The organism is Lysinibacillus sp. NPDC097868 (assembly GCF_044761135.1).
Taxonomy (GTDB): Bacteria; Bacillota; Bacilli; order Bacillales_A; family Planococcaceae; genus Lysinibacillus.
This window is the reverse complement of sequence record NZ_JBIWBS010000001.1, coordinates 173,015-229,756: the sequence shown is the minus strand read 5'-3', so window position 1 is coordinate 229,756 and position 56,742 is coordinate 173,015. Positions and strand designations below refer to the sequence as shown.

Below are 56,742 nucleotides of genomic sequence, written 5' to 3'. Positions count from 1 at the left end.
TCAACAGTACAAAACGCAAAACCTCACTAACAGGTTTTGCGTTTTTTAATTATCCATTATTTTTAATAATCACTTTTTCGATTAATTCGACAACTTGATACATTATTGTCGCGAAGAAAGCGATAATGAGCAGTGACATAAGGACAAGATTAAAGTTAAATACTTGGAAGCCATAAATGATTAAATAGCCAAGTCCCTTTGAAGCAACTAAAAACTCACCGACAATAACCCCTACCCACGATAATCCAACATTCACTTTTAAAGTCGAAATAATTGTTGGAAAAGATGCGGGCAAAATAACCTCTTTGAAAGTTTGCCAACGAGTAGCTCCAAAAGTTTGCAATACTTTACTATAATTTGGATCAACACCTTTAAAGGCGGTGTAAACTACAATTGTTGTAATAATGATTGAAATTAGTGCACCCATTGCTATAATCGAAAAATATCCTGGGCCAAGTGCTACAATTAAAATCGGTCCTAACGCTACTTTCGGCATTGCGTTTAAAATAACTAAATATGGATCAAGTATTTTTGATAACATCGGAGACCACCATAGAACGGTTGCAATCAAAGTCCCCAATAATGTACCTGCAATAAAGCCGATAATTGTTTCCATTAACGTCACACCAACATGTAATGTTAGCGAGCCATCACTTACTTTTTCTATAAACGTATGCCATACATTTGTGGGCGAGCTAAAGATTAAACGATCAATCCATTCAAGCCTTGATAGTAACTCCCACCCTCCAAAAAAGACGATTAAAATAATAATTTGATATAAACGAACATAGCGTTTTTCCTTTTTTAGCAATTGTTGATACTGTTTAAACAATGTGTTATCCAAGGCTCTCCAGCTCCTTCCAAATCGTTTGGAATACTTCTGAATACGCTGGATGCTGCCTTACATCGAACGGGGATAGCTGTTGTAACGCAGAAGGTATTTCAAACACTTTGTGTAACGTACCAGGATTGGCTGAGAAGAGAAAAACTCGTTCACTCATCGCAATTGCCTCACCAATATCATGTGTGACAAGAATCGCGGTTTTTTGATAGGCCTTTAATGTTTCGACAACTAAGTCCTCAAGCTTTAATTTAGATTGATAATCAAGTGCTGAGAACGGCTCATCTAGCAGTAAAATTTTCGGATTAACTGCCAATGTCCTTGCTAGTGCAACGCGTTGACGCATTCCTCCTGACAATTCTCTCGGATAATAACTTCCGACATGAGGTAAACCAACTTCTTGTAAGAGCGCATTTGCAGTTACTTTATGCGTCTTATTATCCCGCTGCATTATTTTTAAACCAATTGTGACATTATCCTCAATCGTTTTCCACGGAAATAAATAATCCTGTTGAAGCATATAGCCAATAAGCGATTGATTGTGTGGTGCGATGATTTCCCCATCAATAAATACATTGCCCTCTGTTGCAGGAAACAACCCAGCAATAATAGACAATAAAGTCGTTTTCCCACAGCCACTTGGCCCTATAAAGGAAACAAATTCACCTTCGCGAATATCTAGGTTAATGTCACGTAAAACTTCCTTCGCCTGCGTACTGGAGTAATAACTATGGTGAATATGTTCTAGTTTTAAAAAATCCATTTACTCCGCAGCCTTTTTTGCAAATTTCGTATTCACAAGGTCTTCATATTTTACTCGTTGAGGAAGTTCACCTGCTTCCTCCATTATTGTTTGTAAATTATCCCACTCTTCTTCATCCAAAATCGGATCTGTTGCGTAGGAGCCTTGTGATTTATAACGCTCTACTACTGTTTCAATTAAAGAAACATCTACATTTTCAAAGTAAGGTTGAATTATTTTTGCCACTTCTGCTGAACTTTTTTCCTGTACAAAATCTTGTGCTTTTTTCAGCGCATTTGTAAAACCTTGCACTGTTTTAGCATCATCCTTTAAATAACTACTTTTTGCCATGAAGGATGTATATGGTAAATGTCCTGATTCTGTACCAAATGACGCAACAATATAGCCCTTACCTTCTTTTTCAAATACACTTGCTGTCGGTTCAAACAGCTGTACATAATCCCCAGTTCCAGAAGCAAAAGCTGTAGCAATATTCGCAAAATCAATATTTTGAATAAGTGTCAAATCTTTCGTAGGATCAATACTATGCTTTTTTAGAACAAATTCGCCTGCCATTTGTGGCATTCCGCCTTTACGTTGCCCTAAAAATGTTGATCCTTTTAAATCATCCCATGAAAAATTCTCCATCTTTTCACGCGCTACTAAAAATGTGCCATCTGTCTGTGTTAATTGCGCAAAATTTTGAATCGGATCATTGGCGCCTTGAGCAGTGACATAAATCGAAGTCTCAGATCCAACCAAAGCAATATCAATACCATCAGATAGTAACGCTGTCATCGTTTTATCACCACCAGCAATCGTTTGTAGCTCTACGGAAAGTCCTTCTTCTTCAAAGTACCCTTTTTCAAGTGCTACATATTGTGGCGCATAGAAAATCGAGCGCGTCACTTCTCCGACTTTTACTTTTTCTAGCTCAGCTTTATTACACGCTGCCAACGAAAGGAGCAACAAAGCAATACCACTAAATAACAAACCTTTTTTAAGCCAACGCATTCCATTTCCTCCTTGATTTGATAAATAGCCTATCGAGACTAACTTATTCACATACAAAGATTTCGGTGCCTACCATATTCAATAAAAATATCATGGAAAATAAACCCTTTTCGAATGCAATATAATGAAGAATCCATTCAAGCATGCATATTTGTCCAAATCGTTTTCCATCCTTTATTTGAATCTAGCAAACGACAAACGAACTATTTTATTAAAGATAGAAAAAGAAAACAGCCTTAGCAAATGAATGCTAAGACTGTTTACGGTAAAGGAGCCAAGCTACTGTCATTGATTGGCAGCTTGTTGCTCTTCTCTTTTTTCTCGCCACATACGTGTTTTGTATACAATTAAAATTAACGCCGCTACGATGAGGCCTTCAATCATAGGTAGGAATAACGCGAAAAATGTCAACATAATACATCCCAGAAATAGGAACACATAAATGACAATATTTTGAGATAGCTTTAACTTTTTTGCAAAGCCTAATTTATAGACAATTGCAGAAAGTGCAAACACTAGAAGGAACACAACATAGCCTGCAACTTCATAGCTCGGTAAATTTTCATATAAAAATCTTGTTATACCAGCCATTCTCTCATAAACTTTTGTTGTTTCCTCTGCATTTACAGGTGTAGCAACTTGAATAACATTTAGTTCACCCAATAAAGCGGACTTTATATCCAAGACTCCTCTTCCTTTCATTTCAGCGGAAAATTATTGTTCAGCGTTTTTTAATTTTTTCGCTGCTTTCTCACGTTCGTTTTTATCTAGAATTTTTTTACGAAGGCGAATAGATTCTGGTGTGATTTCTAAGTACTCATCATCACCTAAGTATTCAAGAGCTTCTTCTAGAGATAAAATACGTGGTTTTTTAATAACATTCGTTTGGTCTTTATTTGCTGAACGGATGTTTGTTTTTTGTTTCATTTTTGTAATATTTACAGTGATATCAGCGTCACGAGTATTTTCTCCAACAATCATACCTTCGTAAATATCTGTACCTGGCTCTAAGAACAGTGTACCACGGTCTTCAATTTGCATCATACCATAAGTTGTTGATTTACCAGTTTCCATTGAAACTAGTACGCCTTGGTGACGACCACCAATTTTCCCTGGTAATAATGGTTGGTAGCAATCAAACGTATGGTTGATAATACCAAAACCTTTTGTCATTGACATAAACTCAGTTGTATAACCGATTAATCCACGAGCTGGTACTAAGAACGTTAAACGAACTTGACCACTGCCGTTGTTCACCATATCAAGCATTTCACCTTTACGTGTACCAATAGATTCAATAATAGAACCAACATTTTCTTCAGGTACATCGATTTGAACGCGTTCAAATGGTTCACATTTTACACCATCGATTTCGCGCACGATTACTTGTGGTTTTGATACTTGTAATTCGAAACCTTCACGACGCATGTTTTCAATTAGGATAGATAAGTGAAGCTCACCACGACCTGAAACTGTCCAAGCATCAGGAGAATCAGTATCTTCAACGCGTAAAGATACGTCTGTTTGTAATTGAGCACGTAAACGCTCTTCTACTTTACGAGAAGTAACCCATTTCCCTTCACGACCTGCGAATGGAGAATTGTTTACTAAGAAAGTCATTTGTAAAGTTGGCTCATCGATACGTAAAGGTGTAAGCGCTTCTTGATGTTCAACAGGGCAAACTGTTTCACCTACGTTGATATCTTCCATACCAGAAACGGCGATTAAATCACCAGCTTTTGCTGTCTCAACTTCTTCACGTTTTAAGCCGAAGAAACCAAAGATTTTTGTTACACGGAAGTTTTTCACTGTACCGTCTAATTTCATCAGAGCAACTTGTTGACCTACAGAAATTGTTCCACGGAATACACGACCAATTCCGATACGTCCAACGAAGTCATTATAGTCAAGTAAAGCTACTTGGAATTGTAATGGGTCTTCTGAGTTATCAACTGGTGCTGGGATAGCCTCAATAATTTTTTCAAATAGACATTTCATATTTTCTTCTTGTTTAGATGGGTCAGCGTCTAACGAAGCTGTACCATTTACACCTGAAGCATAAACAACTGGGAAGTCTAATTGATCGTCATCTGCACCTAGCTCAATAAATAATTCAAGTACTTCATCTACTACTTCTAGTGGGCGAGCTGAATCTTTGTCCACTTTGTTAACTACAACGATTGGTGTTAAACGTTGTTCCAATGCTTTTTTTAGTACGAAACGTGTTTGTGGCATACAACCCTCATACGCATCGACAACTAGTAAAACGCCGTCTACCATTTTTAAAATACGTTCTACCTCACCACCGAAGTCAGCGTGTCCAGGCGTATCAAGGATGTTGATACGAGTTCCTTCATAGTTTACTGCTGTATTTTTAGCTAAAATCGTAATACCGCGTTCACGTTCAATATCATTAGAGTCCATTGCACGTTCTTCAACACGTTCGTTTGAACGGAATGTACCTGATTGTTTTAATAATTGGTCGACTAAAGTAGTTTTACCATGGTCAACGTGGGCGATAATTGCGATATTGCGAAGATCTTGACGTAAGTTTGTCATTATTCCACTCCATATTCTTTTTTCGAATGTTTAACTGTGATATTATAGCACAAGAAGGATGTAAATGTCCTTATTAGAATTTTTATCATTCTAAAAAAATATTTTCAATCACAAATTTATTATAAATTAGGGGGCTCGGTTATGAATCGTGGAAAAATCGTAATGGCCATTTATGCACTAGCAGCTGTACTAGCAATGTGTTCTATCGGGTATTCAGTAGCAGCAAATAATACATTTGGTGTAATAGCAGGCATTGTAGCTACTTGTGTCATTTTCATGACAGCTTTTAAAATGAAGCGTAAACTGCGAGAACAAGGCTTACTTTAATGTTAGTATTTGCTTTCTAACAACATTTATGTGTCCAAAATGACACAATATCACAGTAGGAGCTGTCCATTATTGGACAACTCCTTCCATACTGTAGAAAACAAGAGTCATTGTCCATCGTGGACAATGACTCTTGTTTGTTTATAATTCATATTGCTCAACAATTTTGTTTAACGCTTTGCTACTCCTCAGCCTTCGATTAAACAAGTGATACTTTTCTTTAATGGTCTTTTGCTAGGTAATCTAAAGTTGCTTGGCCTAAAACATTTGCTGCAATGCGCAATGAGCGTTCATCAATATCGAATTTCGGATGATGGTGGGGATATACTTCCTCCCACTCTGGATTTTTTGCTCCCGTAAAGAAAAATGCCCCTGGAATTTCCTCTAAATAGTATGCAAAATCCTCACCACCCATAGTTGGGTCTACAAATTCAACCGCTGCCACATCTGTTACCTTTCTTGCAGATGCCATGACATGTTCTGTTTCTGTAGCATGATTAACAACTGGTGGGTAACCACGACGATACTCATATTCATAGTCCGCCTTTGTTAAATAACATGTTGCCTTTAATAGTTCTTCAATTTCACGCTCTAGTAAATCGCGCTCCTCCTCATGGAAAGTACGTACAGTTCCTTTCATGTAGACTTGATCTGCAATTACGTTAAAAGGATTTAATGCCTCAATATGACCAACCGATACTACCGCAGGACGCAATGGATTTATACGACGAGACACAAGCTGCTGTAAGTTTGTAATAAATTGCGCTGCAAGCAAGATTGAATCCTTCGTATCGCTCGGGTTTGAACCATGACCACCCTTTCCTTTAATCTTAATGTAGATGCCATCAGCCGCAGCCATAAATGGTCCGATTGCTGACTGCACCTTTCCAAGTTCTGTTGGTGCCCATAAATGTGTACCAAAAATAACATCCACACCTTCTAAACAGCCATCAGCAATCATTGATTTCGCTCCACCTGGTGCAAGCTCCTCTGCATGTTGATGTATAAACACAATTGTTCCAGCTAAGTTGTCTTTCATTTGATTAAATGCCTTCGCTAAAATTAATAATGAAGCTGTATGTCCATCATGTCCACAAGCATGCATACGCCCTTTAATTTTTGATTGGAAAGGCAAACCTGTTTCTTCTGTAATAGCTAAAGCGTCGAAGTCTGCACGTAATGCTACTGTTTTTCCCGGCTTACCGCCTACTAACTTCGCCACAACACCATTGCCACCAACACCTTCGCGTACCTCATGTCCTAATGCGCGATGAAATGCCGCAATGGTTTTCGGTGTTTCAACTTCCTCAAAGGAAAGTTCAGGATTTTCATGGAAATGACGACGAAGCTGAATCATTTCCTCTTCATTTTGTTTTAATAAATCAACTAACTGCTCTTGCTGTAAAACTGTCATAGATTAACACTCCTTATTTTAAATATATATAATCTCCAGGTCCAAGTGGTAAACCAAGTAAGAACCAAATGGCAAACAGTAAAATCCAACCGATTGCAAAAAACACAGAAAACGGTAGTAAAGCTGAAATGAGTGTGCCAATACCGATATTTTTATCGTAACGCTTGGCAAACGAGAGCAAAATGGCGAAATACGGAAGCATTGGTGTAATTGGATTTGTAATTGAGTCTCCTACACGATATGCCATTTGCGTTACAGCCGGGGAATAGCCTAAGTATAGGAACATTGGTACGAAAATTGGCGCAAGTAGTGCCCATTTCGCAGATGCACTAGCAATTAATAAGTTAACGAACGCACAAATTAAAACAAATCCTATCATCATCGGTAAACCTGTAAAGTTTAATGCTTGTAAAAGTTCTGCACCTTTAATGGCTAATATGGCACCGATATTACTCCAGTTAAAAAAGGCAATCATTTGCGAAGCAGCAAATGCTAAGACAATAAATGGAGCCATATCAGCAATTGATTTAAAGATTTTCTCAGCAACTTCCTTATCATTTTTCACTTCTTTTGCCGCAATACCATAGGCAAGACCAGGTAAAAGGAAGAAAAATAACATAATCGGCACAATACCTGACATAAACGGGGAATTTAAAAAGCCACCTGTTTCAGGATCACGTAAAAGACCGTTCGACGGAATGACCGTAAATGCAATTACTACAATATAAACGACGGTCACAATACCTGCCCATAATAAACCACGTTTTTCTAAAGTTGTTAGTGGCTCTAGCTTTTCAACCTTACCTTCAAATAGGCCAAAGCGAGGTTCTGTAAACTTTTTCGCAACCCATGTACCAATGACGATTAGTAAAAACGTCGAAGCAATTAAGAAGTAATAGTTCATTGTTGCTCGTCCATTATATTCTGGGTCTGCAATATGCGCTGCGGATTCAGTAATTCCTAGTAATAAAACATCTAGTGAACTAATTAAAATATTGGCACTAAAGCCCCCAGCTACTGCTGCATATGTAATAATTAAACCTGCAAGTGGATTTCGGCCAATGCTCATAAAAATCATTGCTGCAATTGGCGGTAAAATGATGAATGCTGCATCTGCTGCTAGATTACCAACTAAACCTGTGAAAATAATAAATGGCACAATTAATTTTGTAGGAGCTGACATTACGAGCTTTTTCATAACAGCGGAAATAAGTCCTGTTTGCTCCGCTAAACCAATACCAATCATTGTCACGATTACTAATCCCAAAGGAGCAAAACCTGTAAAAGTCGATACCATTTGCGTTAATATTAATATAAGTCCTTCTTGACTCAGCAGATTTTTTACTTGTATGACATTTTCAGTGCCTGGTTGAACCGCTGAAATACCAAATATTGATAATATCCATGATAAAACAAGTACAATACCTGCTAAAATAATAAATAGCGTGATTGGATCAGGCAATTTATTACCTGCCCTTTCAATGTTATCTAGCAGTTTATCAATCCAAGATTTCTTTAGTGTGTCTGATTTTTTTTGCATAAATCCCTCTCCTTCTATTTTTAAAATTCGACTTATGCTATTCAATCTAACACTATTTTAAGACATTGATAGCATGTGTCCTTAATACAAAGAAACCATATTTTTAGAATATTTTCAATATTTAATTTTAAATTAAGGAGATAACACTATGTATAAAATTAATGTTTTCACTGCTAAATTGTCCCTCTCATGGGTGCAGCAACTCGAAAAAATTAAGCCATCTTTTTGTGAATTTCATTACCATTCCTACACTGATTTTGAACATTTATATACACTGTTAGAGCAACATTTAACAGCAGGAGACGGTGCACTTTTTAGCGGGCAAATTCCATATTTTTTTACACAAACAAATTTTCCAAACATGGCTATACCTATGCTTTATTTTGATATTTCAGAACGTGATTTTTACCGTGTCTTAACTGAGTTATTTTACGAGAATAAAATTGCTATGAATCGAATTGCCATTGATTTTTGTTATGAGGAAAACGACTACCTCGGCATTCATGAATGGTCAATAGGAAGACAGCCTTATCTTTTTAGTCAAACTATGAATGAGTACGCAAGCAATGATATTGTTGATAAAGTTGCGAACTGGCATATTCAGTTACATCGCGACAATAAAGTAGATTTAAGTTTTACTCGTATTGCAGAGATGCGGGAGCGATTGGCACACCAAAATATTCCGTTTATCGCTTTTCATCCATCACTCCATGCCATGCAATTAACATTGGATCAGTTGGTGAATCAGCTACACCTTCGACAACTTGAGCAAAATAAAGTAGTCGTTGTACATATTTTAATTCCGATAGATAAATCTAATATAGATGAATTAGAGTATCGACAAATTGCTTTATACAAAGCCATTTTAGATTTTAAGCAACTTTATGCCAGCACCTTTATAGTGCATCGAGAAGCTTCCTATATCGCAATTATCACAACATATAAGCAATTTTTAATGACAACCAATGATTATACACATTGTCAACTCGTAGATTTTTTAGATGATAAATTACTATTTCCTGTAAAAATAGGATGGGGCATTGGCAACTCTCTAACCGAAAGTCAGAAATTTGCAAAAAAGGCTGCAACACTCTGTTCTTCAAAGGAAACACAGGGCTTTATTATTGAAAATGCAAAAGAAATTGGTCCGTTACTTTACGGAGCCTTATTGCAGTTTGATAACGAAAAACAGCAGCGCTTAAAAAAATTAAGCGCTGACCATGATATCCCTTTATTACAATTGCAAAAAATTGAGGCTGTTATGGAAAGATTAGCAACAACTATCGTCAATGGGGAACTATTAAGCACACATTTAGGCATTACTGTGCGCTCTGTAAACCGCATTTTAAAACAACTCCATGAAAAGAATTTAGCGGTCGAATTGCCAAGTCTTACTTCAACCACACGTGGACGTCCAAAAAAATACTATCAACTCAATTTATATTAGCGTCAAAAAAAAAACTGTTTAGGAAAAAGCTATTCCTAAACAGTTTTTTATGTAAAAGCTAAACATCATAAGGCACAATATATTTTCCTAATAATTCCTGGTGAATGGCAGGATTAGCAATAATAAATGTATCCTGATGCAGGAAATCAAAGCCTTCCCCATGTAAATTCGTTGCGATAGCTCCAACTTCCTGAGCAATGATTATTCCTCCAGCGATGTCCCAAGGAGATAGTCGCATCGACACATAAGCATCTAGTTTCCCACTGACAACAAAGGCAATTTCCATTGCAGCGGAGCCATAAGAACGCGTACCTCGCACTTTTCGAACTAATTCTATTACTTTTTCATGATGTATATGTCGATTTGGTGCAACCCAATGTGCATTAATGCCAATAACAGATTCTTCAATTTTTACAGGCTGTAACTTGCGCAACGGCGAGGCATTATACCAAGCTCCTTCTCCTGCAATTGCATTGAATAAGTCTTCACGCATTACGTCATATATGTAACCAAGTTTCCCTACACCATCAATAAATATTCCAATAGAAATCATGAAGTGACGATGTTGCTTTACAAAATTCATTGTTCCATCAATCGGATCAATAATCCATACAACACCATCTAATGATTCGACTTTTTCTCCCATTCCCTCTTCGCCTAAAATTTTATAGGTAGGGTCAAAAGATTTAATTTTTTCAATGAAAAATAATTCTGTTTCTCGGTCTATATTTGTAACAAGGTCATTCGCATTCGATTTTGTCTCGATCACTAAATTATACGAAAATGCATTACGAATACGTTTAGCTGCTTCAACAATGATACTTTTCGCGTATTGATCGATTTGCTTTAAATCCATAAAAACCCACCCCTCGAATATAGAAAACATTCATGCTCGTTCACACACGCATTTTGCTAGTCCTTGGCATTCGAGCGACATAGCTACTGTACGCTACGCAATCCATACATTACCCCGTTTCTAGTCATCAAAATGGTATACCCATTAACAGAAAGCGTGAGTTATGTATTATATTACACCTTTCAGACCATTTAATGTGCAATGACACTCACTAAAAATTGAAAACAATTAATTCTATTATGATATATTTTCTATTTTAACCTTTATAACAACAAAAATCACCTGCTGTCAGAATATTCAGCAAGTGATTTTATATGGGGGTTAATTTTTTTTTACGCATAGGCGTGCAAACTTTCCAGCTCCATCTGTATTTCTGCTAGTCGCTTTTTACTTTTTGCTATTTCACCCTCATCTTTTTCATTCATCGCTGAAAATAGTGAGGCTAATTCATAATCAATTTCTAATTGTAGGATGCGTTCATATTGCTTTTCAATGTCAACTTTACGTATAATTTTTACGACTTGTTTCATAAAAGTCACTTCCCTTTTTTATTTTTTTACAAAACCTTATACTATTCGATAAAGTTCTTGTTATAAGATTTTTTCCCATTTTTTTAATAAAATAAACCTTATAATCGAAAGGAGTTACTAAAAATGTCTACCTTAAAATGGACTAATAAAGATTTCAATGTTTTTCAAATAAACGGTTTAGAACAACGGATGGATGCTTTAGATTCCTGTGTACGTCCAAAATTCAATAAACTAGGAGAAAACTTCTCCGCCTTCTTTTCCAGCCACCTTGGGGAAGAATTTTATCCCCATGTAGCAAAACACGCCCGCAGAACGGTTAATCCACCAAATGACAGTTGGGTTGCATTCGCTCCTTATAAAAGAGGTTATAAAGCGTTGCCTCACTTTCAGATTGGTCTTTGGAGCACACATTTATTCATCGTCTTGGCTATTATTTATGAAGCACCGCAAAAAAATTTAATGGCAGAGCGTTTACTAGCCAACAAAACCTTGCTACAACAGCTTCCGGATGAATTTATTGTTTCTGGGGATCATATGTCGCCTGCTGCAATTTCCTTACAAGAGGCTAAAGAAGAACAACTAGAAGAATTGCTTATACGTCTACGTGATGTTAAAAAAGGGGAATTTTTAGTTGGACGTCATATTCCAAAAGAAGAAGCGATAAAAATGTCTGTTAAACAATTCCAACAACTGACAGAAGAAACATTCCAAACATTACTTCCTATTTATAAAATTATTCAAGGAAAATAATTTGTCGAGTCTCATCATAAAAAATTTGGGATAAAAACCTTACTTGAACAATAATAATTCTTTGAAATGAAAGATCGTGAAACCCGAATTTTATAAGGTTTTACACATTTGGACGAGGTCTTATTGTAGGTCTTTTGAGGAAATGCTCAGCACATCTTGAAGATGTATTGACGATGCATATGGAGGGTATGATAATTTTATATCATTCTTCATTTTTTCATCGCATCGGGAGTGTGGACAAGGTGTTGAACCATCGTCCGTGAACATTTTGTTACAGAAATCGATATTGCTGTAGTTTATGCAAATTAACATTAATTAACACAATATTTCACTTAATGATTTAATTAAATTTTAAATACAAAATATATGAAATCCGCTTCGCTTTCCGTAGGCACAGCCTAAGCAGACCGTTGTTTTGCACTGTTAGTTGTATTATCGTTAATAACGGTTCCTACAGAAAGCATTGCGGTTTTTTTCCCTAACTAAAAAGGCATGCTAGGAAATATCCTAGCACACCTTTTTCACTTTTGACCGCGACGATTTTAACGTCGTTGCTTTGGAACTACTTTAATTAACGTACCATCAGCTGTTTCTTTTGCTTGTTTCACAACTGGATAGCTTACATAGCCACTAGCCTCTTCAAATTCTCGAAAAATTGTTTTTTCCTCAGCTTGTGAAGGAACAATTTCTTTAAAGCGACGATATTTTGCCATCATCACTTCTCGTTTAATGCCCTTCTCATAAGCAAGCTCGATGCCTTCAAAAAATTTAACAACATCAACAATCTCTTCAGTCGACCAATCAATTGAAAACGGATAAGAATATTCCATTTGGACTTTACCACCTTTACATTACTGTCCCCATTTTACCCGGATACTTTCCGCTTCTGCAACCATTCGTGTAATGAGCTCGTCCACTGTTGGAATATCTTGAATCATTCCTGTAACTTGTCCTGCCCAACCAATGCCTGCATCCTTTTCTCCATCATAAATAAAACGCTTATTAGCACTCCCACTAATATAATCTTTCAATGCTTCATAAGTAGGTGTCTCACGCTCTATTTCTAAAATTTTCTCTGTGAAATTACTGCGTAACGCTCTTGCTGGTGCCCCAATGGAACGCTTAATAACAGTTGTATCTGCCTCTGAACTAGTGAGTAATGCCTCTTTATATGCTTGTGATGCATCTACACACTCCTTTGTAGCAATAAAGCGTGTACCCATTTCAATGCCCTCTGCACCAAGTGCATGTGCTGCCATCCAGCCTCGACCGTCACCAATACCACCAGACGCAATGACAGGAATTTTCACACTATCTACAACTTGAGGTACAAGAACCATAGTCCCTACATCGTCACGGCCAAGATGTCCACCACCTTCTTGTCCAACTACCATTACTGCATCCGCACCAAGCTCTTCCGCTTTCTGCGCTTGTCTACGAGCTGCAACAAGTACAAGTTTTTTTATATTTGTTCCTGCAAGTAAATCAAATATCGGTGCTGGATTTCCACCTGTCATTGTGACAACGGGAACATTTTCTTCAACAGCTACTCGCACCATATCCTCATAGCCTGTGCCATGCATACCGATAGCAAAATTCACTCCAAATGGATGATCAGTTAATGTTCTTACTTTATGGATTTCTGCACGCAATGAGTCTGGATCTCGTAAGCTCATTGCAGTTATTTGCCCTAGACCGCCAGCATTCGACACCGCGGCTGCTAAATCTGCATAGGCTAAATAGGCTAATCCCCCTTGAATAATTGGATATTTTATTTTTAAAAGTTCGGTGATACGTGTCTCCCAATTCATCGAATCTCTCCTTTCGTACCATACTAACTTCTCGTAATCATGAAAAAATCCCTTTATTTTTTTAATTAAAGTCTATTTTTTCATGTCGTTAGGTGCTATAATTCATTTGTTTTCTTAGATATTATAAAAGTGAGGTGGTACCTGCGTTGTCACAATTAGAGACTCCATTGTTCGACGTATTACTAAAACATCGGAACAGACATCCAATTCAGTTCCATATTCCAGGCCATAAGAAAGGGCACGGTATGGATCCTGCTTTCCGAGAATTCGTCGGCGACAACGTTTTATCAATCGATTTAATTAACATTGCTCCACTAGACGACTTACATTCACCAAAAGGTGCAATCAAGGATGCACAAGCACTTGCTGCAGAAGCCTTTGGTGCTGATTATACATTCTTTTCCGTACAAGGTACTAGTGGCGCCATTATGACGATGATCCTGACCGTCGTCGGTCCAGGTGATAAAATTCTAGTACCACGGAATGTTCATAAATCCATTATGTCAGCAATTGTTTTTGCTGGTGCCATTCCTATTTTTATTCATCCTGAAGTAGATAGTGAATATGGCATTTCTCATGGTATTTCAGCGGAAGCGGTTGAGAAGGCATTAAATGCTTATCCAGATGCGAAGGCTGTTCTTGTCATTAATCCAACATATTACGGCTTCTCAGCGGATTTAAAACGCATTGTCGAAATTGTCCATCGTCGTAATATACCAGTCGTTGTCGATGAAGCTCATGGGGTTCATATTAAATTCCATGACGAGCTGCCCTACTCTGCAATGGAGGCTGGAGCAGATATGGCTGCAACAAGCGTACATAAGCTTGGGGGCTCTATGACGCAAACTTCAATTTTAAATGTACGTGAGGGACTAGTTTCTGCAAAACGTGTACAAGCTGTCTTCTCGATGCTCACAACAACGTCAACATCTTACCCATTACTTGCATCGCTTGACACAGCACGTCGTCAGCTAGCAATTCATGGCTATGATTTAATTGGTGATGCACTGCGTTTAGCAAAAGATGCACGTAAACGCATTAACCAAATTCCACATCTAAAATGTGCAGGTAAGGAAAAGCTTCACTCATCAGCAACATATGATATGGACCCATTGAAGCTGTTAATCAGTGTAAAAGACCTAGGTATTTCAGGCCATCAAGCTGAGGAATGGCTTCGTCACAACGCTAATATCGAAGTGGAATTATCAGACTTATATAACATTTTATGTTTAGTAACATTAGCAGATACAAAAAAAGAAATTAATCTTCTTATTAATGCATTAAGTCGTATGTCAAAAGCTTTCGATTCGGAAGCTGCCATTACCGAAGCAGTAGTCAATGTACCTGAAATCCCAGCACTAGCAATGTCACCTCGTGATGCATTTTATGCAGATACAGAGGTAGTACCTCTTGCAGATGCGGATAATTGTATTTGCGCTGAATTCATAATGGTTTATCCACCTGGAATTCCAATTTTTATTCCCGGGGAAATAATTACGCAAGAAAATATTCATTATATTCAAATGAATATTGAAGCTGGTTTACCAGTTCAAGGACCAGAAGATACAACATTAAAAACGATTCGTGTTATTAAAGAACGCAGAGCGATTATTTAAAACTTCAAAGCTACCTCTTCTAAATACAGTCTTAAGTGCTGTTGATTTCAGTTACGTGCTACGGCTTTCCGCTCAGCACACTGTAAGCTGCAACTCTTGCTAGCGCGCGGTTTATGCGTACTGAGTAGGAGACGCCGCCCCCACTCCAATCAACAAGATAAAAGGTATCAAGTTAAAATTCTTGATACCTTTTGTCGACACGCTGACCCCTTGTAACTACGGAAGAGGAAGCTTTTTAATCTTTTATAGTATCCAGTTCCCATTCCTTCATAACCCCAAATAAACCTGTTCAATAGTAATGATTAGAGGTTATTTAATTTTTTTCTCAATTTAGTCAGTACTGTATTACTTAAGTGTTGAATATGTTCCTTATTTTTCACCAATATTCGATAAGAATCGATTATTGATAATGTACGAATTAACATATAAACACCAACTGCAATGAAAGCAATTAACAATGGATAATAAGGCATTAAAACATATGATGCTACAATTTCTTTTTTTACTAATAAAAAGGAAATACCGCCTGCTACAATCAAGCAAACCCCTACTACCATTATCACCGTATTTTTTTTCTTAACATCTTCATACCTTATGCTCAATTCTTTTAGATAATTTTGGTCAAATATTAATGCTTCTCTTTTTAGAATTGAATAACGATCTTCCTCTATAAAGCCAGCTGTAATCGATCCAATACCAAGAACAACAATAATCGTAATGAGAATGGTATAAATTAATGGATCTTGTTTGAAAAGGAAATAAGGTATAGTAGATAGGATAAGTAGACTAAAACCTATAGCAAAATATTTGGAAATTTTACGTTGAGATAATACATAACCTTCCGCCATTTCTTTACTTACATAATAACCATTGCTATCTTCATGACTCTGTTCAACAGTATCTTTTAGCAAGTAATCTATTGACACTTCGAAAACATTACCAAGCATTAAAAGTTTCTCTGTTTCAGGAAAACCTTGACCATTTTCCCACTTACTAATAGCCTGCCTAGTAGTATTTAATTTTTCAGCTAGTGCCTCTTGTGATAAACCTTTCTCTTTTCTTAATTTAAAAAGTTTTTCACTAAATGTCATATATGGACTCCCCTTTCTGTTATTAATTAAATTTTATAAAAACAATTCCTCTAATTCCATATTTCAGGGAGTGCACTTTGTCAACTTCAGGTTGCAACTGTGTTATTTGGCGCAATTTTTATATTACGAAGCGAAAAATTAGATTAAGTATTAGACATTACTTACAATATTTAAAAAGGGAGTGAAATGAATGAATACATGGGATGAACGTTTTAAAACGGCGGAATATGTTTATGGTGAACAACCAAATGCCTTTATAGAAAACTATGTGGATTATTTAAAGGGGTATGGAACTGTAGAAGCATATGCTGAAGGCGAAGGTAGAAATGCGACTTTTTTAGCATCTAAAGGCCATGCCGTAACTGCCTTCGATTATGCTAAAAACGGTCTTGAGAAAACAGCACAACTAGCGAAAAAGCAAAGTGTTACTGTTAACACTCAACTTATTGATCTACTGCAGGATGAATTACCAGTAGAAAAATTTGATGCTGCGATCATGGTTTTTGGTCATTTTCCTGTAGAACAGCAGCATGACGTTTTTAAACGTATAGTCCATTCTGTTAAACCTGGCGGCCGTATAATGATGGAATTATACTCCACATATCAACTACCATATGCCACAGGAGGCCCACAGAATATAAATTTATTATATAATCCTATTTCTGTTCTTACTTGGTGTCAGCCCTTTAAAATTATACATTTTTTCACAGGTGAACAAATACGAAATGAAGGTAGCTTACACACTGGTCTAGCACATACCATTCAATTTATAATTGAAAAAGATTAGACAAGCTACATTTCGAAAAGACCACATCCCTTTACAAGCACATTATAGCTTGTAAAGGGCCTTTTATTACATAAATAGATAAACAAAGAGTGGACATAGAAACGCCCCTATAATCGCTGTTAACCCCATAGAAAGCGAGCCGACGGATAATTCTTGTTCACCATACTCTCTAAGTTTAACAAGCCCTACACCATGCGAGGCACTTCCTATCGCTACGCCTCTACTAACAGGTGAGTCAATTTTTCCATATTTAATAACTAACGGTCCTATAATAGCTCCAACAAATCCTGCAATCATAACAAAAACTGCTGTTAATGGAGGAATTCCGCCAATCGTTTCACTTACCTGCATACCTACAGGTGTTGTTAAAGATTTTGGCAAGGCTGTTAGCATCCAACTATCCTTTACACCGATCCATTTTAACATTATAAAAATTGTAAGTAATCCGGTAACCATTGCTAGCATTATTCCTGAAAGAATTGAGTACTTATATTTCATAATAATGGCTCTTTGATTATAGAGTGGGTATGCAAGTGCAACAACAGCTGGACCTAGCATTTTTTGTAGCCATTCCCCACCTACCATATAGGTCGAATACGGAATATTAAAGACAACTAAAATCACGGCACTGACAATAGTTGTTGTCACTAAAGGGATCATGATAGGATGTGGGAACCGTTGATAAAGCTTCGTAAATAAAACGAACAGCCCTATCGTACCAAGTACAACTATAAGTTCAATCAACAGATAATTCTCCCTTCCCCTCTTCAACATTTACTTCTTTTTCTTTCTTCGCTAATTCTCTTTTTTCAATCAGTTGGGTCAGCACTCCTGTTAAATAAATAGAAATTAAAGTACTGGCAATTACAGCTAAAATAATGAACAGACCCGTAGTGGACATTAATTCTGGATAATCAATAATACCAACGGTTGCTGGAATAAAAAACAATGTTAAAACGCCAATTAAAAAACCAGCACCATCTTGAATGTATTCTACTTTAATTATTTTAAAATTGAGTAAAAGTGCTAATAACAGTAATCCAATTACACTTCCAGGAAGCGGAATGTGCAAGTACGAAACAATGCCCACACCAATGTAATAAAAAATATTGAGAACTCCAATTTGAACAATAATACGGACAGCACGCATTAATATCATAGTAAATTTTTCGTTCAACATTTCGCCTCTTTTCACCTCCTATTACGCTTATTCTACAACTGCAGGAATTTTCTGTCTATTATAATTTTAGAAAAACAATAGAAAAAAAGAGTCAACCTAAAACTTAATAGGTTGCTCCTTTTCGTTCAATTTCGTCTTAATAGCGCAGTCTTTTTCTTCGTTTTTTGTTACATAATGGGATGAAAAACGTAAATATTTTAGTGCATTTTGCTTATCGGTATTTGTCGTTAAACTATAAGGCGTGTCCTGAACCACCGTCTATATTAACAGCAGTACCTGTCACATAACTCGCTGCATCTGATACTAAAAAAGTAATGACATTGGCTGCTTCTTGTGTTTCCCCTACGCGGCCAAGTGGTATCGTTTGACCGACTTTTTGCGAGTAGTCTTCCCAAGTTAATTCTGGTACTTCTTTTTTCCATAGCTTCTCAATTTGATCACTTCGAATTAAGCCAATACACACTGAATTCACACGGATATTATCTTTCCCTAAGTCCTTGCTCATCGCTTTCGTTAAAGCTAGTCCAGCTGCACGGCTAACTGTTGTAGGAAGTGAACTGGCAGGAGGCGTTTTAGCCATCACTGCCGTTACATTAACAATTGCTCCCCCGCCAACCTTTCGCATATGTGGTACTGCATATTTGGAACAATTAATAGCACCAAATACTTTTAAATCAATATCAGCTTGCCACACTTCACTGCTAACCGTTTCAAATGGATTGGCTGACGCTGTACCGGCATTATTAATAACTATATCAATACGCCCAAAATGCTCTACTGTACGCTCTATAAGTCTCTTACAATCTTTTTCCTTCGTGATATCCGTCGGAACAAATAACACTTCTTCACCCGTTTCGTTTTTAATGCACCCAGCGGCTACTTGTAGCTGTTTTTCGCCACGTGCACTAATAACTACATTCGCTCCTTCTTTCACAAGCTGCATCGCCGTATAATAGCCTATACCTTTACTTGACCCAGTAATAATCGCCACTTTTCCTTTTAAGCCTAATTCCATTTCGTCCCACCCCTATTTTTTCGAATAGTCATTCAATAGTTTTACTGTATCAAAGTTAGTAGAATTATACAAAAAAACGACTATAAAGCATGGATGCTTTATAGTCGTTTATATGTGATCAATTATTTTTTAGCTACAATATGGATTGGGTTGCCTAGTAATACTTCAGCAGCTTCCATCGTAATTTCACCTAATGTTGGGTGAGCATGAATTGTTAACGCGATATCTTCAGCAGTCATGCCGCCTTCGATTGCTAAGCCCATTTCAGCGATCATATCAGATGCACCTGCACCTACGATTTGAGCACCGATTAATAAGCCATCTTCTTTACGCGCAACTAGTTTCACAAAACCTTCTGTTTGGTTCAATGCAAGCGCACGACCATTTGCTGCGAATGGGAATTTTGCTGCAGTATATTCAATACCTTCAGCTTTAGCTTGATCTTCGTTATAGCCCACTGTCGCCATTTCTGGATCAGTGAAGCATACAGCAGGAACAGCTAAATAATCTACGATTGATTTCTCGCCAGCGATTGCTTCAGCAGCAACTTTACCTTCATAAGAAGCTTTGTGTGCAAGCTGTGGACCCGCTACGATGTCACCAATTGCATAGATGTTTGGAATATTTGTACGGCATTGTTTGTCAACATTAATTAGACCACGTTCGCCAAATTCAATTCCAACACCTTCAAGACCCATTTCATCTGTATTTGGACGACGACCAACTGTTACTAATACATAATCAGCTTCGACTTTTTTCTCTTCTCCGCCAACTTCATATGTTACAACTACGCCGTTTTCTGTTTCTTCAACGCCTTTTGCAGATGCGTTTACTTCAATTTCAACGCCTTTCTTTTTAAGGCCTTTTTTCACGATTTGTGTCATTTGTTTTTCGAAACCAGCTAAAATGTCTTTGCCGCCTTCGATAATTGTTACTTGTGAACCTAGGTTTGCATAAGCTGAGCCTAGTTCTGTTCCGATGTAGCCTCCGCCGATCACAACTAATTTACCAGGTACTTCTTGTAAAGAAAGTGCGCCAGTAGAGTTTAGGACACGGTCAGAGAATTTAAAAGTTGGAATTTCAACTGGACGAGAACCTGTTGCGATAATCACATTGTTAAATGTGTAAGTTTGAGCAGATTCACCATTGATGATACGCACTGAATGAGCGTCAACGAAATATGCTTCACCTTGTACAATTTCAACTTTATTACCTTTAAGTAAGCCTTCAACACCGCCAGTTAATTTTTTAACAACGCTGTCTTTAAAAGCTTGTGCTTTTGAAAAGTCTAGTTTCACATCAGAAGCGATGATACCCATGTCATCTGAATGTTTAGCATGCTCAAAGCGGTGACCAACTGAAATTAATGCTTTTGATGGGATACAACCTACGTTTAAGCACACACCACCAAGTACATTTTTTTCAACGATTGTTACTTTTTGGCCAGTTTGAGCTGCACGAATTGCTGCTACATATCCTCCAGGACCTGAACCAATGACAAGAGTATCTGTTTCGATTGGGAAATCTCCTACTACCATTTTGTTACGCCTCCATTAATAATAATTCTGGCTCACTTAACAAACGCTTTAAGTGATTTAAAGCATTTTGCGCAGTGGCTCCATCGATCATGCGATGATCAAAGCTCAATGATAATGCTAACACAGGTGCAGCTACAATTTCACCATTTTTTATTACAGGTTTTTCTGCAATTCGACCAATACCTAAAATCGCTACTTCAGGGTGGTTAATTACTGGAGTAAACCATTGACCACCTGCAGAACCGATATTCGTAATAGACATTGATGCACCTTTCATTTCATGTGGTGCAAGTTTACCATCACGTGCTTTTGTTGCTAAGTCATTAATTTCATTTGAAACTGCGAATACAGATTTGCGATCTGCATGCTTAATAACTGGAACTAGCAAGCCTTTTTCAGTATCTGCCGCAATACCAATATTGTAGTAATGCTTTTGAACGATTTCTTGTGTTGCATCATCTAATGAGCGGTTAAATTCTGGGAATTCACGTAAAGTTGAAATAAGTGCTTTCACTACGTATGGTAAGTACGTCAATTTCACACCTTTTTCAGCAGCGATATCTTTGAATTTTTTACGATGTGCTACAAGAGCTGTTACATCAACTTCGTCCATTAGTGTAACGTGTGGCGCAGTTTGTTTTGAATGCACCATTGCTTTAGCGATTGCTTTACGAATGCCAGACATTTTTTCACGTGTTTCTGGGAAGTCGCCTTCAAGAACAACAGGTGCAGCAGGTGCAGTTTCTTGTTGAGCAACCGCTTCTTCATTTGCAACTGGAGCTTCTTCAGGCTGTACTGCTCCACCGCCATTTAGGAAATTCTCAATATCTTCTTTTAAAATACGACCATTTTTGCCAGTACCCGTTACTTCATGAATATTCACATCGTTGTCTCGAGCAAATTTGCGAACTGAAGGCATAGCAATGACGCGTTTCGAACTATCAGTTGTTTCTTGCTTTACTGCTACCTCCGCTGTTGCTGAAGCTTTTGGAGCTTCTTCCTTAGCAGCAGGCGCTTTTGCTACATCTTGACCAGCTTCAGCAGTTGACTGTACTTGTGCCTCTGTCTTCGCTTCCGCATGATCGTCACCTTTTAGCTTCAAATCTTCATAACCAGGAGCATCTAAACGAATTAATACATCGCCAACAACAGCAACTGTACCTTCTGCTACTAATATTTCCTCTACTTTGCCTTCAACAGGTGAAGGAATTTCTACGACTGCTTTATCATTTTGGACTTCACAAAGGATATCGTCTTCTTTTACTGTATCCCCAGCTTTAACGAACCATTTTACAATTTCGCCTTCGTGAATACCCTCGCCAATATCCGGTAATCTGAATTCAAATGCCATGTGTACCCATCCTTTCTCTTTGCTCTTCTTCAAATATGCAAGTTACATTAGAATGTTAAAACTTTTTTCGCTGTTTCCATTACATCTTTATAATTCGGTAACCAAACACCTTCAGCTTGTGGGAATGGGTACACTGTATCCGGTGCTGCTACACGAAGAACAGGAGCCTCTAAGCTCAAAATTGCACGTTCTGTAATTTCAGCGACAACATTCGCAGCAATACCTGCTTGTTTTTGTGCCTCTTGAACAACGATTGCTCGGCCTGTTTTTTCAACTGACGCAATGATTGTTTCAACATCAATTGGTTGAATTGTACGTAAATCAATAACTTCTACAGAATGTCCTTCTTTTTCTAGTTCTTCTGCAGCCTTTAAGCTTTCGTGTACCATTAAGCCATATGCAACAATTGTTAAATCTTTACCTTCACGTTTTACATCAGCCTTACCTAGCGGAATTTCGTATGCTTCCTCAGGTACTTCTTCCCGGAATGAGCGATATAATTTTAAATGCTCTAAGAAAATAACTGGATTATCATTTCGAATAGAAGAAATAAGTAAACCTTTAGCATCGTAAGGTGTTGATGGTACAACTACTGTTAAACCTGGTTGAGCTGTCATTAAACTCTCTAAGCTGTCAGAGTGCATTTCTGGTGTATGCACACCGCCGCCGAATGGAGAACGAATTGTTACAGGTGCATTATACACACCACCGCTACGGTAGCTTAAACGTGCTAATTGCCCACTGATAGAATCCATTACTTCATATACGAAGCCGAAAAATTGAATTTCTGGAACTGGACGGAAACCTTGAAGAGAAAGACCGATCGCTAACCCGCCGATACCTGACTCTGCTAATGGTGTATCAAATACACGGTCAACACCAAATTCTTTTTGTAGGCCTTCAGTTGCACGGAAAACCCCACCGTTGACGCCTATATCTTCTCCGAATAAAAGAACATTTTCATCATTCTTTAATTCTGTGCGAAGAGCATCTGTAATTGCTTGAATCATCGTCATTTGTGCCATAGGTTATTTCGACTCCTTCTCTTTGTAGATTTCATACTGTTCTTTTAAATTAGATGGCATTTCGCCTTTATACATATTTTCCATTAATTCTGTAACTTTTTGCTTAGGTGCAGCATCAGCTTTTTTGATTGCGTCTTTAATTTCTTCTTTCGCGCGCTCGATAACAGCCTCTTCTTTTTTCTCATCCCATAAACCTTTACCCTCTAGGTATTTACGGAAACGAACTAGAGGATCTTTTTGAGCCCATTCGTTATCTGTATCTGATGTACGGTAACGTGTTGGGTCATCCCCAGCCATAGTATGTGGGCCATAACGGTAACACATTGTTTCAATGAAAGTTGGACCTTCACCATTAATTGCGCGTTCACGTGCATCACGAGTTGCAACATAAACTGCAAGCGCATCCATACCATCAACTAAAATACTTGGAATACCTGCTGCAATACCTTTTTGTGCAATTGTTTTTGCAGCTGTTTGTAATTCACGTGGTGTTGAAATCGCGAATTGGTTATTTTGTACGATGAAAATTGCAGGCGCTTTAAATGCACCAGCAAAGTTTAAACCTTCATAGAAATCACCTTGTGATGAACCACCATCACCTGTATAAGTAATTGCTACTGCTTTTTTACCTCGTTTTTTAATACCAAGTGCCACCCCAGCAGCTTGGATATATTGAGCACCAATAATGATTTGTGGAGCTAGTACGTTTACGCCTTCAGGAACTTGATTCCCCAAGAAGTGACCACGTGAGAATAAAAATGCTTTATCTAACGGTAAACCATGCCACACAATTTGTGGTACATCACGGTAACCTGGTAAAATCCAATCTTCTTTTTCTAATGCAAAATGAGAAGCAAGTTGTGATGCTTCCTGACCTGCTGTTGGTGCATAGAAGCCTAAGCGACCTTGACGGTTAAGAGAAATGGAACGTTGATCTAAAATACGTGTATATACCATACGCGTCATTAACTCAACTAACTCTTCATCTGATAATTTCGGATCTGCCTCTTCATTTATAATTTCGCCTTCTTCGTTCAAAATTTGAAACATTTCAAACTTTTCTTCGATTTCAGTTAGCGTTTGTTTTGGATCAAAAATATTATTGTTTTTCTTGCTCATTTGTCACATCTCCCTTTCAACTGTATTAAAATAAATCACTTTTAAACTAGTACAACTTATTCTTAGCACTCAGTATACTGAATAAAATACTGTCGGTCAATCATATATTACGCCTAATACCAAAGAATTTTTCTACAAAAACGATTATTACAGACTGTTCCATACTGTATTACTAACTACATAAATCTGTATTACAACAACATTCATCAAGCGCACAAACATTACGTTTCAATACATAATTACCAATAGTAGAATACCCCAGTTCTCTATAATCTAATAGCAACATAAAATATTTTTAAGTTTATTCAAATAAAGTCTTTTTTCATGTGCATGTTTTGACGGGTGATGTATACTTATAAGTAAGGTAATACAAAGATTGAAAGGAAGATTTACTCATGATTTTAATGGATGATATTATTCGAGAAGGCCATCCGACTCTACGCACAAAAACAGAGGAAGTTCTATTCCCTTTAACTGATGAAATAAAACAGCTTGCTGCAGATATGCTTCAATTTTTAATTAACAGCCAAGATCCGGAAATAGCTGATAAGTATGATTTGCGTAGTGGCATCGGTTTAGCTGCTAATCAAGTAAACAGCTTACATCGAATGTTCGCTCTTCATTTGAAAGACGAAAACGGCGAACAACTTAGCTTTGTTGCTATCAATCCTAAAATTGTTAGCCACTCTGTTGAAAATACCTACCTTCCAACTGGCGAAGGTTGCTTATCTGTTGATCGTAATGTACCTGGTTACGTGCCTCGTCATGCACGCATTACAGTGAAATTTAAAACAATCGACGGTGAAGAGAAAAAAATGCGTCTATCGGGCTTACCAGCTATTGCATTCCAGCATGAATTAGACCATTTAAATGGCGTCATGTTTTATGATCGTATCAATGAAAAAAATCCATTTGCAGAAATTCCAAACGCTATTCCTTATGAACGTGACTAAGATAAGCTTCTTCGAAACGCTGACTCATCAAAGGCAAAGTGTTCGTCAATTAAATATTATTAAGAAGAACTTAGCTAGTCCCTCTCTTTTGCAATAGATAATATTTTGCAGAGGGCATTAGTTGATGGTAGCGAAGGCGGTGACTCCTGTGGGAACGCACGCAGCGTAAGCAGCAACAGTCGGCACGATAGCGACGGTTGCGGCTTCCGTGTGTGCCCGCGGAAAGCAACCGCCGTAGCGGACACCAATAGCAAAAAGTGTTAGATTGACTGCAGTCAATCTAACACTTTTTTTCTTTTATATTTTTGCTAGAAGCTAATTTTAAACTAATCGTTCATTAATCTTTTCTATTAGTGCAGGTAGCTCTTCCATTGTTTGGACAGTATAATGCGCGCCCACTTCTTCAAAAATAGCTTTGGTTCTTTCGATTACAGCGACTTGCTCTTCATCAGATAAGCCCATAAATTCCTGTTCCGTTAAACCCATTTCTGAACTACCGATGATGACACCGACAGCCCAAACGCCAGCATTGAGAGCCTCTTGAATATCTGAAGTAGTGTCCCCAACTTTAACAATTTGCTTTGTTGCTTTCACACCAAGCTCCTCGATATTTCTAAAAATCATATAAGGATACGGACGCCCTATATCTCCTACGTCAGTTGGCGTGACTAAAAAATCAGGCTTATACCCTTTTTCCTGAGCGTGATGTGTCACTACTTCCATCATAGATTTAGTATAGCCTGTTGTAGAGCCTATGCTTATTCCTGCCTGTTTTAAATGATTAACCGTTTCTATTACATATGGGATTGGATCAGTGTACATTGCTAGTGATTCCATTAACTTCGTTTCAAACTGCGAATATAACGCTTGTACATCATGTTCTGTATAGGCACGTCCATATACTTGTTCCCAAGCCTCACTTATTCTAGCCATTTCAAGCATTGTTCGAATATGATCAATTTTTAACATCCCCATAGGTTTACGCGCTTCTTCCAGCGTCACCGTTACACCTGCATCTTCAAAAATTGTAAGAAAAACATTTACTGGAGCAAAACATCCGAAGTCAACCGCCGTACCTGCCCAATCTAAAATTACCGCTTCAATTTTCATTATTTTTCACCGCCATATAGTTTTCAATAACATTGCATAATGCATTAATATCTTCCTCGTGAACATCCCCTATATTCCCAATTCGGAATGTATCGAATTCAGTTAATTTCCCTGGATAAATAACAAAGCCAGCTTGTTTGATCTCATGATAGAAATGATCAAAAGAAAATGCTTCATAAGGATATAAAAACGTTGTAATAATAGGTGATTGAACTTCCTCAGAAATGTAAGCCTTAAATCCACATTCCGACAATCTTTCACGCAGCATTAGATTGTTTTTAGCATAGCGTTTGTAGCGCGCCTCAACTCCACCTTCTTCAGCTAGTTCCTCAAGTGCCTTGGCAAAAGCCGCTACAACATGTGTCGGGGATGTAAAACGCCATTTACCATCTACTTTCATCACTTGCCATTGACTATATAAATCTAATGCAACACTTTTAGCTATCCCTTTACATTGTTCTAACGCTTCAATTTTCGCAATGACAAATCCAAAACCCGGAACGCCTTGAATACATTTGTTAGCACTACTTATTAAAAAGTCAATTTGACCGTTTGACAAATCCATCGGCACACCACCAAAGCTACTCATCGCATCTACAATAAATATTTTATTGAACGATTGAACAACTTTTCCTATTTCATCAATGGGATTTAATATCCCCGTTGTTGTCTCACAATGTACAACAGCGACATGTGTAATAGTAGGATCATTTTCTAGTATATTTCGCACTTCTAAAGGGGATGGTTGCTCATTATACGGTACACAATAAACAACATGCTGTAATTGAAGGGCTTTCGCCATTTCTACTATTCGTTCCCCATATGCACCATTTGTTAAAATAAGGACTTTATCAAGGTCACAAATAGTAGTCGTTAGTACAGACTCAACAACGAAGCTTCCACTTCCTTGCATTAGCACGGCTGAATAATTTGTTTCATCTACTTGCGCTAGTTCTACTAACTTTTTACGTATTGTTTGTGTAACTTGCTTATAGTCGTCATCCCATGTACAGCGATCCATTAACATCTCCTTTTTTACTGCTTCTGTTGTTGTTAATGGACCTGGTGTTAATAATTTGTAGTTATTCATGTCTTTATGCTCCTTTATTGTTGTGCCTCTTTAAAGAATGCTTGATGTTTTTCTAATAAATCGACAGTTAAAGTCGTATCCCACTTTTTCAAATACTGTGGAACGTATTCATCATCTACTTGCTCACCTTCATAAAGCGCTACCGGATATTGTTTCAACAAATCTGCTCGTGCCTCTGTCGCAATTACCTTTGCCATTTCAATTGCCAACGCTTCATCGCCCTCTTTATCTACAACAGCAACAGATTCTGTTAACGTAAAGTTGCCCTCAGTTGGGTCAATATAGTCAATTGGTAAGCCCTCATTTTTCGCATCAATTGCTTGAATACGTAAACCAAACCCAGCTGCCACTTCACCTGTTTTCACCTTTTTAATAGGACCAGAGCCAGAGCTTTCAATATGAGGACCAGCATTTTTAATTAAATCCGCTAATACTTGCTTCCCTTCTTTTTCTCCGTATTCATTCATAATCGCTTGTACTAATAACCAACCTGTAGATGAGTCTAGAATATTAGGAAATGAAACTAAATCTTTATAATCAGGGTTCGTTAAATCCTTTATTGTTTTCGGCACAGGTAGCCCTTTTTGTGCCAATAAATCTGTATTGATAAAAATAGATCCTACATTCCCTAAAATCGGTAATGCATAGGTTGATCCACCATCTATTGGCTTTAAGTCAGAGGAAAGGTCAACAAACATTGATTTAGATGTTTGAGCACTTTCTATAAAATACGAAGCCATCGTTACAACATCCGCTTCAATATCAGTACCTTCCGCCATCATTTTCCCACCTAATTCAGATGTCCCAAATGATTGGATAATATACTTGTCTTCATAGCCTTTCTTATCTAATGTCGCTTGCATTACCTCAATTGCTTCATCATCTGCATTCGAATAAATGATTACTTGTTTATTTGCATCAGCCTCCGCACTGCCACATGCAGCTAATACAATTGCAGAACTAACAGTACCTAACATCATAATTGTTGATTTTTTCATCATTCCATCTCCTTAACCTTTTCTTTAGTTGTTGTTATATAGTCACAACCTAATTTCACAATGAGGTTTGTGCATAAAATAAAAATGGAGAGTACAAAAATATCTGTATACTTTGCAAAATGCTGAAGTTCTTTTATGCGCGTGGAGACAAGCATTGTTTTCGTACTGACAAGGAAAATTACCCCACTAACAGTCACCATGGCATTTAAAAAATAGTAGCTAAACATTTGAAAAATAGTAGGGCGAATATTCGGTAAAATAACGCGCACCACTGTTTGAATCCAGGAGTCTTTTAACAATTCCCCAGTTACTTCCCATGTAGGGTCCATTTTTTGCAAGGAGTTTTTCGCCATCAAATACGGTGTTGTGAAAAAATGAACGACAGTATAGGCAATAATAATGAAGAAGGTCCCCTTTAGCGAACTTCCATTAAAGAAAAACAAATAAGAAAGGCCAAGAACCATCCCTGGCACAGTGTTCGTAACCATTGACATAATATCTATCGTTTTTCTTCCTTTCAGTGGCGTTCTGACATTTAGAAGAGCTGAAATAAATGCTATACAAACACCTAAAACGGCTGTAAAGAAGGCAACGATAAGTGAATTCAAATAAACTCTAGTTAGATTTTTTTCTGCTAAAACATTTTGTATATGTTCCAATGTGAAGCTAAAGTCATATGGATACCCTTTTGTAAATGGAACAATGAACATTGTCGAGAAGATGATAAAAATCGTACTCACACATAGTAATGAAAGAACTGTAAATGTACTATCGCGCAGACGATGTACTACTAGCTCACTTTGACTAGCGTGCTTGTATTGAAAATTAAATCGATCTAGCAAACTTAGCATCACGATACCAAGTACAGCAGGCACAAGCATCAATACAGAAATTACTGACCCTTGCTCAAATCGCACAATAGAGCCAAGCATTGCTTGATAAAGCTCTGTAGCGATCACTTTATAACTTCCACCTACCGAAGCCGGTATACCAAAGTCTGTAAAGCTTAAAATAAACGTTAATATAAAAGCTCCACCAATTGTTCCTAGCATTGGACGAAGTACGGTATGGTAAAATCGACGTGACGGTCTATCATGCATCAGCATGGAAACGAGCATAAACCGTTTATCGATGTACTGCATGGAATTTTGCATCAAAATAAAAGCAACAGGTAATGTATAGAGCACATATCCAATTAACAATCCATTAAATCCATAAATAGTCACTATAGGCTGACCTACTAATTTTGTAAGAATGCCTTGATTGCCAAATGTATAAATCAATACAAAACCATAGGTGATTGTCGGCAACAACATCGGCAATGTTATGCCTACATGCACAAGTTTTTTAACAAGCTGATTCATCGTCGTAAAATGTAATGCATAAGCCAATGCAAACGCTAAACAGGTTGTGATAACAGCAGCTACTAATGACACTTGAAAACTATTGAGAAAAGCTTCACGTATTTCTGCACTCTGTAATGCTTCTCCATAGTTTTGTAACGTTATGCTATTGCCTTTTTTCAAGGACTGCCAAAACATATAAAGTAAAGGCACAATTAAAAAGAAGAGAAAAAAGAATGCAATGGGCATAAACAAAATTTTCACCATTTTATTAGTTTTAAGCATAGGATTCTCCAAACAGTTGGTAGATGTTATGACGTTTAATGTGAAGTTGCCTTAAGATAAAATCTTCGATAAATTGATTTTTTGGTGTTTTTAATATTTCATGAGGTGTACCATATTGTGAAACAGTGCCCTCATTAATAATTAGTACTTTATCTGATAACGTAAGCGCCTCTTCAGGATCATGGGTCACGATAATTGTCGTTAGATTAAATTGCCTTGCAATCGACTTAATGCGCTCTTTAATCGATTCCTTGATTACCCCATCAAGAGCACTTAATGGTTCATCTAGTAATAATATTTTCGGTTGCATCACGAGTGTTCTAGCAATTGATACACGCTGTTTCTGCCCGCCTGATAATTCGTGAATCTTCTTATGTAAATGTGGAGCTAATTCTAAAAAATCAACATACTCTTGTATCTCACCTTTTGTCATTTGCTGTTTTTTATTTTTTAAGCCATACACGATATTGTCGTAAGCATTTAAATGTGGGAACAACGCGAAATCTTGGAAAACGATATTAAATCCTCGTTCCTGCATGGATTGTTTCGATATATCTTGTCCATTGTAAAAAAGTTGCCCATTCGTTTGTTCTGTAAGACCTAGAACAATGTTGAGTAATGTTGTTTTGCCACAACCACTCGGCCCCAATAAAGAAACTATTTCTCCTGAGCCAATCGTTAAATTTATATCTTTTAAAACTTTTTTATTTTTATAGCTTTTTGAAATATTTCTTAGTTCCAACAAATCGCTCACTCCTTTTGAGTTGTTACTCACAGTATAGTGGCAATTTGTAAAGGGAAATAACATATTTGTGTAAATTTTGAGTAAATCCTGACCAACTATTGACAAAGTTATTACCACTTTGAGTAAATAACTAATAGAGGTGATTAAATGTATACATTAGAAAGGCAGCAACATATTTTGCAATACGTACGCAATAATAAGGTAGTGAAATTAGTTACCTTGACAAAAGAATTCAATGTATCAATGGAAACTATACGAAGAGATATTCAAATACTTGTGCAAGAGAAGAAAATTGAGAAGTTTTATGGGGGCGTAAAATATATTGAACCTGTCGAAGGGCTAATGGACAATCGATTAACGCAGCAACTAACAGAAAAAATCGCTATCGCAAAAACTTGCGCATCTTTAGTAGAGGATGGTGATTGTATATTTATTGATAGTGGCACAACAACCTATCAGATGACGCCATTTCTTTTAGGAAAGGAAAAACTAACAGTTGTTACGAATTCTCTACCTGTGGCATTTGATTTAATCGGTTCCAATATTGAAGTAATGATTATTGGTGGGAAGATACGTCATTCAGAAAAGTCGGTCACTTCTAATGATTTTCTTTTCCGTTTCGAGCATCTGAATATTAATAAGGCGTTTATATGCGCAAGTGGAGTAACGCTTGAAAAAGGAATATCCGATTTCAGTATAGAAGAGGCGATGACGAGGAAACAGCTCATTAATATATCGCAAACAGTTTATGTTGCAACGGATTCTTCTAAATTTAATAAAGATGTCGCGATTCAAGTGTGCCCGTTAGATCAGGTCGACATGATTATTACCGATAACAAACTCTCTAAAGATACGCTAAAGCAGTATACTGAGGCAGGAATTAAACTGGAGGTTGTTGAGGTCGGGTCCTAAAGTGTAAAAAATTCAGAATTGTTCGGGTGCCTGACACTCTAGCGGGCACGACGTAAGCCGCAACCCTCGCTAACGCGAAGACTGTTGTGACTTACGTTACGTGCGTTCCCGCAGGAGTCTTATTGGATTTATAAATATATTTTAGGGGTAAAATTCAGAATTGTTTAGGTGCCTGGCACTTATATAATCTTTAGATAACGCATTGCTTTCGCAAGACCGTCCGCATCTACATGATCTGTAATATGTGAGGCAACTGCCTTTACTCTTTCATGTCCATTTCCCATCGCTATGCTCATGCCAACAGCCTCTAACATTTCAATATCATTAATACCATCCCCAAAAGCAATTGCATCATCTAACGTTAGGCCCATTTTTGTGAGCACTTTTTCGATTCCTGCAGCCTTCGAGCCTCCTTTAGGCAAAATATCACAAGAATATTGATGCCAACGTACAAACTGGACATTTGGAAAAGCTTCGCAATACAAATGTTCATCTTTCTCTTCCATAAAGATCAGTGTTTGATAAACATCGTTCTGCATATAATAAGATGAGTCTAGTTCTGGATATGGGTATTTTAAAGTATCGAGACTTTCGGATACCATGTTATGCCCTCCAACTGACGCGATCATTCGCTTGTCGTCTAAAAAAACAACTGGTTCGTTTCGCGCTTCACCAAAGGCAATAATTTTCGCTAACTCATCTTTTTCAACACCATTTGTATAGACAACCTCGCCACGATAAACAACGTACTGTCCATTGAAGGTCACATACGTATTAATATCAAGCTCTTCTAACAATGATTGAATCATAAACGGTGCACGTCCAGTGGCAATTGCAATCTCATAGCCTCTACGACGCGCTTCTAATAACGCTTCCTTTGCTGAAGCTGGCAATATTTTTTCACTGTTATAAAGTGTTCCATCTACATCAAAAAATAAAATTTTATTCATTCCATAATTCCTTTCTTTATGTATTATGTTGCAAAGGCAAAATACTTTACACAGGTATCGTTTTTAATTATAATGATCCTAAGGAGTGATGTGCCATGCTGAAGAAACTAAAGCAAAAATTGTTGAAGCAACTTCGCGGCGTACTCGGAAAAAAATCAATTGCCTAACATTTGCCCTTCATTATTTGAAGGGCTTTTCTTTATTTTAAAGTAGCCGCGTGATAATATAAAGGAAATGCATTTATTTGTCTATGCGCAACCACTGTCTCATTGCCTTTATGAAAAGTGCAAGATTAAAGTATTGAGATACAAGAAATTCAAACGCTCATTTCTTTATTAGTTTGAAGTATACTAGAAATTCGCGGTTTTTTCTTGTAGTACGTGTGTGGTAATAGCCAAATCTGCAATAATAATGTACGCAATTAAAGGAGAGCAAACTATGATTTACAAAGTTTATTATCAAGAAAAAGCAAATGAGATTCCAGTTCGCGAAAACACTAAAAGTCTATACCTTGAAGCTGCTTCAGAACGTGAAGTACGTCAAAAGTTACAAGACCGTCATTACAACATTGAGTTCATTCAATTGCTTGAAGGTAACTATTTAGACTACGAACAAGCAAGTCCGAACTTCATCTTGGAGGAAATTTAACAAACATGAAGTTTGTTAAAAATGACCAAGCAGCTGTTTTCGCGCTCGGCGGACTGGGCGAAATCGGCAAAAACACTTACGGCGTCCAATTTCAAGATGAAATCATCTTAATTGACGCCGGAATAAAATTTCCAGAAGACGATTTACTCGGAATTGACTATGTTATTCCTGATTACACGTATTTAGTACGAAACGTCGATAAAATTAAAGGGTTATTTATAACACACGGACACGAAGACCATATTGGTGGTATCCCTTATTTACTACGTCAAGTGAATGTTCCTGTTTATGGTGGTAAGCTTGCACTTGGCTTATTGCGCAACAAACTTGAAGAGCATGGTTTACTACGTACAACTAAACTAATCGAAATTAAAGAAGATGATGTTATTAAATTTAGAAAAACATCTGTAAGCTTCTTTAGAACAACGCATAGTATTCCAGATGCTTATGGTATCGTCGTAAAAACACCTCCTGGCAATATCGTGCATACAGGTGACTTTAAATTCGACTTTACTCCAGTAGGCGAGCCAGCAAACTTAACAAAAATGGCTGAAATAGGTCGTGACGGTGTGCTGTGCTTACTATCTGATAGTACCAATGCTGAAAAACCAAATTTCACGATGTCTGAACGTACAGTTGGGAAAAGTATTGACGAAATCTTCCGCAAGGTTGATAGTCGTATTATTTTCGCAACGTTCGCATCAAATATTCACCGCTTACAGCAAGCAACAGATGCTGCCATTAAGTACGGACGAAAAATCGCTGTATTCGGTCGATCTATGGATAATGCCATTACCATCGGCCGTGAACTTGGCTACATCAACGCACCAAAAGATACATTCATTGATGCCCAAAGCATTAACCGTTTACCTGCCAACGAAGTGATGATTTTATGTACAGGCTCGCAAGGTGAACCAATGGCAGCACTCTCTCGTATTGCCAATGGTACACACCGTCAAATTCAAATCCAGCCTGGGGACACTGTTATCTTCTCTTCTTCACCTGTACCAGGTAATACGGTTAGCGTAAATAAAATCATTAATTTACTTTTCCGTGCTGGCGCTGAAGTAATTCACGGTGCATTAAATAATATCCATACATCTGGTCATGGATCGCAAGAAGAACAAAAGCTAATGCTACGATTAATGAAGCCAAAATTCTTTATGCCTATCCACGGTGAATTCCGTATGTTAAAAATGCATACGCATTTAGCAGAAGATTGTGATGTTCCACTTGAAAATACTTTCGTTATGGAAAATGGTGATGTACTGGCATTAAGTGCAAATGAAGCACATGTTGCAGGTCGCATCCCTTCTGGTGATGTCTATATTGATGGTAACGGTATTGGAGATATTGGCAATATTGTACTACGCGACCGTCGTATACTATCTGAAGAAGGCTTAGTAATAGTTGTTGTGAGCGTAGATATGGAAAACCAAAAAATTGTTTCAGGTCCTGACATTATTTCACGTGGCTTTGTTTATATGCGTGAATCAGGCACAATGATCAATGAAGCACAAAAAATGCTGAACCGTCATCTTAACGAAACAATTCAAGGCAAAACGCCACAATGGACTGAGCTTAAAAATGAAATTACTGATGTTTTAGGACCTTACTTATTTGAGAAAACTAAACGTCGTCCGATGATTTTACCGATTATTATGGAAGTATAATCTTTCAAATTAAGAAGCTACGCATTATTTGCGTAGCTTCTTTTATGTATATATATTCTATTTTATTTGCATGAAATTATTAGAGTTCGTAATATGCTAAGCTCCCCCGCTTTAATTTTGTCAGATGTAGTTTGACCTCCTTAAATTTAGGATACGTAAATTCACCAGCATTTTTTTCATGATGTGGCTTTTTTAACTCTGCAAGCTAGAGTTAGCTTTTTTGTTTCAGTTGAAATTTAATTTAATAAATTTCTAAAATTTTGAAACCTCCTTTAACAATTTACGTATATAGTAATAACAACACGATTCCTCTCCCCCTTTTCGAAATGAAACATCCTGTTCAATACAATTTCAAAAAATAGAATCGCCCACTATAACTTACGTGTGAACAATTCTATTTCAATGTTTAAAATTGGAAATATTTCTCTAGTACATATGCGATCCATTGACATCCTGACTGTAGGCGGATGTTTTCAATTAGTCCTTTGATAATCGGTTTACTGTATGTTTGTTGCTCTACTTGATTTTTTAACAGCTCCAATGATTCACGTTCAATAGATGGCTCTATGTTCTGGATGTTTTGTTCGATTAACTGCAATAGCGATTGTTGCGTAACTTTCTCTGCACAGGGTCTTGCTACAATTTGAGCAAGTTCCTCAGTAATAAAAGGAATTGTGGTATGACGTGCAATAATATCTGTCTTTTCTGCTAATGATTTTGCCAATTGATCTAGATCAAGCGGCAAATTTGAGAACATAAACAGCTCGGCATAGCCTTTCACAAATCCTTTTACACAATACATCACATCATATTTTGTCTCTTGCAGCTCTTCTCGATAAAGTTGTTCAAGCATTTGGACGATAAACTTCGACATATCCGCTTCATAGGCACTCACTTTATGAAACAGCTCTTTTTTTGTAAGAAATACCTTTTCATTAAAGAACACACGCGAAGAAGCTGCATGTTTTTTAAACGTTTGAAAAATACCTTTATAAAAATCTACCAACACTACATCTTTTTTGTTCGTGCTTCTGACTACTTGGTCAATATCCGCTATAAATTGCTGTAGGTAGTAGTCAACCATTGAAAAAAGAAGTTCATCTTTTGTTTTAAAAGACAAATAAAATGCCCCTTTAGAAATCCCGCAGCGCTCTGTAATTTGCTGTACAGATGTTGCTTCAAAGCCTTGTTCAGAAAACAGTTCTAATGCTTTCTCCATAATCAGTTGCTTTTTTGACATATTTTCAAATCTCTCCTAATGCATTTCATTGACAAATGACCGATTAGTCATTATTATAAATAATTGAATCTAGTAAGTCAATAAAGGGTAGGTGTGAAGGTGAAAGGTTTAGTTAATTTTGTATTGAAGAACAAATTGGCAGTGTGGTTATTAACAATTATCATCACTGTCTCAGGTATTTATTCAGGTACAAGAATGAAAATGGAATCAATCCCTGATATATCGATTCCATACTTAATTGTAATGGGCGTTTATCCAGGTGCAACGCCTGAACAAGTCATGAATGAACTTTCCATTCCATTTGAAAAATCAATCGAAAGTTTAGAGGATGTTAAGGCAGTTTATTCTACTTCTTCATCCAACATTGCACAAGTTCAAGTTGAATATGACTACGGCATTGATATGGATGAGAAAAAACGCCAGTTAGAATCAGCTTTAGATAATGTGAAACTTCCTGAGGGTGCACAAGAACCTACAATTATGGCAATTAGTATGAACATGATGCCTGTTGTCGCATTATCAGTAAGTAGTTCTAAGGAAGATATAGTTGAACTGACATCAACAGTAGAAGATTTATTACTTCCTAAAATCGAAAAAATCGACGGTGTTGCTTCTGCAACTATTACTGGTCAGCATATTGAACAAGTTTCGTTTAAATATGACGAAGAAAAAATGGCTGCTCTCGGCTTAACAGAGGATAGCGTCAAGCAAATGATCCAAGCAAGTGATATGTCATTATCGCTTGGTTTATATCAATTTACAGTTGGTGAACAGGCGGTTTCCGTTGATGGTAAAGTTAAAACTATCGACGAATTAAAAGATTTATTAATACCAGTCACACCTTCAGCTACACAACCTTCTCCTTTCGTTCGCTTAGGTGATATTGCAACGATTGAAGTTGAAGGTAAAGTACAATCCGTTTCACGCACAAATGGTAAAGATGCAATTGCGATTCAAATCGTGAAAGGTCAAGATGCAAATACTGTAACTGTTGTAAATGCAGTAAAAGACCTTATTAAAGATGAAGAAAAAAGAATTGACGGCTTAAAAGTGGATATCTCACTTGACCAAGGTGCGCCAATTGAAGATTCAGTCTTCACAATGATTGAAAAAGCAGTATTCGGTGGCGCAATCGCTGTATTAATTATTTTACTATTCTTACGCGATTTCAAATCAACAATTATTTCAATTATCTCTATTCCAGTTTCTGTTTTCATGGCTTTACTATTATTAAACTGGATGGATATTACGTTAAATATTATGACACTTGGTGCAATCACCGTTGCCATTGGGCGCGTTATTGATGACTCCATAGTCGTAGTAGAAAATATTTATCGACGTATCCATTTGAAACAAGAAAAATTAACGGGTCGCGCACTTATTCGTGAAGCGACAATTGAAATGTTTAAACCAATCTTGTCTTCTACATTAGTTACGGTAGCGGTATTTGCCCCACTTATGTTTGTAGGCGGTATGGTTGGTGAATTATTCATGCCATTTGCATTAACAATGACATTTGCATTAGGCGCATCATTATTAGTAGCGATTACAATTGTACCAGCTTTATCTCATTTCTTATTCCGTAAAAAAATATATGGAGAGAAAAAAGAAAGCCAACATCAAGAAGTTGGTAAACTAGCTACTTGGTACAGAGGTGTACTAGAAAAAGCGTTAAATCATAAAATTATTACTTCTACGATTGCGATTTTAATGCTTGTTGGCTCACTTGCCTTAACACCATTAATCGGCTTTAGTTTCATGGGATCTCAAGAAGAAAAGGTGATGTATTTAACATATACACCTGGAACTGGTGAGTTAAATGATGAAACAGAAGCAAATGTTGCAACAGTCGAAAAAGAATTAATGAAACGTAAAGATGTTGATATTTTACAAGTTTCCATTACAGATGCTACAAATGCTGATCCATCAGCAATGATGATGGGTGGCGGAGCTGGTGGTGCATTAATGTACCTCATCTTTGACCCAGATATGAAGGACTTCCCTGCAGCACGTGAAGAAGTGGAAGACTATGTATTTAATCTAGAGCAATCAGGTGAATGGAAAAGCCAAAACTTCTCATCAATGTCTATGTCCTCAAATGAAGTTAGCTACACATTATACAGTGAAAACTTAGATAATCTACGTAGCGCAGTAAAAGACGTTGAAGGAACATTAAATGATGTTAAGGGCTTAGAGGATGTTAAATCTGATTATGAAGACCCTTATGTAGAGCATGTTTTAAAAGTAGAGCAAAAAAATGTTTTACAATATGGTTTAACAACAGCTCAAATCGTCATGGCGTTAAATTCTACAGCATCACAAGAAGTGTTAACAACCGTAGAACGTGACGGTAAAGATATTAACGTCATTGTCCAACGCGATGCAAAGACAGCAGCTTTATCAATCGATGATATTTTAAAAACAGAAATTAAAACAGCTTTAGGTACAACGATGACAATCGGTGAATTAGTAGATGTTGAAGAAGGAACAACGCTTAATTCATTATCACGCTCAAAAGGTGAATACTTTGCAACAGTATCTGCCACAATTATTGGCGATGATATTTCAAAAGCAACTTCTGCAGCTGATAAAAAAATCGATAAGTTAGATTTACCTAAAGGTGTGACAACAGGCGTATCAGGTGTGGCAGCAGATATGCAAGAAACATTCACACAACTTGGAGTTGCTATGTTAGCAGCAATTGCCATTGTTTACTTTATTCTTGTCGTAACGTTTGGTGAAGGTTTAGCGCCATTTGCTATCCTCTTCTCATTACCGTTTGCAGTAATCGGTGCATTTGTTGGCTTATATGTAACGAATCAAACGATTTCTGTTTCAGTTATGATGGGTCTATTGATGTTAATAGGTATCGTTGTCACAAATGCCATTGTACTTGTCGACCGCATTATCCATATGGAACGTGATGGAATGGGTATGCGTGAAGCAATTTTAGAGGCAGGTGCAACGCGTCTACGTCCAATTTTAATGACTGCCATTGCAACGATTGGCGCGATGATTCCAATGGCACTAGGTAATGGTGGTAGCGGATTAATCTCTAAAGACCTTGCAATTACAGTAATCGGTGGTTTATTATCTTCAACATTATTAACATTAGTAGTCGTACCAATTGTGTATGAAATGCTATCTAAAATGTTAAAGAAAAATCGTAAAGATATAGAAGAAAATTAATTAATAGTCGCAATGCTAAAAGGGCACCCCATAATGGAGTGCCCTTTTTTATCGTCTTCGTAACCATTGTTTTCCGTTCTCGAACCTCCCCTTTCACGTCGGAAATCCAAGGTCCATTTGAAATAATGGAAACTTCTATTGAGGCGAAGGGTATTAATTGAATACCTGCCCTCATCGATTGCTAATAACGAATAGCTTGATTTAGCCTCGTAAAATTTATGCAAAGGGTTTTTGATTTTTTTAAACATGCGCTTTACATTACTAAACTTAAATTTGGGGAATTTGCTACTCATTTTTAAAAAGCGATTTGCCCTTAAAGTACCGTATTACGAATCCATCCAGCTATTCATCGGCTACCCCTATTCTTTTTCTATCGTTTTCAATAACTGAAAGACAGCTTGCTCATGACCAAACCTTTTTAAAACCTTTACTTTTTGCATACCTAACTTTTCTAGTACACGGCAGGAAGCAATATTTGCAGTTTGCGTTTCCGCTACTATTTTTGATAAATTTAGGCTGAAAAATCCATAATGTATGATGGCTAATAATACTTCAAACGCATAACCCTTACCCCAATATTGAGGTAGAAATTGATAGCTCAGCTCATATGTCGTTTTTTCATGATATTCATCAATCGACACTAAACCAATAAACTCATTATTGTTTTTTAATGAAATATAAAAATATGAATTAGGAAAAGGTGCTTGTAGCATGCTGTCAAAGGAAGAATAGATGTAGCTTTTTTCCGGTACCCCTCCTAGAAAGGATCTAACTTCCTCATTACAATACAATGAATAAATATCTTCAACATGGTTTGGCTTTAAAGACTGAATAATACAATTTTCGGTAATTAACATAACATGCCTCGCTATTTGAATTTTCTTTATTATGACAAAGCTATAATAGGAAATCAAACACAATTTTACATTAATTTGTTTTAGCCTTCTCGAAGAAAATAAAAGGCCTGCGTCCGATACAATATCGAATACAGGCTAAAACTTTTTTTAATATTATGTTTATCTTTCATTTCATAATGACTAGCATGTTATTTAGTTGTTGAAAGCTCCTTTAAGCATTCTTTTCTAGCTTCCCACTCTTCTCTTAACATGCCCATACGTATGGAATCATAATAGACACCCTCATACAAACGTACTTTGCGAATTTTCGCTTCCAATTGCATCCCTAATTTTTCTCCGACACGAATCATCCGTTTATTTCCTGACCATGTCGTAAACCCAACGCGAACAAGTGGCATCGTTGAAAATAAGTGATCAATCCATAGTGTCATTGCTCTAGTGCCAAGTCCTTTGCTCCAATTATGCGACTCATGAAAAACAATGCCCAATTCTAACCACTTAGAAGGCTCATGCTCCCAATAATATGAAATCACGCCACAAATAACGCCATCAACCTCAATTGCCCAAAAGTTTTTTTGATTGATAAATTGCTGTGACATTAACATAAAATCATGCAATGGTTTAGCTTGGTGCGGGAAATAGGGAGCATCCCATTTTTTCCATTCTGGTTGCTCGTCTTTATAAATAAGCTCCCAAATGCGCTCTAAATCAGACTCAATGATAGGACGAATGTTTAATTCTTGATCTGTGTACATAAGCAGCCTCTTTTCAATTTTCATTTAATATTTTTAAATTGCTTGAAAAGTGGCATAACCTCTATATGCTACTTCTCAATCACATTCCATATCTGTTTCATATTCATCATTCCTTTCATCGCAGTTAGGAAAATTATAGCATATTTCCATTTATAGTATGCCTCACTTACAATTTGAAAGTCGCTTATTTTCTTTTTCGACCGATTAATAGCGTTACTTGTGCCATTGTAAATGGTAATGAAGATTTTTTGCGATACGCCACATATTTAGGTTCCCAAAAATCAGCATATTTTAATTTAAAATTTCTTAATCCTTTGAAATGATAGAAGAAATGTCCATGTAAAAAAATTTGTGCTGCAATTTTTTCACTTAAAAAGGAATATCTCGATTGCCCAACATTTGAGAGTGGCGACATGCCCATATTGAACACTCGGAAACCTTGTTCTTTCGCCCATTCAAACAGCGATAAAAAAATGTAATCCATCGTTCCAGACGGTGCACCTGGCTTGAAACGCATGAGATCGACTGAAATCCTTTCGCCATTGTCATACATTGGCATAATGCTAGCAAAGCCTATCACACCTTCTGCTCCTCTTAACACAGCAATGTTTGACTTGCTCAAATAGTTTTCATCGAAAAAGCCAAGAGAAAATCCCTTTTCAGCTCTTCCCTGCAGCCATTTAGTTGATACCTCTTCCAATTCAATCATTACTTCCTGTGAATATGGCGGGCTTAATAATGTAACCGTGTAGTTCTCTCGTTCAAATTTATTTTTTACCGCCCTACTACTCTTCATTTCTTTACCAGTAAACGTGAATTTATCTAAATCAACAAATGCTTCCTCACCAAGTTTAAAAAAGCTATAGCCATGCTCATGTAAAGAAGGGAAAATATTGTTGTTTATCTCATAAAAAACAGGTGTATACCCATGTTTATCTGCCAATTCCAAAAACTCTTGAATAGCAGATAAAAAATCACTTTCTTGCCCTACTGGATCTCCTAACACAATGATTTTATCTGCAAATATTTGATACGCAAATAACACTGTATTCTTTTCATTCCAATACACGAATTTGTCATGTAAAAATATTAAATGAGAAAACTCAGTCCCTTTATATTCCAATAAGTGATTTTTAATTTTATCTTCGTGCTCTCTTGATAGAAGTTTCTCCATTTTTTTCGTTCCGCGTGTAAAATAACCAAAGTAAAAAATGACACACGCTATGAGGATACCAATAATTGCACTATAAAATAAATCCCGATAGTCGGTAAGGATATAGTATTGTAACGCTGTCGGAATATGAATTTTTGCAGTAGGTAAGTTGACATATCCAATTAATAAATACATTGTAGTAATAAAAAGAACGGCAGCAAGGTCAAATAGGATGACACCCCATGTGAGGACATAGCTTTCACGGTAAAATTGTTTTTTCGATGCCATGAGCAACACTGCGACAATTAGTAAAAAGATCGCTTCTTCATAATCAAAGCCTTTAATAATCGAGAATATAGCTGAACTACTAAGCACGACGATTGCAAGCTGATAAGCTTTTTTCACTTTATATTTAATTCCCCTACACAATCCTAAAAGGATAAAGGCTGCTGCAACAGTCAATTGATGGGAGATATTCATAATTGGTGATGATAAAAACTCCTGAGCTATTTTTAGCCGACTTAAAACGCCAGGCACCGATGCCGATAGCAATAATACAATGCCTGAGATAAATACTAAAATCGTTAACAACATATGACTAATTTTTTGAGAAATAACATTTGGCAAGTCATCCCAAGATCGATTCCAGCGTTCCCAATAATCTTTAATAAATAATAGTACAGATACTAAAAATGGTAATACAAAGTAGCCAACACGGTACAAAATTAATAAGAAAAGTACTTTTTCTTCACCGATTCCAACACTTTGCGTCCCCCATAGAAAAACGAGGTCGAATGAGCCAACCCCTCCAGGTATCATACTAATTATGCCAGCACATGAGGCAATTAAAAATATTGGTATAAGTGTCGATAACTCAATAGGTATATGCAAGATTAACGTTAACAGCCAAATAACGAAAAAAACTGCAAGCCATTCTGCTACTGAAGTAATTATTAACTGAAGAGATACTTTTATTGTTAAGGAACTACCTTTTTTATAACGAATAAGGTGCATCCCAATAAAGGCCGGAACATATAAGCTGACAAGAATTACGGCAATTGAAAGCCACCGAAATTCTTTTAGCAATGGAAAGTCCCAAAAGAATACATACATGAGCCATGCTAACAAGGAGATACCTGTTAAATAAAAAAGAGTAACGGAGGCAATGCTCTTCAACAAGCCTTCTCGATCCTCTTTATATTTTGAATAAAAATAATTTCGTAAAAAAACGCCTACTAAACCACCAAAGCCAATAAGGTTGGAAAATGTATTGACGATAAATGAATTATTAAGCAACGTGCGCTTGTTCATTTTGATTCCCAGTAGTTTAGCTAAAATGACATCATAAAAAATCATCGGAGTAATCGCACAAAACGCGATGAAAAAAATCAATAACAGTTCCCATATTTGCAATTGACTAACTTCATTCCGAAGTAAATTAACATCTACTCCTCTTAACGATTGCTGAATTTCATAAATAGCTATCGCTAACAGTATGACTGGAAATAAAATTTTCAGAAACCGCATTAATGGTTCTTTCCTTATTTTGAACATGTGCTAAACCTACTCCCCAAGCTTTCTTAAAAATTTTAAATTTGAACAAAACTTCTTATTCCCCTTTAGGGATAGTGCATAAAAAAGTGGCGTATTGCATGAAAAAACTACAGTCTTCTTTAAATATAACTGCCGTTAGTTTCCGATGCGGGCGGATGCTTTCGCACAGCACAATGTAAAATTGTTTGAGTGCCTGGCACCCATTCCACTTTCCACTTCCTTTTATTCTTTCATCGCTTTTTTCACAAAACGATTTATATCCACATCCGCACCTATAAGAAGCATAATATCCCCAAGTAAAATTTTGTCACTCGCTTGTGGGGAAACAATTATATCTGATCCTCGCTTTATACCTACAATGTTAATGCCATATTTCGCTCGAATATCTAAATCCATAATAGAGTAGCCTGCAATGGCATCATTTGCTTTTAGCTCCATGATTGAGTGTTCATCTGAAAGCTCTAAATAATCGAGTACCGTATTAGACAGCATATTATTGGCAATACGAATGCCCATATCACGCTCAGGATGCACAACAAAATCTGCCCCAATTTTTCTTAGCACTTTTTCATGATAGTCATTTTGAGCTTTTACTGTAATTTGCTGCACACCTATTTCTTTTAAAATAATTGTCGTTAAAATACTAGCCTGAATATCTTCGCCTATCGCGACAATAACATGTTCAAAATTACGAATGCCTAATGAATTTAATACCGATTCATCTGTTGAATCTGCAATAACGGCCTGAGTAGCAATCGCAGCAAATTCATCCACCCGTTCAGATGAATGATCTATCGCCATAACTTGCGCTCCTTGACTCATTAGTTCACGAACAATGCTTCCCCCAAAACGTCCAAGTCCAATGACAGCAAATTCTTTTTTCATCATTAAAAATCCCTCCGAAAACTACAATTACTTTATTTTAACTTATATTTACTCATATGTATCGTCAAAACAGGATACGATTCCCCATTTTATAAATTCTATCTATATCTTTCGACATTCTATCATACAACTACTAATTATTTACGCCTCAGCTTAACTGCGTACAATTTATTCAAACTTTCTCGAAAAGTCCCTTTTAAAATTTGTGACATCCGCCAGTTCCTACATTCTTGTAGGACTGTTGAAGCAAGATAAAAAAAGACGAGGATTTGAATATCCTCGTCTTTCAAATATTAAAATTACGCGTTACGCATTTCATCAAGAACTCGATTCACACGCTTTTCGAGCATCTTCATACCGCTTCCACCAGCTTGCATATGACGAAGCTGACCATCTTTATCGAAAACAAAGTACGCTGGAACGTATTGATTCTCAAATGCATCCGTTAGCTTCATTTCACTATCAACAAAAATTGGTTGCGTAATATCATGCTCTGCCGCAACAGCTTTAATTGTCTCTAAATCAGTATCTGCTTCAGAACGAGGCATATGCACAGCGATAACATTTAGTTCATCTTTATATTGATCACGGAAATTATTCACATCTGGCATTGCTTCTTTACATAAATGACAGCTAACTGACCAGAAATGGATTAATGTTGGTTTTTCACCAACTAGCTCTGCTTTTGTTACTTCACCATTTAACCACGTTGTTGCGCCTACAAGTTCAGGCATTTGTTCACGAAGTTTCATAAAAAATCCTCCCTAGAAAAAAATATCCCCACAAACGTATCGTGGGGACCCATTATTTATTTTATGCATCAATCACGTCATGGCGTAATTGCGTCAAGATTTTTTTCGAGCACGCTCGAAAATCACCTCATAAAATCTGTGACATCCGCTTATGTCAGCTGGGATGAACCCCCACTGAATTAGCTAACATTCGTCCCGTACTTATATAGGTAGTGGACTTTTGCTTAAACAAATTAAAGTGTTGCTTGACCTGGGCGCCAGTTTGCTGGGCAAAGACCACCAGTTTGTAATGCTTGTAGTACACGTAAAGTTTCATCTACATCACGGCCAATGTTATTATCGAATACTGTTTGATATTTTAATTCGCCTTCTGGATTAATAATAAATAAGCCACGTAGTGCGATACCTTCTTCTTCAATTAAAACGCCATATTCTTTCGAAATAGCATGGTTAGTATCTGCTGCTAATGGATATTTTAAATCGCCAAGCCCATTTTGAGTGCGATCTGTGTTAATCCAAGCTAAGTGTGTGTGGATTGTATCAGTTGATACACCGATTACTTCTGCATCTAAGTCTTCAAACTCGTCATAACGATCGCTCATTGCAGTAATTTCTGTTGGACATACAAAAGTGAAGTCCATTGGGTAGAAGAATAATACAGTCCATTTGTCTTGTGCTTTAATTTCTTCTAAAGATACTTTACCAAAAGATTTGTCTGCAAGTACTGCTTCCATTGTGAAATCTGGGGCTTGTTTACCTACCATGCGTTCTGCCATTATAAATCCCTCCGAATAATATGTAGTTTTATATTCTATTCGCACATGCGAACCGTCTTCTACGATAGCAAAGAAAGCACAGTTTTTCAACGAAGTTCACTTCTCCATGCTAAACGTCGCATAAGCATTGACAAATATTTGTCAAATACCCAAAAATAATCATGTCTACACATTAGTTATTTGCTACTTTTCGCAAATTTATTCTGGAAAAACTCAAAAATTTGCACGAAAATTATATGCATTTTTTCTATAAATTTCTTGTGCTTTTTTTCATCTAAAACGATTGCAAATTTTTTATTATTATGTATAATAGTAATGTTTTTAGTAAACTAAAAGTTTCGTTAAAGTAAACTTCATTTTCTAAAAGTTTATGATTGCTAAACTTCTTCTAGGAGGGAAAGGATGCAAATTGGAGGAAAAATTAAAGCACTTCGTTTGAAAAAAGGTCTTACCCAAGAAGAGCTTGGAGAACGTACTGATTTAAGTAAAGGCTATATTTCACAACTGGAGCGAGATTTGAATTCGCCTTCTATTGAAACGCTTTTTTCATTATTAGAAGTTTTAGGATCGACGCCAAAGGAATTTTTTGATGATGATGCACCAGAACAAAAAGTTGTCTACACTGAGGAAGATCAATCGACCTATACAGATGAAGAAAAAAAATATGAAATTCAATGGCTCATTCCTACTTCAAATGAAAAAGAAATGGAGCCCATCTTTTTGACACTTGCTGCTGATGGAGAATTTAAACAATTCGAACCATCTCTATCAGAAACTTTTATTTATATTGTCAAAGGGCGTATTCGTCTCGTTTTAGGGAATGAACAATATATAGCTAGTGAAGGTAATGCGCTCTATTTTGACGCAGCCGATCATCATCAAATTTTTAATGCACATGACGATGAGACAAAAATTTTACTCGTCGCAACTGATTCTTATTTATAGCTTAAGGAGGCGCTTCAATGACAACAAATTCAATTATCCGATTTGAAAATGTTTCAAAATCATATAGTGACGGTACAGTCGTCCTACAAAATATTAACTTAGAGCTTGAAAAAGGAAAGTTTTATACGTTACTCGGTCCTTCTGGTTGCGGTAAAACAACTATATTACGTATTATTGCTGGTTTCACAGAACCTACTACAGGTGATGTATTCTTCCACGATAAAAAAATTAATACTGTTCCAGCAAATGAACGCCAAGTTAACACGGTATTTCAGGATTATGCGTTATTTCCACATTTAAACGTTTTTGAAAACGTGGCATTTGGACTACGCATTAAAAAGCTTCCTGAAAGCAATATTAAAGAACGTGTGTCAGAAGCGCTTAAATTTGTCAATTTAGCAGGTTATGGCAATCGTGAAATTTCTGAAATGTCAGGTGGTCAACGTCAACGAGTGGCTATCGCTCGTGCCATTGTGAATGATCCAGAGGTAATTTTACTTGATGAGCCTCTTTCTGCACTAGACTTAAAACTTCGTACAGAAATGCAGTATGAACTACGTGAATTACAACAAAGACTTGGTAAAACTTTTGTATTTGTTACACATGACCAAGAGGAAGCTCTAGCCATGAGTGATGAAATATTTGTACTGAGTGAAGGTCAAATTCAACAATCAGGTACACCTGTAGATATCTATGATGAACCAATTAACCGTTTTGTTGCCGACTTTATCGGAGAATCAAACATTGTTAACGGTGTTATGATAGAAGATTTTACAGTTGAATTTGCGGGTAAAGTGTTTGAGTGTGTTGACCAAGGGATGAAACCAAATGAGAAAATAGATATTGTCATTCGTCCAGAGGATTTAGAAATTACAACAGTCGACAAAGGAAAATTAATTGTTAAAGTAGATACTCAATTATTCCGCGGGGTACATTATGAGCTTTCCACATATGACAAGGCTGGCAATGAATGGCTTGTACATTCATTGAAAAAAGCTGAAGTAGGGACAGAAATCGGATTAGACTTTGATCCAGAAGCCATTCATGTAATGCGCTTAAATGAAACTGAGGAAGAGTTCGATAAACGTCTAGAATCCTATGGAGATGACGAAGATGCAAACTAAAACTTCGAAATCCGCGTTATTTCCATACGTTTTATGGATTGCACTTTTTGTTATTGCGCCGATTGCTCTCGTTGTTTACTACTCCCTACTAGATTTACATGGCAATTTTACGCTTAATAACTACAAAGCTTTTTTCTCTTCTGTCTATTTAAAAATGACACTTAGTTCGTTTTGGTATGCGTTTTTAATAACATTCTTTACACTACTTATTTCATACCCAACAGCTTATTTTTTAACAAAGACAAAACACAAGCAGTTATGGCTGTTGCTCATTATTATTCCGTCTTGGATTAATTTATTGTTAAAAACATACGCGTTTATAGGAATTTTTGGTTTATATGGTCCGATTAACGCAGCGATTGAAGTATTCGGCTTTGATCCGCAGCAAATGCTATTCACAGATATTAGCTTTGTCTTTGTATCTGTTTATATTTTTATACCATTTATGATTTTACCAATTTTCAACTCATTGGATCGTCTAAATCCAACGCTTATATACGCAGCTCGCGACCTAGGCGCATCTGCTTTTACAACATTCCGTCGCGTCGTATTACCATTGACGATGGATGGTGTTAAATCTGGGATTCAAGTTGTATTTATTCCAGCTTTATCACTATTCATGATTACTCGCTTAATTGCAGGGAATCGTGTAATTACACTTGGTACAGCAATTGAACAGCAATTCCTTGTGACGCAAAACTGGGGTATGGGTTCAACGATTGCCGTATTTTTAATTTTATTCATGGTGATTATTATGCTTATTACAGGACAAAAGGATAAAGGAGGTCGCGTACGATGAGCAAACTTTCAACTTCTGCAAAAGTGTATTTAGCGATTGTTTTTCTCGTCCTGTATGCACCTATATTTTACTTAGTCTTTTACTCATTCAATAGTGGGGATTCCATGACTAACTTTCAATCCTTTACATTGGACCATTACAAGGCAGTATTCGAGGATTCAAGACTACTTGTTATTTTAATTAATACTGTAATTGTTGCACTGCTTTCTGCCCTTATCTCGACGATTATTGGCACATTAGGAGCAATCGGTATTGTTACAGTAAAAGATTCGAAAATGCGCAATACCCTACTCTCTCTAAATAATGTGTTAATCGTTAGTCCAGATGTTATTATCGGTGCAAGCTTTTTAATATTATTTACAATGGTTGGTATTAAACTAGGCTTTGCTTCGGTATTATTAGCCCATGTTGCGTTTAGTGTTCCTATTGTAGTACTTATGGTTTTACCGAAATTGCTAGAGATGAATAAGTCTTTAATTGATGCAGCTTTAGATCTTGGCGCTACGAAAAAAGATGTCATGATGCGCGTTATTTTACCGTATATTCAGCCTGGTATTTTTGCAGGTTTCTTTCTCGCTTTAACTTATTCATTGGATGACTTTGCCGTAACATTTTTTGTAACAGGAAATGGCTTTAGTACATTATCTGTTGAAATTTACTCGATGGCACGTGCAGGTATTTCTTTAACTGTTAACGCAATTTCTGGTTTAGTATTCTTCGTAACTATATTAGTTGTAGTCGGCTATTATTTCTTTACAAGCCGTACAAGTAAAAGAACGGGGGGACAACAATGAAATCTTTAATTCAAGCTACTATCGCCATTCTTGTCGTGTCCGCCCTTTTAATGTACGCTGCTGACGCAATGAGTGCGAACGGTGGTAAAAGTGGTAAAGATACATTAACTATTTTTAACTGGGGAGAATATATCGACCCTGATTTGCTAAAGCAATTTGAAAAAGAAACGGGTATCCATGTTATTTACGAAACATTTGACTCAAATGAGGCAATGATGACGAAAATTAAACAAGGGGGTACTGCTTACGATATTGCAGTGCCATCTGAATATATGATTGAAAAAATGAAGGAAGAAAACTTACTACTTCCGTTAGATAAAACGAAAATACCTAATTTTAAAAATATCGACCCGTATTTTCTCGATTTGCCATTTGATGATAACAATGAATACTCTGTTCCTTATTTCTGGGGCACAGTAGGTATTGTCTATAATCCAGATTTGGTCGGTGACTTAGATTTCTCTTCTTGGGAAGATTTATGGGACCCATCGTTAAAACGTAAAGTCTTTTTAGTAGATGGTGCACGTGAAGTTATTGGCATGGGCTTAAATAGTCTTGGTCTTTCCCTTAACTCGTTAGATGACCATGAGTTACGTCAGGCTACAAATAAACTAATTACACTTGCCCCAAACGTTAAAGCAATCATCGGAGATGAAATTACACCTTTAATGATTAATAACGAAGCAGCTGTTGCTTTGACATGGTCTGGTCAAGCAGCAGATATGTTATTCGAAAATGAAGACTTAGACTTTGCTGTTCCAGAAGAAGGCTCAAACTTGTGGTTTGACAATATGGTTATCCCAAAAACTTCGAAAAATGTTGATGGTGCACATGCTTTTATTAACTTTATGTTGAAAGCGGAATCTGGTGCTCAAAATGCTGATTATGTAGGTTATTCTACTCCTAATATTGCAGCGATGAACTTAATGGATAAAGAAGTTGTAACTGATGAGCGCTTCTACCCTTCCGAGGATCAACGTAAAACATTAGAAGTATATAAAAACCTAGGGCCAGATTATTTAGGCAAATACAATGAATTGTTTTTAGAATTTAAAATGAGTATTCGATAAATACTAAAGTGGAAAAACAATATTTTTCTCTCCCTGAGTGTCGACAAAAGGCATCAAGAATTTAAATACTTGGTGTCTTTTGTCATTTTTTCTTTCGATATTTATAATATCGAATTACTCTTCCGATGTGTTCAGTTGATTGAAGCGGAAGGCGGCGACTCCTGCGGGAACGCACAACACGTAAGACGCAACAGACCGCGCGCCAGCGAGGGTTGCGGCTTACGGTGTGCCCGCGGAATGCGACGCCCGTAGCGGAAATCAATTGTAGTTTTCATTTCTATTTAAAAAGAAGATAGCCATGAGGCATCGGTATTATTTTGGTACATTCTATTTTTTCCCTTTTGGTGGTCACAAAATTGAATTTCTTTAACCCACTTGTTCAGTTGATTGGAGCGGAGGGCGGCGACTCCTGCGGGAACGCACAACACGTAAGACGCAACAGACCGCGCGCCAGCGAGGGTTGCGGCTTACGGTGTGCCCGCGGAATGCGACGCCCGTAGCGGAAATCAATTGTATTATTCAGAGGAAAAACAATGTCTTCGTTCCGATGACCAGGTCATTCATCTACGACTATAATCCAATAGCCAAGCAATATTTCTTTATGATAGACTGTAATAATGTTTCAATAGAAAAAAGGGGGGGATTCAATGACCCAGCAGAAGTCAAACAAGGCGGCTTTGTATATTTTAATGTTTAATATGTTTATCGCTATGGGGAGCATCGGAATTATTATTCCTGTTATGCCAAAGTATTTACATATATTTGGTGCAGCAGGACAAGTTCTTGGCATGTTAATTGCAACGTTCGCCTTTGCACAATTCATTTTTTCTCCAATTGCTGGGAATCTTTCGGATCGATATGGTCGAAAAAACTTGATTGTTTTTGGTCTGATTGTAACTGGTATTGGGCAAATTTCGTTCGGGCTATCTACAGACGTATGGATGCTTTTTGTTGCTCGTTTCTTAGGAGGTTTAGGTTCTGCCTTTGTAGCACCTCCAATTATGGCGTTTGTAGCAGATATCACAACGTATGAAGAACGAGGTAAAGGAATGGGCATGTTAGGTGCCGCTATGTCTCTTGGTTTTATGATTGGACCAGGTATTGGTGGATTCTTATCTAAAGTTAGTTTGCATTTCCCATTCTTTATGGCTGGAGGAGCTGCTATTATTGCCTCTATCCTTTCATTGTTGTTATTACCTTCTACAAAACCAAGTGCAGCTCAAAAAGCACAAAAGCAAGATAATCTTGTGAGGCAGATGGCACGTTCAGTCCAAATGCCATACTTTGTCATGTTGATTATTATGCTTGTGTTCTCGTTCGGCATCGCCAATTTCCAAACAACATTATCATTATTTGTGACAGACAAATTTAACTACACACCTACCGATATTGCGATAATTTTAACTGTAGGTGGTGCATTTGGTGTTGTTGTGCAGATGTTCATCATCACACCACTCTTTAAGCGCTTTGGGGAAATGAAAGTTGTATTAGTCAATTTATTTATTGCTGCTGTAGCTATTTTCCTAATATTATTTGTTTCTGGCTTTGCACTTATTTTAGTTGTCGCAACGATTTTCTCCACGGCAACAACACTTATTCGCCCAGCCGTCAACACACTGATTTCTAAACTTGCTGGCAATGAACAAGGTTTAGCCGCTGGACTTACCAATGCCTATATGAGTCTTGGAAATATGATTGGTCCTGCACTTGCGGGTCTTTTATTCGATTGGAATATGAACAGTCCGTATATATTTGGAGCAATTATTTTAATGACATGTTTCTTAGTAGCGCTCATTTGGACATTGAAAAAGGCGCCGCATCTTATGCAGCCTGATACAAATTAGTCCATTGACAATTATTTGTAATATGGTACATTTATTATCGAAAAATTAAATCGTTTAACACCACTAGGGGAGTCTTTACAAGGCTGAGACGTATATGCTCATATACGGACCCTTTGAACCTGATCTAGTTCACACTAGCGGAGGGAAGTGGCGACGCTTGCTTTCATGTAATTTAAAAATGCAAGGCCGCTTCCTTTCGTGACAAGGAAGCGGCTTTTTTGTATTCATTTGACAGTGCTATCGGAAATTTCGGGACCTATCGGCGATTTCTAGCATTTTACCGGCGGTTCACTTTGTTCTATCGGCGATTCATCGCACAAAACTAAAAGGAGTAACTATCATGTCTATTCGAAAACTAACTACTATGGCTTTATTAGTAGCTATTGCAGTAGCAGGCTCTACTTTTGTCTCCATTCCAACTGGCATTGCTCGTGCTTATCCTGTACAACATGCGATCAATGTCATCTGTGCCATTCTATTAGGTCCTATGCCTTCTATCATCGTTGCTATAGTTACAGCATTGATTCGTATATTAACAGGCACAGGCTCTCTTTTAGCGATTCCTGGAAGCGTCATCGGTGCGGCATGTGCAGCCTTTGCTTATAAATACAGTCGCAACAACTGGCTAGCTGGTGTTGGTGAAGTATTTGGCACAGGTATTATGGCCTCATTAGTCGCTGTACCATATGCGCAATTATTAATGGGAACATCCGTAGGTGCATTATTTTTTATGCCTGCATTTTTGACATCTAGTTTAATTGGAGCATTTCTTGGTATTATGATTGCTAGCAGTCTACGGAAAACCACATCGCATATGCTTATTACGAAGTAACTTTGTTTATACAAAAACGATGGCACATGCTTTTAGCAATGTGCCATCGTTTTTTTGATTAAGAGCGTTTTTTCATTCCTTTTAATAGCTGTGCAACGTTCGTGTCCTCCGCCTGTACGGTTGCTTCTTCTACAGACTTTTCTTTTTGCTTATGCCTTGTTATAAAGCTCCATCCAAAGCGTCGAATCGTAATATCTACGAAGAATAATAGCATCCCCGTTAATAGTAACCATGTTGCAATATTTTGGCGCTCTGCTCCTTTGTTAGTGAACTTACGGAACACGTCTTGTGGTTCTTTCAAGACAGAGCCACCAGTTCGCTTCGTTAGTTGCTCGACAAGTGTCTCATTCACAGGACGTAATTCATATTCTGCACTGTACGGTACGCTTAGACCAGCCTGATAAATGGCCTGCTCTTCGTCAGCAATACGGAAAAAAATCAACCCTGGTTTAGCTTTGACAACTGCACGTACTTGCGAGGCAGAAATCGTTTCAAGCTGCAAATCAAGCTCCTCGCCAGATTCATCGACAGCGACAATATCTAAAAATGCAGCTTCATTTGTCGGGTCCGTGATGATAAATGAGCCATCTGTATCAAGACGTACATCATAGGCTACATCATTATAACTTGGTAGCATTTGCGAAATGATTGTTTGCCAAAATGATCCCCATTCTTGCCACCTTGCCCAGTCACCAGCCCATTTCCCTGTCGAATCTGATGTGAAAGCAAAAGTTTTACCAAGTCCATATTGCCATTGTGCCAATACAGGGTCTTCCTTCTCGCTTTCAGCTATCACAGCAGCTCCCTGCTTCGCTGTCGTGCCAATATATGCATTCATTTGTGGCACACCATTTGCAAAGAGTGCATTCCATCCAGCTGCATTATAAATTGTAGGGTAAAATGGATTGTCTTCTATATAAGTACGTGAAATCATTGCTGTCTCACGCGATAAAATTGAAGGAATTGTTTGTTCATCAATGACATCATAGAAACGACCACTACCCATTTCACTTAATGACTGTAGTAAGTTGCCATCTGCATCTTGTCCAATCGCCACTGTAGAAAGTGTAATCCCTTGTTCCTTACCATTTTCAATTAAATCCTCATAATTGCCTGATTGCGACTGTCCATCAGTTAATAAAATAATATGCTTCCTCTGCAATTTTAAATCTGCCAAACTATCATACGCCGCTGCAAGTGAGCTATATATTTCCGTACCACCACCTGGAGTCACCGATAAAATCGTATCGACTGCTTCCTCTTTATTACCAAGCGGTCCAGTTTCAATGATTTCCCAAGGTCGATCATCAAAGGCAATAAACCCAAGCGTATCCTCATCGCGTAACATTTCAACTGATCGCGCGGCAGCTTCTTTCGCTAGCTCTAATTTTGAGCCATACATACTTCCTGAACGGTCAAGTACGATGACAAGTCCTAACGACGGCAATTGCTCTTTACCCTTTATCTCCATCTCAACAGGTAATAATGTTTCAATCGGAGTTTTAAAATAGCCACCCAAGCCGAAGCTATTTTCACCACCGACCATTGTAAAACCAACACCAAAGTTTTTGACTGCCTGCTCAATCACACTCATCTTCGCTTCACCGACTAAGTGTCCAGGTACATTATCGAAGATAATAGCGTTATATTGCAAATAGCTAGAAAGTTCATTTGGCAAGCTTGCTGCATCTATCACATCATAGGAGATTGAATTCGCCCCTAGAGCTGCAGCAATTGGTGATGCCGTATCGTAGCCATTAACAATGAGTAAATGTGGCTCACTTTGCACCATTGTAATACTTGTTAATTTATTATTTTCAAAAATCGCATCCTGTCCAACTTGCACGTGCGCCTCATATTTTACAAGCCCCTCTGCAGTTGCCGTATGTTTATATGTGAAAACATTTGAACCTTGTGCAAGTTCCACAGACTCGCGATGAATGAGTTCGTCATTTTCGTACAGTAATAGTTCCCCTTGTCCTGGAGCTGTAGCATTTACTTCCGTAACAAGCTGCTGCTGTTCACCTACGTAAGCTACTTGTGGTGTGACAAAGCTTTTTAGCGACACATCATTCGTCACGCTTTGATGAAATGGAACGACATCTACACTAATATTGGAGCCCTTTAGCTTCGTTGCAAAATCTAGCGCACTCCCTTGTGTCTCATTGGCATCTGTTAGTAAAACAAGTCTTGTTGCCTTTTTAGGATCGACAATACCTGTAGCAAGTTGAAGACTTTGCTCAATATTCGTTTGATCTGTTCCTTTGACTTCAGTAAATTTGGGAACTTCCTTTAATGATTTCGATAAAATCGCTTCTGTTTGGAGAGTTGATGAAAAAGAGTAAATCCCTGCAAGTTGTTCATCCTTTTTCGATTTCAAACTTTCCTCTATAAAACTAGTCATTTCCGCTTCTGTATTATTCATCGAAGCAGAACGGTCAACTAAATATAATACTTGCTCGTCCTTTACTGGTAATAAAATATAGGGCGCTGCGAGTGCAAAGACCAAACAACCGATTGCTATTACACGAATGCTCATTACAACAAGATGACTTTTTTTCAGGCGCATACGCTCTTGCCAATAAGTCCACCCAAAGTACATAAACAATGGTACTAATAACAATAAGGCTAATGGCGTATCAATTCGTAAATCCACGACGTCGTTGCACCTCCCACTCTGCTACAAGCAAACCTAAAATAATAAGTATTAACCAAGGGACAAATGAAGCCTTTGATACTTCTTCTTTGCCATTTTGTTGAAGCTCTCCAAGCGTATAGCTTGTCCCTTCTTCTATCACACGTTCAGGTGCCTGTAGTTGCACGATAAGACGTTTTTCTTCATTACTTGAGCGAGCCATGTAAATACCTGGCTGCATCGGTGCAGTTAATAAACCGTTAGTGATTGTCGATAAA

At 37.2% G+C, this 56,742-nt stretch carries 51 protein-coding genes and 1 riboswitch (1 of these 52 running past the window's edge); of the genes, 17 read left to right on the top strand and 34 right to left on the bottom strand.

Features of this window, described 5'->3' with window-relative positions:
• Positions 1–49 precede the first annotated feature (49 nt).
• From ACIQXJ_RS01045 to typA, 5 genes are all read right to left on the bottom strand, one after another.
• On the bottom strand, positions 50–844 hold the full coding sequence (locus ACIQXJ_RS01045) for an ABC transporter permease (protein ID WP_403048698.1): 795 nt from the start codon (positions 842–844) through the stop codon (positions 50–52).
• Positions 837–1,604: an ABC transporter ATP-binding protein gene (locus tag ACIQXJ_RS01040; RefSeq protein WP_403048695.1), complete on the bottom strand. Its 768-nt coding sequence runs from the start codon at positions 1,602–1,604 to the stop codon at positions 837–839. Before ACIQXJ_RS01040 ends, ACIQXJ_RS01045 begins: the two co-directional genes overlap by 8 nt.
• Positions 1,605–2,597, bottom strand: a complete 993-nt coding sequence (locus ACIQXJ_RS01035; RefSeq protein WP_340826040.1) for an ABC transporter substrate-binding protein — start codon at positions 2,595–2,597, stop codon at positions 1,605–1,607.
• Between the two features lie 285 nt (positions 2,598–2,882).
• A complete protein-coding gene (locus ACIQXJ_RS01030) occupies positions 2,883–3,281 on the bottom strand; it encodes a YlaH-like family protein (RefSeq protein WP_340826042.1) in 399 nt (132 codons plus the stop codon).
• 30 nt (positions 3,282–3,311) lie between these two features.
• Positions 3,312–5,156 (bottom strand): translational GTPase TypA, encoded by a 1,845-nt coding sequence (gene typA / locus ACIQXJ_RS01025; protein ID WP_401009594.1) that lies wholly within the window; start codon positions 5,154–5,156, stop codon positions 3,312–3,314.
• A gap of 141 nt (positions 5,157–5,297) precedes the next feature.
• Between typA and ACIQXJ_RS01020 the strand changes: the two genes are divergently transcribed.
• Entirely contained in the window at positions 5,298–5,483 is a 186-nt protein-coding gene (locus ACIQXJ_RS01020; RefSeq protein ID WP_403048692.1) for a DUF5325 family protein, read from the top strand.
• Positions 5,484–5,703: 220 nt separating this feature from the next.
• On the opposite strand, the gene ACIQXJ_RS01015 is transcribed toward ACIQXJ_RS01020, so the two are convergent.
• The gene (locus ACIQXJ_RS01015; RefSeq protein ID WP_403048689.1) at positions 5,704–6,897 is read right to left on the bottom strand and encodes an amidohydrolase; all 1,194 of its coding nucleotides are present in this window, start codon (positions 6,895–6,897) and stop codon (positions 5,704–5,706) included.
• 13 nt (positions 6,898–6,910) lie between these two features.
• Entirely contained in the window at positions 6,911–8,437 is a 1,527-nt protein-coding gene (locus ACIQXJ_RS01010; protein WP_403048686.1) for an AbgT family transporter, read from the bottom strand.
• A gap of 148 nt (positions 8,438–8,585) precedes the next feature.
• Here ACIQXJ_RS01010 and ACIQXJ_RS01005 point away from each other — a divergent pair, with 148 nt between their 5' ends.
• Positions 8,586–9,884, top strand: coding sequence for a hypothetical protein (locus tag ACIQXJ_RS01005; RefSeq protein ID WP_403048683.1), 1,299 nt, complete (start codon positions 8,586–8,588; stop codon positions 9,882–9,884).
• Between the two features lie 58 nt (positions 9,885–9,942).
• Here the strand turns inward: ACIQXJ_RS01005 and ACIQXJ_RS01000 are convergent, their stop codons facing one another.
• Together ACIQXJ_RS01000 and ACIQXJ_RS00995 are read right to left on the bottom strand one after the other, a co-directional pair.
• Complete coding sequence (locus tag ACIQXJ_RS01000; RefSeq protein WP_403048680.1) at positions 9,943–10,740, bottom strand: inositol monophosphatase family protein; 798 nt, start codon at positions 10,738–10,740, stop codon at positions 9,943–9,945.
• A gap of 332 nt (positions 10,741–11,072) precedes the next feature.
• Positions 11,073–11,270: a hypothetical protein gene (locus ACIQXJ_RS00995; RefSeq protein WP_173477904.1), complete on the bottom strand. Its 198-nt coding sequence runs from the start codon at positions 11,268–11,270 to the stop codon at positions 11,073–11,075.
• 123 nt (positions 11,271–11,393) lie between these two features.
• On the opposite strand from ACIQXJ_RS00995, the gene ACIQXJ_RS00990 reads away from it, so the two are divergent.
• Positions 11,394–12,020 (top strand): YktB family protein, encoded by a 627-nt coding sequence (locus ACIQXJ_RS00990; protein ID WP_403048677.1) that lies wholly within the window; start codon positions 11,394–11,396, stop codon positions 12,018–12,020.
• A 542-nt stretch (positions 12,021–12,562) separates the two neighbouring features.
• On the opposite strand, the gene ACIQXJ_RS00985 is transcribed toward ACIQXJ_RS00990, so the two are convergent.
• Positions 12,563–12,850: a UPF0223 family protein gene (locus ACIQXJ_RS00985; protein WP_403048674.1), complete on the bottom strand. Its 288-nt coding sequence runs from the start codon at positions 12,848–12,850 to the stop codon at positions 12,563–12,565.
• A 21-nt stretch (positions 12,851–12,871) separates the two neighbouring features.
• Complete coding sequence (locus tag ACIQXJ_RS00980) at positions 12,872–13,831, bottom strand: NAD(P)H-dependent flavin oxidoreductase (protein WP_403048671.1); 960 nt, start codon at positions 13,829–13,831, stop codon at positions 12,872–12,874.
• 146 nt (positions 13,832–13,977) lie between these two features.
• Here ACIQXJ_RS00980 and ACIQXJ_RS00975 point away from each other — a divergent pair, with 146 nt between their 5' ends.
• Positions 13,978–15,447 carry an aminotransferase class I/II-fold pyridoxal phosphate-dependent enzyme gene (locus ACIQXJ_RS00975; protein WP_403048668.1) on the top strand — a complete coding sequence of 490 codons (1,470 nt, stop codon included), beginning with the start codon at positions 13,978–13,980 and terminating at the stop codon, positions 15,445–15,447.
• Between the two features lie 302 nt (positions 15,448–15,749).
• Here ACIQXJ_RS00975 and ACIQXJ_RS00970 read toward each other — a convergent pair whose 3' ends face one another.
• Entirely contained in the window at positions 15,750–16,538 is a 789-nt protein-coding gene (locus ACIQXJ_RS00970) for a helix-turn-helix domain-containing protein (RefSeq protein ID WP_403048665.1), read from the bottom strand.
• A 190-nt stretch (positions 16,539–16,728) separates the two neighbouring features.
• Here ACIQXJ_RS00970 and ACIQXJ_RS00965 point away from each other — a divergent pair, with 190 nt between their 5' ends.
• Complete coding sequence (locus tag ACIQXJ_RS00965) at positions 16,729–17,325, top strand: class I SAM-dependent methyltransferase (RefSeq protein ID WP_403048662.1); 597 nt, start codon at positions 16,729–16,731, stop codon at positions 17,323–17,325.
• Between the two features lie 66 nt (positions 17,326–17,391).
• On the opposite strand, the gene ACIQXJ_RS00960 is transcribed toward ACIQXJ_RS00965, so the two are convergent.
• The 7 genes from ACIQXJ_RS00960 to pdhA all read right to left on the bottom strand — a co-directional run bounded on the left by ACIQXJ_RS00960 (position 17,392) and on the right by pdhA (position 24,553).
• Positions 17,392–18,069, bottom strand: a complete 678-nt coding sequence (locus ACIQXJ_RS00960; protein WP_401009605.1) for an LrgB family protein — start codon at positions 18,067–18,069, stop codon at positions 17,392–17,394.
• Entirely contained in the window at positions 18,062–18,505 is a 444-nt protein-coding gene (locus ACIQXJ_RS00955; protein ID WP_403048658.1) for a CidA/LrgA family protein, read from the bottom strand. Before ACIQXJ_RS00955 ends, ACIQXJ_RS00960 begins: the two co-directional genes overlap by 8 nt.
• Before the next feature lie 232 nt (positions 18,506–18,737).
• Positions 18,738–19,520, bottom strand: coding sequence for an SDR family NAD(P)-dependent oxidoreductase (locus tag ACIQXJ_RS00950; RefSeq protein ID WP_403048655.1), 783 nt, complete (start codon positions 19,518–19,520; stop codon positions 18,738–18,740).
• Between the two features lie 122 nt (positions 19,521–19,642).
• On the bottom strand, positions 19,643–21,058 hold the full coding sequence (gene lpdA / locus ACIQXJ_RS00945) for a dihydrolipoyl dehydrogenase (RefSeq protein ID WP_401009608.1): 1,416 nt from the start codon (positions 21,056–21,058) through the stop codon (positions 19,643–19,645).
• Between the two features lie 4 nt (positions 21,059–21,062).
• A complete protein-coding gene (locus tag ACIQXJ_RS00940; protein WP_403048652.1) occupies positions 21,063–22,409 on the bottom strand; it encodes a dihydrolipoamide acetyltransferase family protein in 1,347 nt (448 codons plus the stop codon).
• A gap of 47 nt (positions 22,410–22,456) precedes the next feature.
• The gene (locus tag ACIQXJ_RS00935) at positions 22,457–23,434 is read right to left on the bottom strand and encodes an alpha-ketoacid dehydrogenase subunit beta (protein ID WP_401009610.1); all 978 of its coding nucleotides are present in this window, start codon (positions 23,432–23,434) and stop codon (positions 22,457–22,459) included.
• 3 nt (positions 23,435–23,437) lie between these two features.
• Positions 23,438–24,553: a pyruvate dehydrogenase (acetyl-transferring) E1 component subunit alpha gene (gene pdhA, locus ACIQXJ_RS00930; protein WP_401021436.1), complete on the bottom strand. Its 1,116-nt coding sequence runs from the start codon at positions 24,551–24,553 to the stop codon at positions 23,438–23,440.
• 395 nt (positions 24,554–24,948) lie between these two features.
• Here pdhA and def point away from each other — a divergent pair, with 395 nt between their 5' ends.
• A complete protein-coding gene (def, locus tag ACIQXJ_RS00925; protein ID WP_403048649.1) occupies positions 24,949–25,506 on the top strand; it encodes a peptide deformylase in 558 nt (185 codons plus the stop codon).
• Between the two features lie 321 nt (positions 25,507–25,827).
• On the opposite strand, the gene phnX is transcribed toward def, so the two are convergent.
• From phnX to ACIQXJ_RS00900, 5 genes are read right to left on the bottom strand one after another with little or no spacing between them, the layout of a single operon-like run.
• Positions 25,828–26,616, bottom strand: a complete 789-nt coding sequence (gene phnX / locus ACIQXJ_RS00920) for a phosphonoacetaldehyde hydrolase (protein WP_403048646.1) — start codon at positions 26,614–26,616, stop codon at positions 25,828–25,830.
• The gene (gene phnW, locus ACIQXJ_RS00915) at positions 26,606–27,706 is read right to left on the bottom strand and encodes a 2-aminoethylphosphonate--pyruvate transaminase (protein WP_403048643.1); all 1,101 of its coding nucleotides are present in this window, start codon (positions 27,704–27,706) and stop codon (positions 26,606–26,608) included. The genes phnX and phnW overlap by 11 nt, the downstream gene beginning before the upstream one ends.
• A 14-nt stretch (positions 27,707–27,720) precedes the next feature.
• On the bottom strand, positions 27,721–28,704 hold the full coding sequence (locus ACIQXJ_RS00910) for an extracellular solute-binding protein (protein ID WP_403048640.1): 984 nt from the start codon (positions 28,702–28,704) through the stop codon (positions 27,721–27,723).
• Positions 28,704–30,332 (bottom strand): ABC transporter permease subunit, encoded by a 1,629-nt coding sequence (locus ACIQXJ_RS00905; RefSeq protein WP_403048637.1) that lies wholly within the window; start codon positions 30,330–30,332, stop codon positions 28,704–28,706. The genes ACIQXJ_RS00910 and ACIQXJ_RS00905 overlap by 1 nt, the downstream gene beginning before the upstream one ends.
• Positions 30,325–31,077 carry an ABC transporter ATP-binding protein gene (locus tag ACIQXJ_RS00900; protein ID WP_403048634.1) on the bottom strand — a complete coding sequence of 251 codons (753 nt, stop codon included), beginning with the start codon at positions 31,075–31,077 and terminating at the stop codon, positions 30,325–30,327. Before ACIQXJ_RS00900 ends, ACIQXJ_RS00905 begins: the two co-directional genes overlap by 8 nt.
• Before the next feature lie 147 nt (positions 31,078–31,224).
• On the opposite strand from ACIQXJ_RS00900, the gene ACIQXJ_RS00895 reads away from it, so the two are divergent.
• Positions 31,225–31,989, top strand: a complete 765-nt coding sequence (locus ACIQXJ_RS00895; protein ID WP_403048631.1) for a DeoR/GlpR family DNA-binding transcription regulator — start codon at positions 31,225–31,227, stop codon at positions 31,987–31,989.
• Between the two features lie 179 nt (positions 31,990–32,168).
• On the opposite strand, the gene ACIQXJ_RS00890 is transcribed toward ACIQXJ_RS00895, so the two are convergent.
• Positions 32,169–32,939: a Cof-type HAD-IIB family hydrolase gene (locus tag ACIQXJ_RS00890; RefSeq protein WP_403048628.1), complete on the bottom strand. Its 771-nt coding sequence runs from the start codon at positions 32,937–32,939 to the stop codon at positions 32,169–32,171.
• 438 nt (positions 32,940–33,377) lie between these two features.
• Here ACIQXJ_RS00890 and ACIQXJ_RS00885 point away from each other — a divergent pair, with 438 nt between their 5' ends.
• Positions 33,378–33,587 carry a DNA-dependent RNA polymerase subunit epsilon gene (locus ACIQXJ_RS00885; protein WP_340826084.1) on the top strand — a complete coding sequence of 70 codons (210 nt, stop codon included), beginning with the start codon at positions 33,378–33,380 and terminating at the stop codon, positions 33,585–33,587.
• Positions 33,588–33,592: 5 nt separating this feature from the next.
• Positions 33,593–35,260, top strand: a complete 1,668-nt coding sequence (gene rnjA, locus ACIQXJ_RS00880; protein ID WP_401009620.1) for a ribonuclease J1 — start codon at positions 33,593–33,595, stop codon at positions 35,258–35,260.
• Between the two features lie 406 nt (positions 35,261–35,666).
• Here the strand turns inward: rnjA and ACIQXJ_RS00875 are convergent, their stop codons facing one another.
• A complete protein-coding gene (locus ACIQXJ_RS00875; protein WP_403048625.1) occupies positions 35,667–36,500 on the bottom strand; it encodes a TetR/AcrR family transcriptional regulator in 834 nt (277 codons plus the stop codon).
• 99 nt (positions 36,501–36,599) lie between these two features.
• Between ACIQXJ_RS00875 and ACIQXJ_RS00870 the strand changes: the two genes are divergently transcribed.
• Positions 36,600–39,689, top strand: coding sequence for an efflux RND transporter permease subunit (locus ACIQXJ_RS00870; protein WP_403048622.1), 3,090 nt, complete (start codon positions 36,600–36,602; stop codon positions 39,687–39,689).
• A 359-nt stretch (positions 39,690–40,048) separates the two neighbouring features.
• Here ACIQXJ_RS00870 and ACIQXJ_RS00865 read toward each other — a convergent pair whose 3' ends face one another.
• The 6 genes from ACIQXJ_RS00865 to ACIQXJ_RS00840 all read right to left on the bottom strand — a co-directional run bounded on the left by ACIQXJ_RS00865 (position 40,049) and on the right by ACIQXJ_RS00840 (position 46,421).
• Positions 40,049–40,546: a GNAT family N-acetyltransferase gene (locus ACIQXJ_RS00865; RefSeq protein WP_403048619.1), complete on the bottom strand. Its 498-nt coding sequence runs from the start codon at positions 40,544–40,546 to the stop codon at positions 40,049–40,051.
• A gap of 188 nt (positions 40,547–40,734) precedes the next feature.
• The gene (locus ACIQXJ_RS00860; protein ID WP_403048616.1) at positions 40,735–41,301 is read right to left on the bottom strand and encodes a GNAT family N-acetyltransferase; all 567 of its coding nucleotides are present in this window, start codon (positions 41,299–41,301) and stop codon (positions 40,735–40,737) included.
• Positions 41,302–41,485: 184 nt separating this feature from the next.
• On the bottom strand, positions 41,486–44,008 hold the full coding sequence (mprF, locus tag ACIQXJ_RS00855) for a bifunctional lysylphosphatidylglycerol flippase/synthetase MprF (protein WP_403048613.1): 2,523 nt from the start codon (positions 44,006–44,008) through the stop codon (positions 41,486–41,488).
• A gap of 222 nt (positions 44,009–44,230) precedes the next feature.
• The gene (locus ACIQXJ_RS00850) at positions 44,231–44,893 is read right to left on the bottom strand and encodes a potassium channel family protein (RefSeq protein ID WP_024362220.1); all 663 of its coding nucleotides are present in this window, start codon (positions 44,891–44,893) and stop codon (positions 44,231–44,233) included.
• Between the two features lie 299 nt (positions 44,894–45,192).
• Positions 45,193–45,645, bottom strand: coding sequence for a TlpA family protein disulfide reductase (locus tag ACIQXJ_RS00845; protein WP_340826099.1), 453 nt, complete (start codon positions 45,643–45,645; stop codon positions 45,193–45,195).
• Positions 45,646–45,878: 233 nt separating this feature from the next.
• Positions 45,879–46,421 carry a peroxiredoxin gene (locus ACIQXJ_RS00840; protein WP_401009626.1) on the bottom strand — a complete coding sequence of 181 codons (543 nt, stop codon included), beginning with the start codon at positions 46,419–46,421 and terminating at the stop codon, positions 45,879–45,881.
• A gap of 402 nt (positions 46,422–46,823) precedes the next feature.
• Here ACIQXJ_RS00840 and ACIQXJ_RS00835 point away from each other — a divergent pair, with 402 nt between their 5' ends.
• From ACIQXJ_RS00835 to thiW, 7 genes are all read left to right on the top strand, one after another.
• Positions 46,824–47,366: a helix-turn-helix domain-containing protein gene (locus ACIQXJ_RS00835; protein ID WP_024362223.1), complete on the top strand. Its 543-nt coding sequence runs from the start codon at positions 46,824–46,826 to the stop codon at positions 47,364–47,366.
• A gap of 17 nt (positions 47,367–47,383) precedes the next feature.
• Positions 47,384–48,490, top strand: a complete 1,107-nt coding sequence (locus tag ACIQXJ_RS00830) for an ABC transporter ATP-binding protein (RefSeq protein WP_403048610.1) — start codon at positions 47,384–47,386, stop codon at positions 48,488–48,490.
• A complete protein-coding gene (locus ACIQXJ_RS00825; protein WP_403048607.1) occupies positions 48,480–49,289 on the top strand; it encodes an ABC transporter permease in 810 nt (269 codons plus the stop codon). Before ACIQXJ_RS00830 ends, ACIQXJ_RS00825 begins: the two co-directional genes overlap by 11 nt.
• Positions 49,286–50,083: an ABC transporter permease gene (locus ACIQXJ_RS00820; RefSeq protein ID WP_401009629.1), complete on the top strand. Its 798-nt coding sequence runs from the start codon at positions 49,286–49,288 to the stop codon at positions 50,081–50,083. The genes ACIQXJ_RS00825 and ACIQXJ_RS00820 overlap by 4 nt, the downstream gene beginning before the upstream one ends.
• Positions 50,080–51,153, top strand: coding sequence for an ABC transporter substrate-binding protein (locus tag ACIQXJ_RS00815; protein ID WP_403048604.1), 1,074 nt, complete (start codon positions 50,080–50,082; stop codon positions 51,151–51,153). Before ACIQXJ_RS00820 ends, ACIQXJ_RS00815 begins: the two co-directional genes overlap by 4 nt.
• 647 nt (positions 51,154–51,800) lie before the next feature.
• Positions 51,801–52,997, top strand: a complete 1,197-nt coding sequence (locus tag ACIQXJ_RS00810) for an MFS transporter (protein ID WP_403048599.1) — start codon at positions 51,801–51,803, stop codon at positions 52,995–52,997.
• Positions 52,998–53,052: 55 nt separating this feature from the next.
• Positions 53,053–53,160, top strand: a riboswitch (TPP riboswitch).
• A gap of 177 nt (positions 53,161–53,337) precedes the next feature.
• Entirely contained in the window at positions 53,338–53,829 is a 492-nt protein-coding gene (gene thiW / locus ACIQXJ_RS00805; RefSeq protein ID WP_403048596.1) for an energy coupling factor transporter S component ThiW, read from the top strand.
• A 58-nt stretch (positions 53,830–53,887) separates the two neighbouring features.
• Here thiW and ACIQXJ_RS00800 read toward each other — a convergent pair whose 3' ends face one another.
• Both ACIQXJ_RS00800 and ACIQXJ_RS00795 read right to left on the bottom strand, forming a co-directional pair.
• Positions 53,888–56,485 carry a VWA domain-containing protein gene (locus tag ACIQXJ_RS00800; protein ID WP_403048593.1) on the bottom strand — a complete coding sequence of 866 codons (2,598 nt, stop codon included), beginning with the start codon at positions 56,483–56,485 and terminating at the stop codon, positions 53,888–53,890.
• On the bottom strand, positions 56,469–56,742 hold the end of the coding sequence (locus tag ACIQXJ_RS00795; protein ID WP_403048590.1) for a vWA domain-containing protein. Its footprint extends 1,472 nt past the window's final position; the window shows 274 of its 1,746 coding nt (coding positions 1,473–1,746); the start codon falls outside the window, past its right edge; it ends in the stop codon at positions 56,469–56,471. The genes ACIQXJ_RS00800 and ACIQXJ_RS00795 overlap by 17 nt, the downstream gene beginning before the upstream one ends.

Excerpts from the sequence above, each read along its gene's own strand:
- ACIQXJ_RS01040 (WP_403048695.1), bottom strand. The coding sequence starts at position 1,604 with ATGGATTTTTTAAAACTAGAACATATTCACCATAGTTATTACTCCAGT.
- ACIQXJ_RS01035 (WP_340826040.1), bottom strand. The coding sequence starts at position 2,597 with ATGCGTTGGCTTAAAAAAGGTTTGTTATTTAGTGGTATTGCTTTGTTG.
- typA (WP_401009594.1), bottom strand. The coding sequence starts at position 5,156 with ATGACAAACTTACGTCAAGATCTTCGCAATATCGCAATTATCGCCCAC.
- ACIQXJ_RS01020 (WP_403048692.1), top strand. The coding sequence starts at position 5,298 with ATGAATCGTGGAAAAATCGTAATGGCCATTTATGCACTAGCAGCTGTA.
- ACIQXJ_RS01015 (WP_403048689.1), bottom strand. The coding sequence starts at position 6,897 with ATGACAGTTTTACAGCAAGAGCAGTTAGTTGATTTATTAAAACAAAAT.
- ACIQXJ_RS01010 (WP_403048686.1), bottom strand. The coding sequence starts at position 8,437 with ATGCAAAAAAAATCAGACACACTAAAGAAATCTTGGATTGATAAACTG.
- ACIQXJ_RS01005 (WP_403048683.1), top strand. The coding sequence starts at position 8,586 with ATGTATAAAATTAATGTTTTCACTGCTAAATTGTCCCTCTCATGGGTG.
- ACIQXJ_RS01000 (WP_403048680.1), bottom strand. The coding sequence starts at position 10,740 with ATGGATTTAAAGCAAATCGATCAATACGCGAAAAGTATCATTGTTGAA.
- ACIQXJ_RS00995 (WP_173477904.1), bottom strand. The coding sequence starts at position 11,270 with ATGAAACAAGTCGTAAAAATTATACGTAAAGTTGACATTGAAAAGCAA.
- ACIQXJ_RS00990 (WP_403048677.1), top strand. The coding sequence starts at position 11,394 with ATGTCTACCTTAAAATGGACTAATAAAGATTTCAATGTTTTTCAAATA.
- ACIQXJ_RS00985 (WP_403048674.1), bottom strand. The coding sequence starts at position 12,850 with ATGGAATATTCTTATCCGTTTTCAATTGATTGGTCGACTGAAGAGATT.
- ACIQXJ_RS00980 (WP_403048671.1), bottom strand. The coding sequence starts at position 13,831 with ATGAATTGGGAGACACGTATCACCGAACTTTTAAAAATAAAATATCCA.
- ACIQXJ_RS00970 (WP_403048665.1), bottom strand. The coding sequence starts at position 16,538 with ATGACATTTAGTGAAAAACTTTTTAAATTAAGAAAAGAGAAAGGTTTA.
- ACIQXJ_RS00965 (WP_403048662.1), top strand. The coding sequence starts at position 16,729 with ATGAATACATGGGATGAACGTTTTAAAACGGCGGAATATGTTTATGGT.
- ACIQXJ_RS00955 (WP_403048658.1), bottom strand. The coding sequence starts at position 18,505 with ATGTTGAACGAAAAATTTACTATGATATTAATGCGTGCTGTCCGTATT.
- ACIQXJ_RS00950 (WP_403048655.1), bottom strand. The coding sequence starts at position 19,520 with ATGGAATTAGGCTTAAAAGGAAAAGTGGCGATTATTACTGGGTCAAGT.
- lpdA (WP_401009608.1), bottom strand. The coding sequence starts at position 21,058 with ATGGTAGTAGGAGATTTCCCAATCGAAACAGATACTCTTGTCATTGGT.
- ACIQXJ_RS00940 (WP_403048652.1), bottom strand. The coding sequence starts at position 22,409 with ATGGCATTTGAATTCAGATTACCGGATATTGGCGAGGGTATTCACGAA.
- ACIQXJ_RS00935 (WP_401009610.1), bottom strand. The coding sequence starts at position 23,434 with ATGGCACAAATGACGATGATTCAAGCAATTACAGATGCTCTTCGCACA.
- pdhA (WP_401021436.1), bottom strand. The coding sequence starts at position 24,553 with ATGAGCAAGAAAAACAATAATATTTTTGATCCAAAACAAACGCTAACT.
- def (WP_403048649.1), top strand. The coding sequence starts at position 24,949 with ATGATTTTAATGGATGATATTATTCGAGAAGGCCATCCGACTCTACGC.
- phnX (WP_403048646.1), bottom strand. The coding sequence starts at position 26,616 with ATGAAAATTGAAGCGGTAATTTTAGATTGGGCAGGTACGGCGGTTGAC.
- phnW (WP_403048643.1), bottom strand. The coding sequence starts at position 27,706 with ATGAATAACTACAAATTATTAACACCAGGTCCATTAACAACAACAGAA.
- ACIQXJ_RS00910 (WP_403048640.1), bottom strand. The coding sequence starts at position 28,704 with ATGAAAAAATCAACAATTATGATGTTAGGTACTGTTAGTTCTGCAATT.
- ACIQXJ_RS00905 (WP_403048637.1), bottom strand. The coding sequence starts at position 30,332 with ATGCTTAAAACTAATAAAATGGTGAAAATTTTGTTTATGCCCATTGCA.
- ACIQXJ_RS00895 (WP_403048631.1), top strand. The coding sequence starts at position 31,225 with ATGTATACATTAGAAAGGCAGCAACATATTTTGCAATACGTACGCAAT.
- ACIQXJ_RS00890 (WP_403048628.1), bottom strand. The coding sequence starts at position 32,939 with ATGAATAAAATTTTATTTTTTGATGTAGATGGAACACTTTATAACAGT.
- ACIQXJ_RS00885 (WP_340826084.1), top strand. The coding sequence starts at position 33,378 with ATGATTTACAAAGTTTATTATCAAGAAAAAGCAAATGAGATTCCAGTT.
- rnjA (WP_401009620.1), top strand. The coding sequence starts at position 33,593 with ATGAAGTTTGTTAAAAATGACCAAGCAGCTGTTTTCGCGCTCGGCGGA.
- ACIQXJ_RS00875 (WP_403048625.1), bottom strand. The coding sequence starts at position 36,500 with ATGTCAAAAAAGCAACTGATTATGGAGAAAGCATTAGAACTGTTTTCT.
- ACIQXJ_RS00865 (WP_403048619.1), bottom strand. The coding sequence starts at position 40,546 with ATGTTAATTACCGAAAATTGTATTATTCAGTCTTTAAAGCCAAACCAT.
- ACIQXJ_RS00860 (WP_403048616.1), bottom strand. The coding sequence starts at position 41,301 with ATGTACACAGATCAAGAATTAAACATTCGTCCTATCATTGAGTCTGAT.
- mprF (WP_403048613.1), bottom strand. The coding sequence starts at position 44,008 with ATGTTCAAAATAAGGAAAGAACCATTAATGCGGTTTCTGAAAATTTTA.
- ACIQXJ_RS00850 (WP_024362220.1), bottom strand. The coding sequence starts at position 44,893 with ATGAAAAAAGAATTTGCTGTCATTGGACTTGGACGTTTTGGGGGAAGC.
- ACIQXJ_RS00845 (WP_340826099.1), bottom strand. The coding sequence starts at position 45,645 with ATGAAACTTCGTGAACAAATGCCTGAACTTGTAGGCGCAACAACGTGG.
- ACIQXJ_RS00840 (WP_401009626.1), bottom strand. The coding sequence starts at position 46,421 with ATGGCAGAACGCATGGTAGGTAAACAAGCCCCAGATTTCACAATGGAA.
- ACIQXJ_RS00835 (WP_024362223.1), top strand. The coding sequence starts at position 46,824 with ATGCAAATTGGAGGAAAAATTAAAGCACTTCGTTTGAAAAAAGGTCTT.
- ACIQXJ_RS00830 (WP_403048610.1), top strand. The coding sequence starts at position 47,384 with ATGACAACAAATTCAATTATCCGATTTGAAAATGTTTCAAAATCATAT.
- ACIQXJ_RS00825 (WP_403048607.1), top strand. The coding sequence starts at position 48,480 with ATGCAAACTAAAACTTCGAAATCCGCGTTATTTCCATACGTTTTATGG.
- ACIQXJ_RS00820 (WP_401009629.1), top strand. The coding sequence starts at position 49,286 with ATGAGCAAACTTTCAACTTCTGCAAAAGTGTATTTAGCGATTGTTTTT.
- ACIQXJ_RS00815 (WP_403048604.1), top strand. The coding sequence starts at position 50,080 with ATGAAATCTTTAATTCAAGCTACTATCGCCATTCTTGTCGTGTCCGCC.
- ACIQXJ_RS00810 (WP_403048599.1), top strand. The coding sequence starts at position 51,801 with ATGACCCAGCAGAAGTCAAACAAGGCGGCTTTGTATATTTTAATGTTT.
- thiW (WP_403048596.1), top strand. The coding sequence starts at position 53,338 with ATGTCTATTCGAAAACTAACTACTATGGCTTTATTAGTAGCTATTGCA.